The 55,768-nt window shown below is 69.3% G+C and carries 53 protein-coding genes, 3 tRNA genes and 1 pseudogene; 20 read left to right on the plus strand and 37 right to left on the minus strand.

The features are described from left to right. Positions 1–60: 60 nt before the first annotated feature. Complete coding sequence (locus AUC47_RS08940; protein WP_096714872.1) at positions 61–810, minus strand: phosphoglyceromutase; 750 nt, start codon at positions 808–810, stop codon at positions 61–63. A 78-nt stretch (positions 811–888) separates the two neighbouring features. On the opposite strand from AUC47_RS08940, the gene AUC47_RS08945 reads away from it, so the two are divergent. After that, entirely contained in the window at positions 889–1,713 is an 825-nt protein-coding gene (locus tag AUC47_RS08945) for a class I SAM-dependent methyltransferase (RefSeq protein WP_096714873.1), read from the plus strand. 25 nt (positions 1,714–1,738) lie between these two features. Here the strand turns inward: AUC47_RS08945 and ygfZ are convergent, their stop codons facing one another. The 3 genes from ygfZ to AUC47_RS08960 form a co-directional block, all read right to left on the minus strand. Next, entirely contained in the window at positions 1,739–2,860 is a 1,122-nt protein-coding gene (gene ygfZ / locus AUC47_RS08950) for a CAF17-like 4Fe-4S cluster assembly/insertion protein YgfZ (RefSeq protein ID WP_096714874.1), read from the minus strand. Between the two features lies 1 nt (position 2,861). Next, positions 2,862–3,464, minus strand: a complete 603-nt coding sequence (locus AUC47_RS08955; protein WP_096714875.1) for an FABP family protein — start codon at positions 3,462–3,464, stop codon at positions 2,862–2,864. Between the two features lie 159 nt (positions 3,465–3,623). After that, a complete protein-coding gene (locus AUC47_RS08960) occupies positions 3,624–3,911 on the minus strand; it encodes a hypothetical protein (protein WP_096714876.1) in 288 nt (95 codons plus the stop codon). Between the two features lie 72 nt (positions 3,912–3,983). On the opposite strand from AUC47_RS08960, the gene AUC47_RS08965 reads away from it, so the two are divergent. The 9 genes and pseudogenes from AUC47_RS08965 to AUC47_RS16920 all read left to right on the plus strand — a co-directional run bounded on the left by AUC47_RS08965 (position 3,984) and on the right by AUC47_RS16920 (position 12,945). After that, positions 3,984–4,667, plus strand: a complete 684-nt coding sequence (locus tag AUC47_RS08965) for a winged helix-turn-helix transcriptional regulator (RefSeq protein ID WP_096714877.1) — start codon at positions 3,984–3,986, stop codon at positions 4,665–4,667. Positions 4,668–4,719: 52 nt separating this feature from the next. After that, positions 4,720–6,885 carry an RNA degradosome polyphosphate kinase gene (locus AUC47_RS08970; protein WP_096714878.1) on the plus strand — a complete coding sequence of 722 codons (2,166 nt, stop codon included), beginning with the start codon at positions 4,720–4,722 and terminating at the stop codon, positions 6,883–6,885. Continuing rightward, positions 6,882–7,859, plus strand: a complete 978-nt coding sequence (locus AUC47_RS08975; protein ID WP_096714879.1) for an NUDIX hydrolase — start codon at positions 6,882–6,884, stop codon at positions 7,857–7,859. The genes AUC47_RS08970 and AUC47_RS08975 overlap by 4 nt, the downstream gene beginning before the upstream one ends. A gap of 190 nt (positions 7,860–8,049) precedes the next feature. Next, positions 8,050–9,150: a phosphate ABC transporter substrate-binding protein PstS gene (gene pstS / locus AUC47_RS08980; RefSeq protein ID WP_096714880.1), complete on the plus strand. Its 1,101-nt coding sequence runs from the start codon at positions 8,050–8,052 to the stop codon at positions 9,148–9,150. A gap of 135 nt (positions 9,151–9,285) precedes the next feature. Further along, entirely contained in the window at positions 9,286–10,251 is a 966-nt protein-coding gene (gene pstC / locus AUC47_RS08985) for a phosphate ABC transporter permease subunit PstC (protein ID WP_096714881.1), read from the plus strand. 1 nt (position 10,252) lies between these two features. Then, positions 10,253–11,350, plus strand: a complete 1,098-nt coding sequence (gene pstA / locus AUC47_RS08990; RefSeq protein WP_179297569.1) for a phosphate ABC transporter permease PstA — start codon at positions 10,253–10,255, stop codon at positions 11,348–11,350. Between the two features lie 36 nt (positions 11,351–11,386). Next, the gene (pstB, locus tag AUC47_RS08995; protein ID WP_096714882.1) at positions 11,387–12,166 is read left to right on the plus strand and encodes a phosphate ABC transporter ATP-binding protein PstB; all 780 of its coding nucleotides are present in this window, start codon (positions 11,387–11,389) and stop codon (positions 12,164–12,166) included. Positions 12,167–12,421: 255 nt separating this feature from the next. Beyond that, a pseudogene (locus AUC47_RS17005) lies at positions 12,422–12,520 on the plus strand (type IV toxin-antitoxin system AbiEi family antitoxin domain-containing protein); the annotation flags it as partial. Positions 12,521–12,687: 167 nt separating this feature from the next. After that, entirely contained in the window at positions 12,688–12,945 is a 258-nt protein-coding gene (locus AUC47_RS16920) for an endonuclease domain-containing protein (protein WP_256999499.1), read from the plus strand. Between the two features lie 94 nt (positions 12,946–13,039). Here AUC47_RS16920 and AUC47_RS09005 read toward each other — a convergent pair whose 3' ends face one another. The 4 genes from AUC47_RS09005 to sigK form a co-directional block, all read right to left on the minus strand. Continuing rightward, entirely contained in the window at positions 13,040–13,924 is an 885-nt protein-coding gene (locus AUC47_RS09005; protein WP_096714884.1) for an aminodeoxychorismate lyase, read from the minus strand. A 182-nt stretch (positions 13,925–14,106) separates the two neighbouring features. Continuing rightward, positions 14,107–14,736 (minus strand): DNA-directed RNA polymerase subunit beta, encoded by a 630-nt coding sequence (locus AUC47_RS09010; RefSeq protein ID WP_096714885.1) that lies wholly within the window; start codon positions 14,734–14,736, stop codon positions 14,107–14,109. A gap of 26 nt (positions 14,737–14,762) precedes the next feature. After that, positions 14,763–15,587: an anti-sigma factor gene (locus tag AUC47_RS09015; protein ID WP_096714886.1), complete on the minus strand. Its 825-nt coding sequence runs from the start codon at positions 15,585–15,587 to the stop codon at positions 14,763–14,765. After that, positions 15,584–16,183, minus strand: a complete 600-nt coding sequence (gene sigK, locus AUC47_RS09020) for an ECF RNA polymerase sigma factor SigK (RefSeq protein ID WP_179297570.1) — start codon at positions 16,181–16,183, stop codon at positions 15,584–15,586. The genes AUC47_RS09015 and sigK overlap by 4 nt, the downstream gene beginning before the upstream one ends. Before the next feature lie 208 nt (positions 16,184–16,391). Between sigK and AUC47_RS09025 the strand changes: the two genes are divergently transcribed. The 3 genes from AUC47_RS09025 to AUC47_RS09035 all read left to right on the plus strand — a co-directional run bounded on the left by AUC47_RS09025 (position 16,392) and on the right by AUC47_RS09035 (position 17,941). Continuing rightward, entirely contained in the window at positions 16,392–17,051 is a 660-nt protein-coding gene (locus AUC47_RS09025) for a fasciclin domain-containing protein (protein ID WP_096714922.1), read from the plus strand. Positions 17,052–17,180: 129 nt separating this feature from the next. Further along, a tRNA-Lys gene (locus AUC47_RS09030) sits at positions 17,181–17,253 on the plus strand. Between the two features lie 139 nt (positions 17,254–17,392). Then, the gene (locus tag AUC47_RS09035; RefSeq protein WP_096714887.1) at positions 17,393–17,941 is read left to right on the plus strand and encodes a type 1 glutamine amidotransferase domain-containing protein; all 549 of its coding nucleotides are present in this window, start codon (positions 17,393–17,395) and stop codon (positions 17,939–17,941) included. Between the two features lie 30 nt (positions 17,942–17,971). Here the strand turns inward: AUC47_RS09035 and AUC47_RS09040 are convergent, their stop codons facing one another. Then, the gene (locus AUC47_RS09040) at positions 17,972–18,493 is read right to left on the minus strand and encodes a CGNR zinc finger domain-containing protein (protein WP_096714888.1); all 522 of its coding nucleotides are present in this window, start codon (positions 18,491–18,493) and stop codon (positions 17,972–17,974) included. Between the two features lie 25 nt (positions 18,494–18,518). On the opposite strand from AUC47_RS09040, the gene AUC47_RS09045 reads away from it, so the two are divergent. Continuing rightward, entirely contained in the window at positions 18,519–18,722 is a 204-nt protein-coding gene (locus AUC47_RS09045; protein WP_096714889.1) for a hypothetical protein, read from the plus strand. A 10-nt stretch (positions 18,723–18,732) separates the two neighbouring features. Here the strand turns inward: AUC47_RS09045 and AUC47_RS09050 are convergent, their stop codons facing one another. The 12 genes from AUC47_RS09050 to AUC47_RS09105 all read right to left on the minus strand — a co-directional run bounded on the left by AUC47_RS09050 (position 18,733) and on the right by AUC47_RS09105 (position 29,290). Next, complete coding sequence (locus AUC47_RS09050; RefSeq protein ID WP_096714890.1) at positions 18,733–19,260, minus strand: DUF1697 domain-containing protein; 528 nt, start codon at positions 19,258–19,260, stop codon at positions 18,733–18,735. After that, on the minus strand, positions 19,257–19,838 hold the full coding sequence (locus AUC47_RS09055) for an isochorismatase family protein (RefSeq protein WP_096714891.1): 582 nt from the start codon (positions 19,836–19,838) through the stop codon (positions 19,257–19,259). Before AUC47_RS09055 ends, AUC47_RS09050 begins: the two co-directional genes overlap by 4 nt. A 78-nt stretch (positions 19,839–19,916) precedes the next feature. Continuing rightward, positions 19,917–19,992 (minus strand) — tRNA-Thr (locus AUC47_RS09060). A 72-nt stretch (positions 19,993–20,064) separates the two neighbouring features. Then, positions 20,065–21,621, minus strand: a complete 1,557-nt coding sequence (locus AUC47_RS09065) for an alpha/beta hydrolase (RefSeq protein WP_096714892.1) — start codon at positions 21,619–21,621, stop codon at positions 20,065–20,067. Then, entirely contained in the window at positions 21,618–22,772 is a 1,155-nt protein-coding gene (locus AUC47_RS09070) for a DNA polymerase III subunit delta' (protein WP_096714893.1), read from the minus strand. The genes AUC47_RS09065 and AUC47_RS09070 overlap by 4 nt, the downstream gene beginning before the upstream one ends. 52 nt (positions 22,773–22,824) lie before the next feature. After that, a complete protein-coding gene (gene tmk / locus AUC47_RS09075) occupies positions 22,825–23,454 on the minus strand; it encodes a dTMP kinase (protein ID WP_096714894.1) in 630 nt (209 codons plus the stop codon). A 28-nt stretch (positions 23,455–23,482) separates the two neighbouring features. Next, complete coding sequence (gene topA, locus AUC47_RS09080) at positions 23,483–26,338, minus strand: type I DNA topoisomerase (protein WP_096714895.1); 2,856 nt, start codon at positions 26,336–26,338, stop codon at positions 23,483–23,485. Positions 26,339–26,436: 98 nt separating this feature from the next. Then, the gene (locus tag AUC47_RS09085) at positions 26,437–26,766 is read right to left on the minus strand and encodes a helicase (RefSeq protein WP_096714896.1); all 330 of its coding nucleotides are present in this window, start codon (positions 26,764–26,766) and stop codon (positions 26,437–26,439) included. Between the two features lie 34 nt (positions 26,767–26,800). Further along, on the minus strand, positions 26,801–27,142 hold the full coding sequence (locus tag AUC47_RS09090) for a TadE family type IV pilus minor pilin (protein WP_256999500.1): 342 nt from the start codon (positions 27,140–27,142) through the stop codon (positions 26,801–26,803). 14 nt (positions 27,143–27,156) lie between these two features. Then, positions 27,157–27,354 (minus strand): DUF4244 domain-containing protein, encoded by a 198-nt coding sequence (locus tag AUC47_RS09095; protein ID WP_096714898.1) that lies wholly within the window; start codon positions 27,352–27,354, stop codon positions 27,157–27,159. Between the two features lie 38 nt (positions 27,355–27,392). Beyond that, positions 27,393–28,286 (minus strand): type II secretion system F family protein, encoded by an 894-nt coding sequence (locus tag AUC47_RS09100; protein WP_256999501.1) that lies wholly within the window; start codon positions 28,284–28,286, stop codon positions 27,393–27,395. Next, entirely contained in the window at positions 28,283–29,290 is a 1,008-nt protein-coding gene (locus AUC47_RS09105; protein WP_096714899.1) for a TadA family conjugal transfer-associated ATPase, read from the minus strand. The genes AUC47_RS09100 and AUC47_RS09105 overlap by 4 nt, the downstream gene beginning before the upstream one ends. Before the next feature lie 408 nt (positions 29,291–29,698). Here AUC47_RS09105 and acs point away from each other — a divergent pair, with 408 nt between their 5' ends. Then, entirely contained in the window at positions 29,699–31,666 is a 1,968-nt protein-coding gene (acs, locus tag AUC47_RS09110) for an acetate--CoA ligase (RefSeq protein WP_096714900.1), read from the plus strand. Positions 31,667–31,724: 58 nt separating this feature from the next. Here acs and AUC47_RS09115 read toward each other — a convergent pair whose 3' ends face one another. Together AUC47_RS09115 and AUC47_RS09120 are read right to left on the minus strand one after the other, a co-directional pair. Then, positions 31,725–32,183: a RidA family protein gene (locus tag AUC47_RS09115; protein WP_096714901.1), complete on the minus strand. Its 459-nt coding sequence runs from the start codon at positions 32,181–32,183 to the stop codon at positions 31,725–31,727. After that, positions 32,180–32,404: a hypothetical protein gene (locus tag AUC47_RS09120; protein ID WP_096714902.1), complete on the minus strand. Its 225-nt coding sequence runs from the start codon at positions 32,402–32,404 to the stop codon at positions 32,180–32,182. Before AUC47_RS09120 ends, AUC47_RS09115 begins: the two co-directional genes overlap by 4 nt. A gap of 76 nt (positions 32,405–32,480) precedes the next feature. Between AUC47_RS09120 and AUC47_RS09125 the strand changes: the two genes are divergently transcribed. The 5 genes from AUC47_RS09125 to AUC47_RS09145 all read left to right on the plus strand — a co-directional run bounded on the left by AUC47_RS09125 (position 32,481) and on the right by AUC47_RS09145 (position 37,396). Then, on the plus strand, positions 32,481–35,039 hold the full coding sequence (locus tag AUC47_RS09125) for a transglycosylase domain-containing protein (RefSeq protein WP_096714903.1): 2,559 nt from the start codon (positions 32,481–32,483) through the stop codon (positions 35,037–35,039). Beyond that, entirely contained in the window at positions 35,036–35,974 is a 939-nt protein-coding gene (locus AUC47_RS09130; protein WP_096714904.1) for a metallophosphoesterase, read from the plus strand. The genes AUC47_RS09125 and AUC47_RS09130 overlap by 4 nt, the downstream gene beginning before the upstream one ends. A 53-nt stretch (positions 35,975–36,027) precedes the next feature. Then, positions 36,028–36,104, plus strand: a tRNA-Pro gene (locus AUC47_RS09135). 66 nt (positions 36,105–36,170) lie between these two features. Next, entirely contained in the window at positions 36,171–36,644 is a 474-nt protein-coding gene (locus tag AUC47_RS09140; protein ID WP_096714905.1) for a VanZ family protein, read from the plus strand. Further along, the gene (locus tag AUC47_RS09145) at positions 36,641–37,396 is read left to right on the plus strand and encodes an HAD-IIB family hydrolase (protein WP_096714906.1); all 756 of its coding nucleotides are present in this window, start codon (positions 36,641–36,643) and stop codon (positions 37,394–37,396) included. Before AUC47_RS09140 ends, AUC47_RS09145 begins: the two co-directional genes overlap by 4 nt. Before the next feature lie 28 nt (positions 37,397–37,424). Here the strand turns inward: AUC47_RS09145 and AUC47_RS09150 are convergent, their stop codons facing one another. From AUC47_RS09150 to AUC47_RS09215, 14 genes are all read right to left on the minus strand, one after another. Next, complete coding sequence (locus AUC47_RS09150) at positions 37,425–38,684, minus strand: alpha-hydroxy acid oxidase (RefSeq protein WP_096714907.1); 1,260 nt, start codon at positions 38,682–38,684, stop codon at positions 37,425–37,427. A gap of 11 nt (positions 38,685–38,695) precedes the next feature. After that, positions 38,696–39,418 carry a FadR/GntR family transcriptional regulator gene (locus AUC47_RS09155; RefSeq protein WP_096714908.1) on the minus strand — a complete coding sequence of 241 codons (723 nt, stop codon included), beginning with the start codon at positions 39,416–39,418 and terminating at the stop codon, positions 38,696–38,698. A gap of 100 nt (positions 39,419–39,518) precedes the next feature. Beyond that, positions 39,519–40,172 carry a thymidine kinase gene (locus AUC47_RS09160; protein WP_096714909.1) on the minus strand — a complete coding sequence of 218 codons (654 nt, stop codon included), beginning with the start codon at positions 40,170–40,172 and terminating at the stop codon, positions 39,519–39,521. Positions 40,173–40,179: 7 nt separating this feature from the next. Then, positions 40,180–41,649: a malate:quinone oxidoreductase gene (locus AUC47_RS09165; protein WP_096714910.1), complete on the minus strand. Its 1,470-nt coding sequence runs from the start codon at positions 41,647–41,649 to the stop codon at positions 40,180–40,182. Positions 41,650–41,732: 83 nt separating this feature from the next. Beyond that, positions 41,733–42,803 carry an aspartate-semialdehyde dehydrogenase gene (locus tag AUC47_RS09170; protein WP_096714911.1) on the minus strand — a complete coding sequence of 357 codons (1,071 nt, stop codon included), beginning with the start codon at positions 42,801–42,803 and terminating at the stop codon, positions 41,733–41,735. Between the two features lie 111 nt (positions 42,804–42,914). Beyond that, positions 42,915–44,195 carry an aspartate kinase gene (locus AUC47_RS09175; RefSeq protein ID WP_096714924.1) on the minus strand — a complete coding sequence of 427 codons (1,281 nt, stop codon included), beginning with the start codon at positions 44,193–44,195 and terminating at the stop codon, positions 42,915–42,917. Between the two features lie 100 nt (positions 44,196–44,295). Beyond that, positions 44,296–45,228: a DMT family transporter gene (locus AUC47_RS09180; protein WP_096714912.1), complete on the minus strand. Its 933-nt coding sequence runs from the start codon at positions 45,226–45,228 to the stop codon at positions 44,296–44,298. After that, complete coding sequence (gene recR / locus AUC47_RS09185; protein WP_096714913.1) at positions 45,225–45,818, minus strand: recombination mediator RecR; 594 nt, start codon at positions 45,816–45,818, stop codon at positions 45,225–45,227. The genes AUC47_RS09180 and recR overlap by 4 nt, the downstream gene beginning before the upstream one ends. Beyond that, the gene (locus AUC47_RS09190) at positions 45,818–48,112 is read right to left on the minus strand and encodes a DNA polymerase III subunit gamma and tau (protein ID WP_179297571.1); all 2,295 of its coding nucleotides are present in this window, start codon (positions 48,110–48,112) and stop codon (positions 45,818–45,820) included. Before AUC47_RS09190 ends, recR begins: the two co-directional genes overlap by 1 nt. A 175-nt stretch (positions 48,113–48,287) precedes the next feature. Then, positions 48,288–50,792 (minus strand): glycoside hydrolase family 65 protein, encoded by a 2,505-nt coding sequence (locus AUC47_RS09195; protein ID WP_096714915.1) that lies wholly within the window; start codon positions 50,790–50,792, stop codon positions 48,288–48,290. Continuing rightward, complete coding sequence (locus AUC47_RS09200) at positions 50,789–51,616, minus strand: HAD family hydrolase (RefSeq protein WP_373557857.1); 828 nt, start codon at positions 51,614–51,616, stop codon at positions 50,789–50,791. The genes AUC47_RS09195 and AUC47_RS09200 overlap by 4 nt, the downstream gene beginning before the upstream one ends. Before the next feature lie 56 nt (positions 51,617–51,672). Further along, the gene (locus tag AUC47_RS09205) at positions 51,673–52,893 is read right to left on the minus strand and encodes an acetate/propionate family kinase (protein WP_096714917.1); all 1,221 of its coding nucleotides are present in this window, start codon (positions 52,891–52,893) and stop codon (positions 51,673–51,675) included. Beyond that, positions 52,890–55,007, minus strand: a complete 2,118-nt coding sequence (gene pta, locus AUC47_RS09210) for a phosphate acetyltransferase (protein ID WP_096714918.1) — start codon at positions 55,005–55,007, stop codon at positions 52,890–52,892. Before pta ends, AUC47_RS09205 begins: the two co-directional genes overlap by 4 nt. A 50-nt stretch (positions 55,008–55,057) precedes the next feature. Continuing rightward, positions 55,058–55,768: peptidase M23 (locus tag AUC47_RS09215; protein ID WP_306453244.1), on the minus strand; the 711-nt coding region annotated here is incomplete at its 5' end.

Consider the following 55,768-nt stretch of genomic DNA (forward strand, 5'->3'; position numbering starts at 1 on the left):
TGACGAAGGGGGCGGATGCTGTCGCAGCATCCGCCCCCTTCGTCATTCCCGTGTGTGCGGTTACTTCTTGCCCTGGGCGGCCACCGCTGCGGCGCCGGCGGCTGCGGCCTCGGGGTCGAGGTACCGACCGGGACCGGTGGGCACGTTGTTCTCGTCGAGCTCGTAGACCAGCGGGATGCCGGTGGGGATGTTGAGCTCGGCGATGTCGGCGTCGCTGATGCCCTCGAGGTGCTTCACGAGGCCCCGCAGCGAGTTGCCGTGCGCCGTGACGAGGACCGTCTTCCCCGCCTCGAGGTCGGGCACGATCGCGCTCTCCCAGTAGGGCAGCAGGCGGTCGATCACGAGCTTGAGCGACTCGGTGCGGGGCACCTCGCCGTCGATGCCGACGTAGCGCGGGTCGTTCACCTGGCTGAACTCGCTGTCGTCGTCGAGCACGGGCGGCGGCACGTCGAACGAGCGGCGCCACAGCTGGAACTGCTCGGGGCCGAACTCCTCGAGCGTCTGCGCCTTGTCCTTGCCCTGCAGGGCGCCGTAATGGCGCTCGTTGAGACGCCAGGAGCGGGTCACCGGGATCCACAGTCGATCGGCGGCGTCGAGCGCGATGTTCGCCGTCTGGATGGCGCGGCTCAGCAGCGAGGTGTGCAGCACGTCGGGGAGGATGCCGGACTCGGCGAGCAGCTCGCCGCCGCGACGGGCCTCGTTCCTGCCCTGCTCGTTGAGGCGGACGTCCACCCAGCCGGTGAAGAGGTTCAGTTCGTTCCACTCGCTCCGGCCGTGGCGGAGCAGGATCAGGGTACGCGTCGCAGTCATGCCGCCAGTTTATCGGCGCAGGATCGCGCGATGACGGCAGGAGTCGAACGCGCTCGCCCGTACTGCGAGGATTGGGACATGGCGTCCTCTCCCCTCGGCCGGCCCACGCGCGGCACAACAGGGACCAACCGACTGCGGCGCATCGACCGCTGGATCGCGGCGAGCGCGGCGTTCCGTCGAGCGGCCGATCCGCTGGTGGTCGACCTCGGCTACGGGGCGAGCGGCGTCACGGCGTTCGAGCTCGCCGCACGCCTGCGACCCGTCAGGCCGGATGCCGAGGTGCGCGGCCTCGAACTCGACCCCGAGCGTGTCGCGACGGCAGAGGCGCAGCTCGCGGAGGTACGTGCCGGTCGTACGCCCTTTCCCGCCGACCTGCGCGTGTCGTTCGGACGCGGCGGGTTCGAGGTGCCGCTGCCCGGTGGTCGCACGGCATCCGTCATCCGGGCCATGAACGTACTGCGGCAATACGACGAGTCCGATGTCCCGGATGCGTGGCGCACGATGGCCTCCCGCCTCGCGCCGTCCGGGGTGCTCGTGGAGGGCACGTGCGACGAGATCGGGCGCATCGCGAGCTGGGTCGATGTCGATGCGACCGGCGCCCCGTTGCGGTTCACGATCTCGCTGAGACTGTCGGAGCTCGAGCACCCGGGCATCGTGGCCGAACGGCTGCCGAAGGCTCTGATCCACCGCAACGTGCCCGGCGAACGGGTGCACGCGCTGCTCGTCGACCTGGACCGGGAATGGGACCGCGCGGCGGCGCTCTCGACGTTCGGCGCGACGCAGCGGTTCCTCGCCACGGTGGCTGCGCTCCGCGCGCAGGGGTGGCCGGTCGAGGGTGGCAGAGCGCGGTGGCGGCTGGGTGAACTCACGGTGCCGTGGGCGGCGGTCGCACCCGCCGACTGATGCCCGCGAACTCTCCGGTCGACCCTCAGCCGGCGTTGCGCGGGTCCGGAGCGCTGGGTCGACGTGACAGACGAGTCAGCCGGGGGATGTCGGCGGTCGCACCGGCATCCCCGGGGACGATGACCTGCTGCGCCGCCGCGATGTCACCACCCTCGGTGCGCACGACGAGGTCTCCGACCGGTGCCCGGCGGGACAGGATCGCGAGGGCGATCGGGCCGTCCTCGTGATGGCGAGCGACGGACGTGATGCGTCCGACCTCGTCGTCCCCGGCGAAGACCGGGTCTCCCGCAGCGGGGAGCACGGCATCGCTTCCGTCGAGGTGCAGCGCGGCGAGTCGACGCGGCGGGTGGCCGAGGTTGTGCACCTTCGCCACGGTCTCCTGACCGCGGTAGCAGCCCTTGTTGAGATGAACGGCGGTGCGGATCCAGTCCGTCTCGTGCGGCAGCGACCGCTCGTCGACCTCCGCCGACCATCGCGGTCGCCAGGCTGCGATGCGCAGGGCCTCGGCGGCGAGGAGTCCGGCGACCTCGTCGGGCTGCAGGATGGCGGCGAGCGCCTCGGCATCCTCTCGTGCGACGATCGCGACGCGCCAGGCCAGATCCGCACCCGGATGGCTGGGCACCTCGGAGTACTGGTGGCCGCCCGCGCTCACCGACTGCCAGGGGTCGACCCACAGCAGCGGGACGCCGGCCGGGCCGGATGCGATGGACAGCACGCGCTGCGCGGCGGCACCGCCGTCGACGACTCCGAGCAGTGCGAGCTCCGGCCGCACCTCGACGGTCGCCTGGGTGCGGAACTTCATGCGCTGCAGCCAGGTCGCGAGCGCGTCGGCGTCTCCGGCGTCGGCGATGAGCCACGTCGAGGCACCGTCGTCGACGACTCCCGCAGCGTGCTCCACACGACCCTGCGGATCGAGGACGAGAAGCTCGGTGCTCTCCCCCGGGGTCAGCCGTCCGAGCGCCTGAGAGGTGATCGAGTCGAGCCAGCTCAGCCGCTCGGGGCCGGCGACCTCGATGACGGTTCGATCGTCGAGCGGCACGATCGCATCGCCGGCGGCGAGGCGGCGCTGCTCGCGGAAGGCGTCGCCGAAGTGCGCGATCCCCGCCTCGCCCGCGACGGCACCTGCGATGTCGGCGAATCCGGCCACGTCAGACCCTCGCGAGCCGAGCTGAGGCGTGCGAACGCAGAGGGGTGCCGAGCGCCGCGATGTCCCAGGCCCAGAGCAGGTGCCCGTCGACGAGGCCGTACATGCGCGAGGCGCCGGCGTAGTCCTTGGCGCCCGCCGCGCGGACGACGGCATCCGTTCCGATGTCGATGCGCGGACCGTTGATCTCACCCAGGTACAGCTCGAGCATCCCGTCGGCGTGCGCGATCGAGACCTCGAGAGGGAAGCCGCCGGATGCTGCGCGCAGCGCCTCCACGTCGTCGACGTCTCGCGCCGCGGCGTCGCCGCGCGGGGGGAGCAGCCCGGGCCCGGCGTCCGCGTCGGTCGCCGGACGGCTGAGCCGCCAGAATCCCGACTCGGCGACGAGAGGGACCGACACCGCGTGGTCATCGCCGGTGAAAGTGGCGGTCGCGGCGTAGTTGAGGAAGGGTCCTCCGTCGTGACTGAAGCTCACGCGATGCGTGAACTCGCCCTGCAGCCGCTCGTCTCCGACGGGATAGTCGATGACGCCGGTGCCCTCCCAGACGCCGATCAGCCATGCCAGGGGTGCGAGATCTGCGGGGAGGTCGACGGGCAGCTCGAGCATCGCGCTCAGCGCTGGCCGCGGAAGAGGTTGCGCAGCACGACGACCGAGACGAAGACGATCGCGAGGCTCGCAAGGCCCAGCAGGCCGATGTAGAAGAGTTCGAGAGCCATGAGGTCCATGACCTCCACACTACCCTCCGTGCGCGCTGCTGTCGCGCGATCAGGAGACGAGGGCGGCGAGGCCGAACCCGACCGAGATCACGCCCATCACGAGGAGCGCCCCGAGAGCCCCGCCGGCAACCCTCAGGATGTACCCCTGCGTGCGTCCGTACCCGAGCTGGACGGCGAACGACAGCAGCACAACGCCGCCGAAGGCGACGACGAGCCACGGCACCCGCCACTCCTCCGGGACCAGGATGCCGATGGCGATCGAGGCTGCGAAGGCGACCGCCCAGACCACGAGCACGCCGACGAACGCGTTCCTCGGTGCGAGCGCAGGTTCCGTCATGACTCCATTCTCACCCATCCACGCCCGGTATCATGGCCCCACGGCGTACCCCGCCGTCTGGAAGGAGTGCGTGTGGCCCAGGTGCTGGTGTTGACCAATGCTCCGACTGCGGAGCAGGTGCTTCCCGCCCTGGAACTGCTCAGCCACCGCGTACGGCAGATCGCAGCCGAGCCGGCGCAGCTCGTGAGCGCTCCGGACTACGACGTCGTGATCGTCGACGGCCGCCACGACCTCGTCGGCGCGAAGTCGCTGTGCCGCCTGCTCCGCGCCGCCGGACAGGACGCCCCTCTCCTGCTCGTCGTCACCGAGGGCGGCATGAGCGCGCTCTCCGGGGACTGGGGTATCGACGACGTGCTGCTCGCCACCGCTGGTCCGGCCGAGACCGATGCGCGGGTGCGCCTCGCGCTCGCCCGGCGAGACGAGGTCGCCGAGCCCAGCCGTGTGCAGGCATCGGGTGTCTCGATCGACGAGCAGTCGTACTCGGCCAAGCTGCACGGCCGACCGCTCGACCTCACCTACAAGGAGTTCCAGCTGCTGCACTTCCTCGCCACGCACCCGTCGAGGGTGTTCACGCGCGAGCAGCTGCTCAGCGAGGTGTGGGGATACGACTACTTCGGCGGCACGCGGACGGTCGACGTGCACGTGCGGCGCCTCCGCGCCAAGCTCGGCGACCAGGAGCAGATCATCGGCACCGTGCGCAACGTGGGCTACCGCTTCAACGTCTACGACGACGAGACCGTCCCCGCGACCCGCTGAGCAGGCAGGCCCGTTCACACGCGCGACACCTCGCGGTGCTTAGATGTACCCCATGATCGATCCCGCTCTCGCCGACGCCGGTCTCGGTGATGCCGAAGACGACGACTTCGACGCCATCGAGGCACCCGACTCCCAGCTGCCGGACCACCGGTACCTCGACCGAGAGCTGAGCTGGCTCGCCTTCAACCAGCGGGTGCTGGAGCTCGCGGAGGACCCGAGCCTGCCGGAGCTGGAGCGCGCGAACTTCCTCGCCATCTTCGCGAGCAACCTCGACGAGTTCTTCATGGTGCGCGTCGCCGGGCTGAAGCGACGCATCGTGACCGGTCTCGCCGTGCCGACGAACATCGGCCGCTCCCCCGTCGATGCTCTCGCCGACATCTCCCGCGAGGCCCACGCCCTGCAACTGCGCCACGCCGACGCCTGGACGTCCCTCGTGCGGCCGGCTCTGGCGGACGCCGGCATCGAGATCACCGAGTGGTCCGACCTGACCGACACGGAGCGCGAGGCGCTCTCGGAGTACTTCGGCGCGCAGGTCTTCCCCGTGCTGATGCCGCTCGCGGTCGATCCCGCCCACCCGTTCCCGTACATCTCGGGACTCTCGCTCAACCTCGCCATCCGCATCCGCAACGCCCGCACCGGCCGGCAGGAGTTCGCACGTCTGAAGGTGCCGCCGATGCTGCCGCGCTTCGTGGAGGTCCCCGGGAGCGGCGAGATCAAGCGGTTCCTGCGCCTGGAGGAACTCATCGCCAATCATCTCGGCGACCTGTTCCCCGGCATGGAGGTGCTCGACCACCACGCGTTCCGGCTGACCCGCAACGAAGACGTCGAGATCGAGGAGGACGAGAGCGAGAACCTCATCCAGGCGCTCGAAGCCGAGCTGCTTCGGCGGCGCTTCGGCCCGCCCATCCGCCTCGAGATCACCGACGACATGGACGAGGTCACGATGGACCTGCTCGCCCGCGAGCTCGACATCACCGACCAGGAGGTCTATCGCCTTCCCGGGCCGCTCGACCTGCGCGGGCTGTTCGACCTGTCGCGGATCGACCGTCCGGACCTGCGCTACCCGCCGCACCTGCCGACGACGCCCGTGGCGTTCCAGCCGGGCGGGAACGAGACGCGCGCCGACATCTTCAAGGCGATCCGCAAATCCGACGTGCTGGTACACCACCCGTACGAGTCCTTCACGACCAGCGTCGTCGCGTTCCTCGAGCAGGCGGCGCGCGATCCGCATGTGCTCGCCATCAAGCAGACCCTGTATCGGACATCCGGCGACAGCCCGATCGTGCAGGCGCTGATCGACGCGGCGGAGGCCGGCAAGCAGGTGCTCGCGCTCGTCGAGGTCAAGGCGCGCTTCGACGAAGCGAACAACATCGTCTGGGCGCGCAAGCTCGAGAAGGCCGGCGTGCACGTCGTGTACGGGCTCGTCGGGCTGAAGACCCACTGCAAGCTCGCGCTCGTGATCCGCGAGGAGGAGGGCGTGCTGCGCCACTACTCCCACATCGGCACGGGCAACTACAACCCGAAGACCAGTCGCATCTACGAGGACTTCGGACTCTTCACCGCCGACCCCCAGGTCGGCAAGGACCTCACGCGTCTGTTCAACGAACTGAGCGGCTATGCGATCGAGAAGAAGTTCAAGCGGCTGCTCGTCGCTCCGCTGCACCTGCGCAAGGGTCTCGTCCGCCTGATCGACGTGGAGCGCAAGCATGCCGAGGCGGGGAAGTCTGCTCACATCCGCATCAAGGTCAACTCGATGGTCGACGAGGAGATCATCGACGCCCTCTACCGCGCGAGCGCCGCCGGCGTGAAGGTCGACGTCTGGGTGCGCGGCATCTGCAGCCTGCGCACCGACCTCGAGGGCGTCAGCGAGAACATCACCGTCCGCAGCATCCTGGGTCGGTATCTGGAGCACTCCCGGATCTTCGCGTTCGACAACGACGGCGACCCGCAGGTGTACATCGGCAGCGCCGACATGATGCACCGCAACCTCGATCGACGCGTCGAGGCGCTCGTGCGCGTCACCGACTCGAACCACATGAAGGAGCTGCTGGCGTTCTTCGATCTCGCCCTGGCTCCCGGCACCTCGTCGTGGCACCTCGGACCGGAGGGGGTGTGGACGCGCCACGCCGAGGATGCCGACGGCAAGCCGCTCGTCGACCTGCAGGATAAGACGATGGGCTCGATCCAGCGCCGCCGGCGCGCCCGGGCGGCGCGATGACTCCGCAGCCCACAGCGCAGGCGGTCCGTTCGAAGTGGACGGACAAGGCCGTGTACGCGGCCGGTGCCGTCGTGTGGCGTCTCGTCGACGACAAGCTGCACATCCTGCTGATCCACCGCACGAAATACCGCGACGTCACCCTTCCCAAGGGCAAGGTCGATCCGGGCGAGATGCTCGCCGAGACCGCGGTGCGCGAGGTGCACGAGGAGACCGGCATCCGCGTCTCGCTCGGCGTACCCGTCGGGGTGAGCCGCTACCACCTTCCGTCGAGCAAGCAGAAGGTCGTGCACTACTGGGCGGCCGAGGCCACCGATCGTGCGATCCGCGAATCGACGTTCGTGCCGAACAAGGAGATCGCCGCGCTCGAGTGGGTACCCCTGAAGAAGGCGCGCGCCCGGCTCAGCTACCCGGTCGATCACGAGATCCTCGACTTCTTCGCGAAGCTCGTGGACGACGGTGTTCTGCGTACGTTCCCCGTGATCGCGCTCCGGCACGCCAAGGCGCTGCATCGGTCGGAGTGGGACGGTGCGGATGCGGCTCGCCCGCTCACGGAGCGGGGACGACGCCAGGCCGACTCGATCGTCGGCCCGCTGCGGGCGTTCGGAGTGCGGCGCATCGTGACGAGCGACGCGGTGCGCTGCGTGCAGACCGTGAAGCCGCTCGCGAAGTCGCTCGACCGCAAGTCCGTGAAGACCGCGAAGATCAGCCAGGACGCCTGGGAGGACGGCACCGACGACCTGCGGTCCGTCATCGGTCGACGCGTGCGCTCGGGTAAGCCCGCGGTCGTGTGCAGTCACGGACCGGTGCTGCCCGGCATCCTCTCCGAGATCGCCCTCGCGACCGGCACGATCCAGGGGTCGTACGTCAGCAGCGCCGCCGACCTCGAGCCGGGAGCGTTCTCGGTCGTGCACCTGTCGTCGTCGAACCCCGGATCCGGGATCATCGCGATCGAGACGCACAGCCCGAAGGTCTGACGCCGATCGCACGACCGGCTGCGCAGAACGGGTGCCCGGATTCTCCGCGTGATCACGGGGTTCGCCCCCAGAGAGTCGCCGGTCGTTCACCTTCCGTTCACCTGCGCGGTCGAGTCTCGTTAACCGCCGCACCTAGCGTCACTGTGTGCCCTGCACCGGGCCCCACCCATCCATGATCGAAGGATCCACAGTGAAGATCTCCCGAATCGCACGTATCGGCGCCATCGGCGCCGTCGCCGCTCTCGCGCTCGCCGGCTGTGCCGCGAACGAGCCCAGCGGCGGATCGTCCGACGCCCCCAGCGACTCCACCCTCTCCGGCAGCCTCGACGCCACCGGTGCGTCCTCGCAGGAGGCCGCGCAGCAGTCCTGGGTCGCCGCCTTCCAGACGGCCAACCCCGATGTGACCGTCAACTACACCGCGACGGGCTCGGGCACCGGCCGCGAGAACTTCATCGCCGGCTCCTCCAACTTCATCGGCTCGGACCGCGCGTTCAACGCCGACGAGCTCGCCGCTGGCGGCTTCGGCTCCTGCGCCTCCGACGAGATCGTCGAGATCCCCGTCTACATCTCGCCCGTCGCCGTCGCCTTCAACCTCGAGGGCATCGACGAGCTGAACCTCGACGGCAAGACGCTCGCCGGCATCTTCGCGGGCACCATCACCAAGTGGAACGACCCGGCCATCGCCGACCAGAACGAGGGCGTCGAGCTCCCCGACCAGGCCATCGTGCCGGTGCACCGCGCCGACGCGTCGGGCACCCAGGAGACGTTCACCAAGTACCTCAGCGCCGTCGCCCCCGACGTCTGGACCTACGAGGCCGGCGACGAGTGGCCGCTCCAGTCCGGTGAGGCCGGAGACGGCACCTCGGGCGTCGTCGACGCGATCACCAACGGCTCGGGCTACATCGGCTTCGCCGACGCCTCGCGCACCTCGGAGCTCGGCCAGGTCGCCGTCGAGGTCGAGGGCGAGTACGTCGCCTACTCCGCCGAGGCCGCCGCCGCGCTCGTCGAGGCGTCGCCGCTCGAGGAGGGCCGCTCCGACCACGACCTCGCCTACGCGGTCGACCCGGCAGCCGCTCCCGCCGGCTCCTACCCGATCGCACTCGTCTCGTACCTCATCGGCTGCGTCGAGTACGACGACGCCGAGACCGCCGGCCTCGTGAAGGCGTACTTCGAGTACGTCGCCTCGGCCGAGGGTCAGGATGCCGCAGCCGAGGCCGCAGGCAGCGCGCCGATCTCCGACAGCCTGCGCGAGCAGATCAACACCGCGATCGACGCGATCGTCACCGAGTGATCGTGAGCTCAGCCAGGCGCTGAGCTCCGGTCCCGGCGCCCCCGGGTGTCGGTCGACAGGACCTCGACCGACACCCGGGGGCACCCGCATGAGAACACCCGACAGCCCCTCAGAGCACACCGTGGAGCCGCTCAGATGACCACCACCACAACGGGCCAAGAGACCCGTTCACCCGGGTCGCGCACCGCCCTGCGCCGACGGGGCGACCTCGTCTTCTCCGGCACCGCGCTCGGGGCCGGCATCGTCATCCTCATCACCCTCGCCGCCGTCGCGATCTTCCTCATCGTGCAGGCGATCCCCGCACTGTCGCCCGACACCTCGAACAATCACATCCTCGAGGGGCAGTCCTTCCTCTCCTGGGTGTGGCCGTTCGTCTTCGGCACGCTCTGGGCGAGCCTCATCGCGCTCATCATCGCCGCCCCGATCGCCATCGGCATCGCGCTGTTCATCTCGCACTACGCCCCGCGCCGACTCGCGGGTGTGCTGGGCTACATCATCGACCTGCTGGCCGCGGTGCCCTCGGTCGTCTTCGGCCTCTGGGGCGCCCTGACCTTCGCACCGATGCTCGTGCCCTTCTACAAGTGGCTGAACGAGAACCTCGGCTGGATCCCGCTCTTCAGCGGCACGCCCTCCGGCACCGGCAAGACGATCCTGACGGCATCCCTCGTCCTTGCGGTCATGATCCTGCCGATCATGACCGCGATCTGCCGCGAGGTGTTCCTGCAGACGCCGAAGCTCCACGAGGAGGCCGCCCTGGCCCTCGGAGCGACGCGCTGGGAGATGGTCCGCATGGCCGTGCTCCCCTTCGCCCGCAGCGGCATGGTCTCCGGCGCGATGCTCGGCCTCGGCCGCGCCCTCGGCGAGACGATGGCCGTGACGCTCGTGCTCTCGCCGCTCGGCATCATCACCTTCAACCTGATCAACCCGGAGAACCCGACGACGATCCCCGCGATCATCGCCCTGCGCTTCCCCGAGGCGCACGACGAGGGCGTCAACACCCTGATCGCGGCCGGTCTGATCCTGTTCATCGTCACCTTCGTCGTCAACTTCATCGCCCGCTGGATCGTCTCGCGTCGCGCCGAGTTCTCGGGAGCCAACTGACATGACCGCCACCATGACCCCCACCCCGGTCGCGGCGACCACGCACACGACCTCGGCCGGCCATCTCGCCAAATGGATGCCGTGGGCCCTGCTGCTCGTGGCCTTCGTCGTGTCGGGGACGATCTTCGCGTTCATGAACGCCGGCGGCGACCCCGCGGACTTCAACATCGCCCTGACGCTCGTCGTCGGGCTGCTGCTCTACATGCTGCTGATCTTCGTGGTCTCGTCCGTGGTCGAGAGCCGTCGTCACGCCGTCGACCGCCTCATGACGGCTCTGGTCTCCGGCGCCTTCGTGGTCGCGCTCCTACCGCTCGTCTCGCTGCTCTACACGGTCGTCGTGAACGGCCTCGCGCGCTTCGACGGCGAGTTCTTCAGCTTCTCGATGCGCAACATCGTCGGCGAGGGCGGCGGCGCCGTGCACGCCATCTGGGGCACGCTGCTCATCACCCTCGGCGCCACGATCATCTCGGTGCCGATCGGGCTGATGACCTCGATCTACCTCGTGGAGTACGGCGAAGGCCGCAAGCTCGCCCGAGGCATCACGTTCCTCGTCGACGTCATGACCGGCATCCCGTCGATCGTCGCCGGTCTGTTCATCTACTCGGTCTTCGCCCTCCTCGTCGGCCCGGGAACCCGCATGGGCATCATGGGTTCACTCGCTCTGTCGGTGCTCATGATCCCGGTCGTGGTGCGCGGCTCGGAAGAGCTGCTGCGCATCGTTCCGAACGAGCTCCGCGAGGCGGCCTACGCGCTGGGCGTGCCGAAGTGGCTGACGATCCTCAAGGTCGTGCTGCCGACGGCGATCGCCGGCATCACCACCTCGATCATGCTCGCGATCTCCCGCGTCATCGGCGAGACCGCTCCGCTGCTGCTCACGGTCGGCATCGTGCAGGGGATGAACACGAACATGTTCAGCGGGCAGATGGCCACCCTGCCGGTGTTCTCGTACATGCAGGCGAAGTATCCCGGAATCCCCGTCGACGCCTACCTCGATCGAGCCTGGGCGTCCGCCCTGACCCTCATCCTCATCGTGATGGTGCTCAACCTGCTGGCGAGGATCATCGCCAAGGTGTTCGCCCCGAAGACTGCCGGCCGCTGAGCCGCCCCCAACCCGACTGAACAAGAAGGATCACTCGTGTCCAAGAGCATCGAAGTCAACGACCTTAACGTCTACTACGGCGACTTCCTCGCCGTCGAGGGCGTCAACATCGACATCAAGCCCAACACCGTCACGGCCTTCATCGGCCCGTCCGGCTGCGGCAAGTCCACGTTCCTGCGCACCCTGAACCGCATGCACGAGGTCATTCCCGGCGCGCGCGTCGAGGGCGAGGTGCTGATCGACGGCAAGAACCTGTACGGCGCCAGTGTCGACCCGGTGCTCGTGCGCCGTCAGGTCGGCATGGTCTTCCAGCGTCCGAACCCGTTCCCGACGATGTCCATCAAGGAGAACGTGCTCGCGGGCGTGAAGCTCAACAACGCCCGCATGGCAAAGAGCGACCAGGACGCGCTCGTCGAGAAGTCGTTGCGCGGCGCGAACCTCTGGAACGAGGTCAAGGACCGCCTCGACAAGCCCGGATCCGGCCTCTCGGGCGGTCAGCAGCAGCGTCTGTGCATCGCCCGCGCGATCGCCGTCTCCCCCGACGTGATCCTCATGGACGAGCCCTGCTCGGCGCTCGACCCGATCTCGACCTTCGCGATCGAGGAGCTCATCGCCGAGATCAAGCAGGAGTACACGGTCGTCATCGTCACGCACAACATGCAGCAGGCGAGCCGCGTCTCCGACAAGACGGCGTTCTTCAACATCGCCGGCACCGGCAAGCCAGGCAAGCTCATCGAGTACGACGACACGTCGACGATCTTCACGACGCCGTCCGTGCAGGCGACCGAGGACTACGTGTCCGGTCGCTTCGGCTGAGCACCGGTCTCCCACCTTCGGGAAAAACCAGGCGTTTCACCCCTCGGCCGGCGTGTCCCTCGTGGACACGCCGGCCGAGGCGTCTCCGCTCTGCGATTCCCCGCCTCTCCCCTTCTGCACGGGCGCAGGGCGGAGACGGTTCTGCACATCGGATGGCGCATTTGCGGCGCCCGACGGATCCGGATCCCGCGGTTCCGCGAGTATGCGCGCATGTCATTCATCCGCGCGGATGCCGCGCTCTGCTCGCTCGGACGGATGGCGCGGACGCGCGAGCTGCGGCTCCGCGGAGTGTCGGAGGCCGAGCTGACGCGGGCGGTGCGAGCCGGAGAGATACTGCGTCCGCGCCAGGGGGTGTACGCGCTGCCGGTGACGCCGGACGCGCTGCTGCACGCGGCAGAGCACGGCGGCACCGTCGGATGCTGCGAGGCGGGCCGACTCCTGGGGCTGTGGATTCTGCGGACGCCCCCGGAGCACCACGTGTGGATGGGCACTGCGGGCACGCCGCGTGGAGGTTGCGAGGGATGCCGGATGCACTGGGATGCGGGTCGCGTCGTCGTAGGCAGACTGCCACCGGTCCGGATCGTCCTGCTGCAGATCGCTTCCTGCGCCGACGAGGACACTGCGACCCCGCAGCACGCAGCAAAGACCTGCGGCGTGATGCCGCGGCGTCCGCTCTCGGCTTCGAGACCCTGCGATTCACCTATGCGATGGTCGTGCACCACTGGCCGACGGTGGAGCGAGCGATCCTCGGCGCGATGATCCGGCACGGCCTCCGCTGAGGGGAAGCGGAGAGACGCCGGAGCACCGCCGGCGTGCCACCGGGCGACACGCCGCCGAGCATCTCGCGAGTCTCCGTTTTCCGACGGGTGATGCTCAGTCGCGGGGCGAGAGGAGGTACTCGTTCAGCTCGGCCGTGAGAGTGTGGTCGACCGGGATCTCGACGTCGTCGACGGCCGTGACGGGAGCCGCCAGCCTGACACTCGACACGAGCCACGCGGCATCGACGGAGGTGAGATCGGATGCCGGGATGCGGTCGTACTCGGCGGCGAACCCTCGCGCGGTCAGATGCTCGTACACGCTCAGCTGGGTCGTGCCGTGGAGGATGCCGCCGTTCGGCGCGGGGGTGAGGAACCGATCACCGCGCCGGAGGATCAGCGAGGCGGTCGGCGCCTCCAGCACGTAACCGTCACGCGAGAGGAAGATCGCGTCGTCGGCGCCGCGACGGCGGGCCTCGCGCAGCGCCGCCATGTTCACGGCGTACGACAGCGTCTTCGCGCCGAGGAGCAGCCAGGGCGCTCGCTGCGCGACATCGAGGTCGTACCCGCGGTCGAGCGTGACGACGCGCACTCCGTTCTCACGGACGCCGGAGAAATCGGATGCCGGGGCGACGGTCACCCAGGCGGTGGGCGTCGGCCCGTGCTCGACCCCGCGGCTGAGGATGAGCTTGATGACGTACTCGCCGTCGCCGCAGCCGGCAGCGGCGACCCCGATGGCCTGGTGCCACTGCGCCTGGTTCGGCACCGGCAGGTCGCACAGGCGGGCCGAGTGAGCCAGGCGCTCGAGATGCGGGACCACCTCCTGCGCATGCCGGTCGACGACCCCGATCGACTCGAACACCCCGTCGCCGCGCTGCGTGCTGAGCTCGCCCACGCTCAACGCGGGGGCGGCGGCGTCGACCTTCGTGAAGGTGTCGGCGAAGTCGGTGCGGTCGGCGTCGACCTCTGCGGGGTCGATCATGAGAGCGAATCGCTGAGCCATGATGAGAGCCTACGACCCTGGGAATACCTGCCGCCGCATCGCGTTACACTGATACAGGCCGGGCCGCATAACCCCGGGCTCCAATTTTCGCCGCTGCGAGCGGCCTTCCGCCGAGAGGCGTTCTTGCGGCCCGGTCTTCTCATGTCTGGCCCCAGACACCGCCCGGACACCGCATCAGACGGTCAGGCCAGAGCCCCCTGGCGCCACAGCACGGCGGACGCCGAGAGATCCTGCGCATAGCTGCTGAGGCGGAGTGCCCGCGTGGTCAGCTCGCTCGCCCTGGCCGGCTCGGTCACCTCATAGTCGTCGGCGGTATGGGTCGCGCCGGACGACTGCACGCGGCAGAACGCCGCGGCACGGTCGAGGGCGACGGCGAAGTCACCACGGAACGCTCCCCGCAAGATCGTGTCGATCAGCACGACGAGCTCGTCGGGGTTGGCCGGCACCGGAGCGCCGGCGATGACGGCATCCGCCGACGGCAGCTCCACCCTCCCCCGTTCGTAGAGCAGCGCGGCGGTCTGCGGATCGGAATGGATCGCGAGCTGCAGCAGATACAGACGCCACAGGGCACCGGGCAGCGTTCGCGACGGCGCTTTCGACCACAGCTCGGCGATCTCGTCGATCCCGTGCTCGTCGGTGAACGCCACCAGGCGGTCCGCACTGACCCCGCTCTCGTCGGCGCGCACCCGAGTCAGGAGAGCGGATGCCGTGGCGTGCGCGACCCGCGTCTCCTCCGCCGGATCATGACGACCGACGAGGTTGTCGAAGGCGCTGCTCGGACGACGTACGGGGCGGGAGTGCTGCTCGGGCATCACTCCAGAGTACGCGCGCTTCGCGATCAGGCGGTCGGGATCGCGATGACCGGGTCGGTCGTCGGGGACCCGTCCGGCGAGCCGCCCGCCTGTTCGATCGTGACCGCGATCACGTCGCCCTCGTGCATCTCACCCGACAGCAGGGCGGTAGCCTCGCCGTCCTGGGCCTCGAAGACACCCGCGGAGATCGGCTGGTCACCTCGCACGAACCAGAGCTCGTAGTCCTGATCGTCGGGCAGCGATGCGATGCCGTCCGCCACGAGCACGGCCTCGCCGACCGAGGCCGACCAGTGCGCCGTGGCCGTCCCACCGTCGGCCAGCTCCACGCTGGCCTGCTGGGCGTCGTCGGCGGACTGGATCTCCTGCAGCGCCACGACACTCGCCGGGCGATTCAGGTAGTCGTTGAGCGCGACCGTGCCGACACCGACTCCGACGAGCAGCGCGAGGCAGGCAGCGAGAGCGAAGAGCACGCGCAGGCGTCGTGCCGGCGCCTCGGCACCGGTCTCTCCGCCGAGTGCGGGACGGTGACTCGCCGCGGTGGACGCCTGATCATCGCCCTCCTCGGAGTCGGCTTCGCGGGCGGAGCCGGCGGCATCCGCCGCCTCGACGAACACCTCGCCGTTCTGGGGCGTCGTCGCGATCCGGGCGAGCAGCGACGCGCGGAGGTCAGCCGGCGGCGCGACCGGAGCCACACCCTCGGCGAGCAACGCCGCGACCGCGGCATCCGCATCGGCGATCTTCTGCCACTCCGGGTTCGCGGCCAGGGCGGCGTGATAGCGCTGCTGGTCGTCGGGCGACAGCGCGCCGAGCGCCGCGCCCGCCGCGAGCTCTGCGAATTCGTTCTCGTTCATGCTGTCACCCCCATGGCTGTGCGCAGACGGCTGAGTCCGTCCCGCATCCGTGTCTTGATCGTCCCCAGCGGGGCTCCGAGGAGCACCGCGACTTCGTTCTGACTGTATCCGCCGAAATACGCGAGGACGAGCGCTTCGCGCTGCGCCTCGGGAAGACCTGCGAGCGCGTTCCTGACCTTCTCGCCCTCGATGCCCAATTCGACCCGTTCCGCCACACTGTCGTGCGCGACCCCGATATCCCTGTACCCGGCCTTCACATCCCTGTCCGCGCTGGACTGGGATGCTCGGACCCGGTCGACCGCACGGCGGTGCGCGATCGTCATGACCCAGGTTCTTCCCTGACCCTTGTTCGGAGCGAAGCGCGTAGCGGATTGCCAGATCTCGAGAAAGACCTCCTGGAGGACCTCCTCGCTCTGCGAGCGGTTCACCAGCACCCGGAGGATCAGGCCGAACACACGAGAGGAGAGGGAGTCGTACAGCTCCGCGAGAGCGCGCTCGTCACCCTCGCCTATGCGTATGAGAAGGTCGGCGACGGCATCCCTCGCCGTACCGTCCTCGGGTACGTCCATCCCGTCGATGACCATCTGTACAAGCATGCCGCATCCTCCTGCCTTTCCCGCGCACCGTCACCGGAACGTGAGGGAAAAGAACCGCTCGTGACAGGTTCGTGACCCTGGGGCGAAACGGATTGGAAGAGCGATGCGCGAGATCCGTCCGAACTTTTTCCCATCCGATCTCCGAGGGGTTCCGAACAGCTGTCAACGCCACGGAGAGGCCGTGGCTCAGTTTCTGAAGGAGCACGAGATGTTCAGCACCAAGAAGAAGGTCACCGCAGCGATCACCCTGGGTCTGGCAAGCGCGTTCGTCCTCGCCGGATGTTCCATGGGCGGCGGCTCGTCCGACGAGCCGATGGAGTCCTCCGCACCGGAGACGTCGGAGTCGACGGCTCCCGAGACGATGGACCCGGCGGCCGACCTCGTCGGCCCCGGCTGCGCAGCGTACGCCGAGCAGGTTCCGGACGGCGCCGGCTCCGTCGAGGGCATGTCGAAGGACCCGGTCGCAGTCGCCGCGTCGAACAACCCCCTCCTCACCACGCTCGTCTCGGCCGTGAGCGGTCAGCTCAACCCCGACGTGAACCTCGTCGACACCCTGAACGGTGACGAGTTCACCGTCTTTGCTCCGGTCGACGACGCCTTCGCCAAGATCGACCCGGCCACCATCGAGTCGCTCAAGACCGACAGCGCGACCCTGAGCTCGATCCTCACGTACCACGTGGTCCCCGGCCAGATCGCCCCGTCCGACATCGACGGAACGCACACCACCGTGCAGGGCGCTGACCTCACCGTCACCGGCAGCGGCGACGACATCATGGTCAACGACTCCGCCGCGGTCATCTGCGGTGGCGTCCAGACCGCCAACGCCACGGTGTACCTCATCGACTCGGTGCTGATGCCCCCGATGTGATCCCGTCATACCGAGGAGCACTCTCGGTAACCGTCTCGCCACCAGGGGGAGGGCGGTGAGATGAACCAGGGGCCGTCGACGATGCGAATCGTCGGCGGCCCCTTCTTCGCGCCCCTAGACTGGGGGGACGGGCCTCTAGCTCAGTTGGCAGAGCATCGGACTTTTAATCCGCGGGTCGTGGGTTCGAGCCCCACGGGGCCCACCGCACAGCTACCGCCCGGACCGCGATCTCGTTAGCACCCGCCCCGGGATCCGGCCACCCCCTTTTCCGCGTCGCCCCCTCGCGAGAGGGTCGAAGAGTTCCCGAACCGGGAACCCAGACCTCCACGAAAGGACGCATCATGGCGACTCTGACCGACAGCCGCGTGGCATTCCTCGCGACCGATGGATTCGAGGACAGCGAGCTGACCAGCCCGTGGGAGGCCGTGCAGGCCGAGGGCGCGAGCGCGACCCTCATCGCCCCCGAGGGTCAGCAGATCACCGGCAAGAACGGGCACGTGCAGCACGTGGATCTGACGGCGGACGCGGCGAAGGCCGATGAGTTCGACGCGCTGGTCCTGCCGGGCGGCGTCGTGAACGCGGATCACCTGCGTCTCGACGAGCCGTCGATCGCGCTTGCCCGGACGTTCTTCGAGCAGCACAAGCCGGTTGCCGTCATCTGCCACGGCGCCTGGATCCTCATCGAGGCGGGCGTGGTCGACGGACGCACGCTCACGAGCTACCCGAGCCTGGCCACCGACCTCCGCAACGCCGGCGCCACCTGGGTCGACGAAGAGGTGCACGTGGACAACGGTCTCGTCTCGAGCCGCACGCCCGATGATCTGCCCGCGTTCAACGCGAAGCTCGTCGAAGAGGTGGCGGAAGGCAAGCACGCCGGCCAGACGGCCTGATCTCCCCTTCTGCGAACCGGCGGTCCGGGGTCACGCGCTCGATCGAGCGCGATGACGCCGGACCGCCGCTCTGTTCGCGCAGCGGACCGAGCAGAACCGCTGCCGGCCGTTGCGGGTGATGTCGACGACCACGTTGGTGCACGGTGGGGCCTCGCATCGACCGAGGCGATCCATCCCCCTGGTCACCAGGTGCAGAGACGTGCCGACGGTGATGATGCCCCGGAGGACGAAGGGCAGCGACGGCACGTCGTCGCGGTAGTGCAGGTGCCAGCCCTCGCCGCTGTGATTCGTGAGGCGAGGATAGGCCGCGGCTTCGGCCATCTGGTCGTTCAGGAGTCGGGCCCGCTCCCCCGGGTCGGACTGGTCGACGACCTCCAGCCAGTCGTCGATCACGTCGCGCACACGCTCGTGGTCGTCGGGCGCCGGCGGGAAGACCATGGTCATTCCCATCGACAGCGTCCGCACCTCGATGGCTGCGCGATCGGCGGGCCAATCGTTCGCGAGCGAGGCGGCCAGCAGCACCGCGTACTCGCCGTAAGGGTTGAGATGCATAAGGCCATTACATCACGCTGGATGCATGACCTCACTGCACACGCTCCCGGTACCCCATCCCACTTCTGCGGCACATGAGCACGCATGGCTCATCGAGTCGCGCCACGCGACCAGCGAAGGCGTCGTGCTCTACGTCCGATGCGGCGACTGCGGAACCCGCCGCGTCGACCTCCAGGCTTTTCCGGCCATGCCCCCGGCGGCCCTGAGCGTCGAGCTCGACGCACGCTGAGGTCAGGCGGTCAGGCAGTCAGCTCCACGAGCGTGCGGACCGTGCGCAGGTTCCGCGCAGTGCCGGCGACCCCCAGCGCCCGGTCGAGCACGGCCTTCGTGAGACGCGTGTTCTGCACCCCGCCCTCGCCGTAGTCGATCCACAGTTCGCGCCCCATGAGCACGATGCGCTCCCCCGGCACGAGCCGCTCCGTCAGCGTCTCGACGGCCCCGTCGCCTGCGTCGCCCTCGAGGAACATGGCGTGCAGCATCTTCTCCGACGCCTCCGGGAACGGATGCGTCGATGCAGCCGCAGCGAGCTCGCTGTGGGTGCGATGGATGACGGGGGTGTCGACGTCGAACTCCTCGGCGATGATGGCGCGTACGCGGGCACACGCGGCATCCGGGTCCGACGGGGTCGCGCAGATGACGTTTCCACTCGCGATGTACGTCGAGACGTCGCCCAGCTCCGGTGCCAGCACCTCGCGCAACCTGGCCATCGGCACCTTGCCCCGGCCGCCGACGTTCACGGCGCGCAGCAGCAGGACGCTGCGGGTCATGCGTCGCCACTTTCCACGAGCACGGCGCCCGCATGCGCCAACTCGGCCAGCGCCGACCGGCTCGATCCCGGGGCGACACCTGCGACGAGGTCGGTGAGGATCCGCACCTGCACGCCGTGAGCGATCGCATCGAGCGCCGATGCGCGGACGCAGTGATCGGTGGCGATTCCGACGACGTCGGCTTCCATCACGCCCGCTGCCGTCAGGATGGCACCGACGGTCTCGCCCTTCTCGGTGCGCCCCTCGAACATCGAGTACGCCGGGATGCCCTGACCCTTGTGCACGTGATGGGTGACGGCGTCCGTGTCGAGGAGCGGGTCGTACTCGGCGCCTTCCGTGCCGGCGACGCAGTGCACGGGCCAGGAGTCGATGAAGTCGGGATCGTCGTGGAAGTGCCCGCCGTTGTCGCCCTCCGCGTCGTGCCAGTCCCGTGACGCGATGATGACCTCGTAGTCGCCGGCGTGGGCGTCGAGGTAGGCGGAGACGGCGGATGCCACGGCATCCCCACCCGCGACGGCCAGCGCGCCGCCCTCGGTGAAGTCGTTCTGCACGTCGACGATGAGGAGCGCTCTACTCATGCTCCGAGCGTACGCCGGAGTGAATCGGTGCGGGGAAACCAGAAGGCCCCGTGATGTTCTTCGCATCACGGGGCCTGGTGGAGCCGCTTGTCAGAATCGAACTGACGACCTTTTCATTACGAGTGAAATGCTCTGCCGACTGAGCTAAAGCGGCGCGATCATCGATATTACCCGTTCCGGACGCGCACCGCGAATCGAGGTCGGTTCGGCTCGCGCAGGATCGACGTCACTCGCAGCGCAGACCGTCTTCGGGCACGGTGTCGTCGAGCAGGAAGGCCTCGACGGCGCCGTCGACGCATGCGTTGCCCTTGTTGTATCCGGTGTGCCCCTCGCCCACTCGCGTGATCAGAACACCTTCGGACAGCTGGTCGGCGAGCGACTCCGACCACTCGTACGGCGTGGCGGGGTCATTGGTCGTACCCACCACGAGGATCGGCCCCGCACCCTCCGCGGTGATCTCCCCGCGAGTGCCGGTGGGCGGATACGGCCACACCTCGCACGAGTCGGGGCCGTCCCAATAGGGCGCGATGGTCGGGGCGCCCTCGGCGATCTTGGCCGACGTCGTTGCCTCCGCGGCCGGGTCGTCCTCGACGGGGTAGTCCATGCAGTTGTAGGCGCGGAACGCCTCCGAGGAGTTGTCGATGTAGCTGCCGTTCTCCCGCCCGTTGTAGAAGTCCGCGAGCAGGAAGGCCGTCGAGGGATCGCCCTGCAGCGCCTCGTCGAACGCCTGCGTGAGATACGTCCAGCTGTCCTGCGAATACAGGGCGGCGATGATCGCGGTCATGAGGGCATCGGCTCCCAGCATCCGCCCGTCGCCGTTCTCGAGCGGCACGGCGTCGACGCTCGCGAGCAGCGCGCCGAGGTCGGTCATCGCCTCGTCGACCGAGCCGTTGAAGGGGCACCCGCCGGAATCGAGGCAGTCCTGCATGTACGCGCGCAGCGCGGATTCGAAGCCGAGAGCCTGTGTGGCCCCGACGTCGAGTCCGGACACCGACGGATCGATCGCGCCGTCGAGCACGAGGCGACCGGCCTTCTCGGGGTAGAGGTTCGCATACGTGGCGCCGAGGAACGTGCCGTACGAGAACCCGAGGTAGTTCAGCTGCTTGTCGCCCAGGACCGCACGGATCAGGTCCATGTCGCGCGCGGCATTGATCGTCGTGATGAACGGCAGGATGCCGCCGCTGTTCGCCTCGCACGCATCGGCGAACTCCTTGTGCGCCGCCAGCAGCTCGGCCTCCCATTCGGCACTGCCGCGCGGAGCGGACGGGATCGAGTACAGGTACTCGTCCATGCCCGCGGCGTCGAAGCAGGTCACGGCCGTCGACTGCCCGACGCCTCGCGGGTCGAACCCGATCACGTCGAAGTTCTCGATGAGATCGGCGCCGACCGCGAAGTCGAGGCTGTCGCGGATGAGGTCGACGCCGCTGGCGCCCGGACCGCCGGGGTTCGTGAGCAGCGAGCCCTTCGCGGTTCCCGTCGCCTGGTGGCGGACGACCGAGAGCGTGATCTCGCCATCAGCGGGATTCTCCCAATCGAGCGGCGCGGTGACGTCGGTGCAGTCGAAGCCGGTGCCGCACTGGGTCCAGCTGAGGGTCTGCCCGTAGAAGGGCATGAGGTCCTCGCTGACGCCCTCCGTGTCGGGCGCGTTGGTGACGGAGGGCTTGGGCTCCGCCCCCTCGGGGATCATGGCGTAGAGACAGCCGGAGAGCGCGACGGATGCCACGGCGAGGCCGGCGACGGTCGCGAGGACGCGGCGGAAGCGGGAAGTCTGTCGGTCGGTCACGGTGTCCTCCCGCTCGTGACGGTCACGAGCAAGCTCTCCAGGGCGAGCAGCGGTGCGACGTTGCGCTCCAGCGACTGGCGGGTCTCGGCAAGGTGGTCAAGTACGACAAGGGTACGTGTCTCGGGCCACGCGGACGCGAGCGCGGCGAGCTCGTCGCGGAGTTCGCTGTTGATCAGCTCGTCGCGCCCGAACTGCAGCATGACGACGTCGCGGAACAGCGACTGCAGGTCGGTGAGCACGCGGTCGATCCCGTCGCGCAGGCTGCGGGTGGCGCGCTTCTTCTGCTCGTCTTCGAGCGCCGAGATCTGCGACCGCAGGGCAGGCGGCACGGCCTGCCCCTCGGCGATGCCGACGGTGCGCAAGAGCGTCGCCCTCTCGGCGGCGTCGCGCTCGGCTGTGAGCGCCTTCGCGTCGTCGGTCGCCGCCTGGATGATGCGCCCGGCTACCTCGACCGCGTCGTTGACGCCGCGGACGCCGATCACCGAGCGCAGCGTCTCGTCGCGACGACGACGCGCCGCATCGTCGGTGGCGAGACGCTGCGCCATGCCGATGTGCCGCTGCGCATGGCGCGCGGCCTGTTCGGCGACGGCCGCGTCGACGCCGGTGCGGACGGTTATCAGGCGTGCCACGTCCGCGACGTCGGGTTCGCGGAGACGAAGCGACCGCACGCGCGATCGGATGGTCGGCAGCAGGTCCGCCTCGCTCGGCGCGCAGAGCACCCAGACCGTCTGCTCCGGAGGCTCTTCGAGCGCTTTGAGCAGCACGTTGGAGGTGCGCTCGACCATGCGATCGGCATCCTCGACGACGATCACGCGGTAGCGGCCGGCTGAAGGCGCGAAGTACGAGCGCTCGACGAGCGACCTCGCCTCCGCGATGGTGATGATGACCTTGTCGGTACGCAGCGCGGTGACGTCGGGGTGCGTACCGGCGAGGACCTGCCGCATCGTGGCCTCGTCGTCGGGCCGATCGGCGATCAGCGCGGCGGCGAACGCGTAAGCGAGCGTGGAGCGGCCGGAACCGGGCGGTCCCGTGATCAGCCAGGCGTGCGAGAGCGCAGCGGGATCGGATGCCGCGGCGCGGAGGGTCTCGACCGCCGCGTCCTGCCCCCAGACATCGGCCCAGGGAAAGGGCGGAGATACGGTCTGGGGCATGCACTCAGCCTAATCGGCGGCACCGACGTCCGTGAGCGTCGGATCCCGCTCGTCAGCGCAGCAGACCCTGCACCCTTTCGCGGATGCGGTCGGCGATCCGTTCCGGCGCTTCGGCGGCGTCGAGCACGACGAATCTGTCGGGTTCGTCAGCGGCCAGCGCGAGGAACGCGTCGCGCACCCGGCGGTGGAACTCGCCCTTCTCCGCTTCGAGGCGGTCGAACGGCTTGTCGGCGGAGTCGAGCCTCGTCCGCGCGGCGTCGGGGTCGAGGTCGAGGAGGATCGTCAGGTCGGGGAGCGCACCCTCAGCCGCCCACAGCGAGAGGTCTCGGATCTCGGTGGCGTCGAGCACCCGGCCCGCGCCCTGGTAGGCGACCGACGAGTCGAGATAGCGATCCTGGAGCACGATCTCGCCGCGCGCCATGGCAGGACGGACGACCGTCGCCACGTGATGCGCGCGATCGGCGGCATAGAGAAGGGCCTCGGCCCGCGGAGCGATGTCACCGCGGTGGTGCAGCACGATGTCGCGGATGAGCTGACCGACCTCAGACCCTCCCGGCTCACGGGTGCGGACGACCGCGCGACCCGTACCGGTCAGCCACTCGGCGAGCAGGTTGGCCTGCGTGGTCTTGCCGGAGCCGTCCCCGCCCTCGAGCGTGACCCAGACCCCGCGCTCCGAGGTCACGAACCGACCCTCACTTCGATCGGTCCGCTCACTCGGAGCGCTTCTTCGCGGCGTTCGCCGCACGGGTCGCCGCGGCCTTCTTGGCCGCCGCCGAGCGAGCGGCTGCCTTCTCGGCGTCCGTCTGCGGTTTCTTGGCCGCGGGCTTCTTCGCCGCAGGCTTCTTGGCGGGCGCCTTCTTCGCCGGCGCCTTCTTCGCGGCGGCACCGCGTGCGCCGCGCTTCGGGGCCGGACCCTTGGCTCGCTTGTCGGCGAGCATCTGCACCGCGATCTCGAACGTGATGTCCTCGGGCTTCTGCCCACGCGGAATGGTGACGTTCGTCTCACCGTCCGTCACGTACGCGCCGAACCGTCCGTCGCGGATGCGGATCGGCTTGCCGCTCACGGGATCGGCTTCGAACTCGGCGAGTGCGCTCGACGCCCTGCGGGCTCCGGCGCCGTACTTGGGCTGCCTGTAGATCTCGAGCGCCTGTTCGAGCGTGACGTCGAAGATCTGCGATTCGCTCTCGAGGGAGCGCGAGTCGGTGCCCTTCTTGAGGTACGGACCGTAGCGGCCGTTCTGCGCCGTGATCTCATCGCCGGATTCGGGATCGGTGCCGACCACGCGCGGCAGGCTCAGCAGCTGAAGGGCCGTGTCGAGGTCGATCGTATCGACCGACATCGAGCGGAAGAGCGACCCGGTGCGCGGCTTGGGCGCAGCATCCTTCTTCGCTCCGCGCTTGGGCTTCGGCTTCTCGACGACCTCACCGGTGGACTCGTCGACATCGGCGTCGTCGGACACCGGGTCGTTCTCCTGCACGTAGGGTCCGAACCGGCCGTCCTTGACGACGATGACCTTGCCGTTCTCGGGATTCACGCCGAGCACGCGGTCGCCTGCGACGGGAGCGTCGATGAGCTCCTGCGCCTTCTCGGCCGTGAGCTCGTCGGGGGCGAGGTCTTCGGGAACGTTGACGATGCGCGGCTTCTCGTCGGGCGCGGTGGGGTCGACCACTTCGAGGTAGGGACCGTACTTGCCGAAGCGCAGCGTCGCCGTGTCGGTGATGCGCGTCGAATTGAGTGCGCGGGCGTCGATCTCGCCGAGATTGTCGACGACCTGTCGCAGGCCGACCTGCTGGTCGGAGCCGTAGTAGAAGGAGCGCAGCCACTCGACGCGCTTCTGCTCGCCGCGCGCGATCGCGTCGAGGTCGTCTTCCAGCGCTGCCGTGAAGTCGTAGTCGATGAGGTCGGCGAAGTGCTCTTCGAGCAGTCGCACGACGCTGAAGGCGAGCCACGTCGGCACGAGCGCCTGGCCGCGCTTCGTGGCATAGCCTCGGTCGATCACGGTGCCGATGATGCTCGCGAACGTCGAGGGGCGCCCGATGCCGTGCTCCTCGAGCGCCTTCACGAGCGAGGCCTCGGTGTAGCGGGGCTTCGGCGTCGTGCGATGGCCCTTGGCCTCGGCATCCGACATCCGCAGTTCATCGCCGACCGCCACGACGGGCAAAGACTGCTCGTCGGAGGTGTCCTGAGAATTCCGCTTCTCGTCGCGTCCTTCTTCGTACGCCTCGAGGAAGCCCTTGAAGGTGTAGACGGTGCCGGAGGCCGTGAACTCGACGCTCTGCGTGTCGAGCTCGGGCGTCGACGACGTGTCGACCGCGACGGTGACGGTCGTGGTCTCGTACTTCGCGTCCGCCATCTGGCTCGCGACCGTGCGCTTCCAGATGAGGTCGTAGAGGCGGAACTCCTCGCGGTCCAGTTCCGACGACACCGACGAGGGCGTGCGGAAGGTCTCGCCGGAGGGACGGATGGCCTCGTGAGCCTCCTGGGCGTTCTTGCTCTTCGACTTGTACACGCGCGGCTTGAGAGGCACGGCGGTGTCGCCGTACAGCGCGACCGCCTGGCTCCGCGCCGCCTGCACCGCCTGGGTGCTCAGCGCCGTGGAGTCGGTGCGCATATAGGTGATGTAGCCCTTCTCGTAGAGACGCTGGGCGACGCTCATCGCCTGCTTCGCGCTCATCGAGAGTTTGCGCCCCGCCTCCTGCTGCATCGTGGAGGTGGTGAACGGCGCGTAGGGGCTCCGGGTGCCCGGCTTCGCCTCGACCTTGGATACGGTGCCGACGCCCTCGGCGTCGACCGCGAGTGCGAGCGATGCGGCCCTCTTCTCGTCGAGGACGACGACGGCCTTCTTGAGCTTTCCGGCGTCGTCGAAGTCGGTGCCCCTGGCGAGCTGGCCGCCGTCGACGCGGACGAGCCGGACACGGAACCCGGAGGTCGACGACGCGAGCGCCTCGACATCCCAGTAGTCGGCGGAGACGAAGGCCATGCGCTCTCGTTCGCGCTCGACGATCATCCGGGTCGCGGCGGACTGCACGCGGCCTGCGGAGAGCCCCGTCTTGACCTTGTACCAGAGAACCGGGGAGACGTCCCACCCGTACAGGCGGTCGAGGATACGGCGCGTCTCCTGCGCATCGACGAGGTCGGTGTCGAGTTCGCGGGTATTGCCGACGGCGGCCTGGATCGCATCCTTCGTGATCTCATGGAACACCATGCGCTTGACCGGCACCTTGGGCTTGAGGGTCTCGAGCAGGTGCCACGCGATGGCCTCGCCCTCGCGGTCCTCATCAGTGGCGAGCAGGAGCTCGTCGGCGGTCTTCAGCGCGCGCTTGAGCTCGGCGACGGTCTTGGTCTTGCGGTCGGAGACGACGTAGTACGGGTCGAAGTCGTTGTCGACGTCGATCGAGTACTTCCCGTACGCCTGCTTGTCGGCGGCGGGGATGTCTTTCTTGTCGGCGAGGTCACGAATGTGACCGACCGAGCTGAGCACCTCGTAGCCGTCACCGAGGTACCCCTGAATAGACCTCATCTTCGTCGGGGACTCGACGATGACCAGCTTCTTGCCTTGAGCCAAGGGTGCATCCTTTCTCCGAAGCACACCATACACACCGCCGTGATGGGTTGGTCACAGCGGCGACCTGCGTTCTCGCGGGACCGCGCTTCGCGCCGACGTCATCTCTCCTCGGGTGGCCCGGCACGGGCGCGGGAGACGGCGGCGAGTCCAGCGTACGCCGCCTGGACCTGCACGGTCGCCACGAGACCGGCCAGCGCGCAGCTCGTCACGCGAGCACCGGATGCCGCCGCGACGCGCGCGGCGAGTGCGCAGGGGTCGTCCGCTGCGACCACGGCACCGCTCGCGGCATCCGCTGCGGCGAGCGCCGCGGCGTCGGCGGCCCCCGCGGCCCGCTGCGCGGTGACGGCGGAGCCTCCGATCGCCGCCAGTCCGATCGAGAGCGTGGCCGCGACCGCCAGCAGTCCGGCCCCCAGGGCTGTGCCCGCCATCATCGTCTCCGGTGGGCGGCATCACGGGCGTCCATCACAGACCTCCGGCGAGGGCGCAGCTCGACGCGCGGAGAGGAAGCCGGACCGCGGCGATGGCGACCTCGCTGTGCGCGGTGACGCAGACGAGGTCGGCGGCGGTGCGGCTCGCCATGCCGGCCCCTGGGACGGCCCTCGCCACCGCTGCCGCCGCCCTGCCCGCATCCTCTCCCCGACCGAGCAGTCTCGCAGCGTCGGCCGCCGCATCCTGCAGCGCGACCTGGCGCGACGCCGCGCCGAGCGCACCGGCCCCCAGCAGGAGGACCAGCAGCACGGCGGGCAGCGCGAGAGCGAGTTCCGCGGCGACCGACCCCCGATCGCCGCCCGGTCGACCCGTCACGCGACACCGACACGTCATGAGACGGTGAGCGCGCGGCGCACGATGTCGGTGAGGATGCCACGCACCTCACCCGACCGCAGGATGACGACGAGCAGGCCGGCGAAGGCCACCGCCGCCATGGTGGTGATGGCGTACTCGGCTGTCGCCGCCCCGCTCTCGTCGCCGAAGAGCGATGCCGCGCGGCGGCGGGTCAGTGTGGGGATCGTGCTCATGGTGTTCCTCTTTCTCTAGGTCTTTCTCGTGAGTGCGGTCAGAACGGCAGGGGCGTCGAGGCGAGCACGCTGAGCAGCAGCGGCGCGACCCCGAGCAGGAGGAAGGCGGGCAGGGTGCACACGCCGAGCGGTATCAGGAGTCGGGTGGAGAGCCGCGCGGCACGCAGTCGCCCTTCGACGCGCGACGCGTGCCTTTCCTGCGCCGCCGACGCCCGGAGGAGCTCGACGGCGGGCACGCCCGCCGACCGGGACAGATCGAGAACGGTCCGCAGCCGATGCCCGTCGTCGAGGCACGATGCTCCGGTGTCGTCGACGAGGCGGAGCGCGCGGTCGACGGAGGCTCCTCCCGACAGCGCCACTGCGACCAGTTCCGCCTGCATCCCCGGCGTGCCCGGCCTCGGACGTGCTCTCTTGAGCAACTGGGCTGTCCAGGCACGCGCGGCGAGCACGAGGACGAGCCCGGCCACCAGGCATCCCACTCCGAGCGGGCTCGTCGTGACGATGCCGAGGGTGTCGAATCCGAGCGCGAAGCCGAGGAGGAGGCCGGCGAACGGCATCCACAGAAGCAACCGCGCGGTACCTGCGGGCTCCGCTAGCGCGATCCGCACGTCGTCCGCAGCGGCTGCGGCATCGCGAAGGGTGTCTGCGATCGTCCGCAGCACCTCGGCGAGCGGGGCACCGACGGTCGTGGCGACCTCCCACGCCGCAGCGAGATCGCGCCATGCTCCTCCCTGCGCCTCGATCGCGGACACGAGCGCTTCCCCCGCGTCGACGCGCTCGACGATCGACACCGCGTGCGGGTCGCCGAGGTCGGCGATGTGCCGCCACGCGACCATGGGAGCGGCGCCGGCCTGCAGCAGCACCGCGAGGGTCTGTACGGTGGTCGCCGGATCCGTGCCCTGCGGGGTCGATCTGCGGCGCAGAAACCTCACCACGGCTGCACCTCTTCTATACCGAGGCGATCGCCTTCCAGAGTGAGCGTGCCCGCGCGCTCGATGCGCCTCATCCCGTCGGGGTCCCTGTGCAGGTGCAGCACGATCCCGAAGGCGCTGACCGCCTGTCGGGCGAGAGCCGTGGCATCCAGCCCCGCGAGCGCGCCGAGCGCCTCCAGGCGAGCCGGCACGTCGCCGAGCCCCGAGGCGTGAAGTGTTCCCGCGCCGCCGTCGTGCCCGGTGTTCAGGGCGCTGAGCAACTCGCGCACCTCCTCACCGCGGCACTCCCCCACGATGAGGCGGTCGGGCCGCATGCGGAGCGATTCCCGCACGAGGCGAGCGAGGCTGATTCCGCCCGCACCCTCGAGGTTCGGCTGCCGCGCCTCGAGGGCGACGTGATGCGGATGGCGAGGGGAGAGCTCGGCGACGTCCTCGATCGTGACGATGCGCTCGTTCTCGGACGCAGCGGTCAGCAGCGCGGAGAGCAGCGTCGTCTTGCCGGTGCCCGTTCCCCCAGAGATCAAGACGTTCGTACGATCCCGCACGAGGCCGAGCAGCCACCGCTTCTGCCTGTCGTCGATCGATCCGAGGGCGGCGAGCGCATCGAGGTCGGCGACCCCCGCCCTGGGCACTCGCACCGACAGTGCGGTACCGGACGCCGAGACGGGGGCGAGCACCGCATGGACGCGGATCCCCGACGCCAGCCGCACGTCGACGCATGGCGCCTGGTCGTCGAGGTGGCGCCCGCCGAGGCCGACCAGGGCGACGGCGAGGTCGCGGACCTCCCGTTCCGAGGCCCGCCACCCCTGGACGGCCTCCGTTCCCCTCCCTCGGTCGACGAACAACCCGAGCGAGCCGTTCACGAACACGTCGGTGACATCCCCGTCGGCGCAGAACTCGGCGAGCGGCCCGAAGGCGGGGTCGAGCGGGGCCCGGGTGCTCGCTTCGCCGACCCCGGGGTGGGTGACCGCGTCGCGCGGCTCGATGACGAATCGGTGGCTCATGGCTCGACGCTAGACAGCGCCAGCGGATCGCGGACGGGCGATCGGCGGGCGTCCGCAGAAGCTGTGCGGAACGTCTCTGCGGCATCATCGGTGCAGAGGTGGTGCGGATACGACGCGGAGACGGTCCGCCTCCGGCCCGGCGCAGACACGAGAAAGGCGGCACCTCACGGGGGGAATGAGATGCCGCCGACGGCGACCCTTTCGGGGGAATCGGGCACGCCAAGGCCGGAATGAAGAATTCGGCTGTCGTCGAGTGTACGCAGGGCGACCGTCCTCACAAAACCGGCTCCCGTACCGACTTTCGGCAGTATGCGATGGCATCGGCCGGGACTAGATTCGCCCTCACGCGATCGATCACGGACTCGGTCGCGCCCGTACGACCCGCACGCCGCAAAGGAGCGCCTGCCGATGAGCAGTCAGATCGATCACCTTCTCGACGAGACCCGAAAATTCCCGCCGTCCGAGGAGTTCGCCGCCCAGTCGGTCTCGTCGCCGGAACTGTACGAGCGCGCTGCCGCCGACCGCGAGGCGTTCTGGGCCGAGCAGTCCCGTGAGCTCCTGAGCTGGAACACGCCGTTCACCCGGGTCCTCGACTGGTCGACGCCACCGTTCGCGAAGTGGTTCGACGACGGTGAGCTCAACGTCGCCTACAACTGCCTCGACCGCCATGTCGAGGCAGGCAACGGCGACCGCGTCGCCCTGCACTGGGAGGGCGAACCCGGCGACTCGCGCAGCATCACCTACGCCGAGCTGACCGAGGAGGTCAAACGGGTCGCGAACGTGCTCGAAGACCTGGGCATCGGTCACGGCGACCGCGTCGCGATCTACCTCCCGATGATCCCCGAGGCGGTGGCCTCCATGCTGGCCGTCGCGCGCGTCGGCGCGATCCACTCCGTGGTCTTCGGCGGCTTCAGCGCCGACAGCCTGCGCGCGCGCATCGACGACGCTGGTGCCAAACTCGTCATCACGGCCGACGGCGGCTATCGCAAGGGACGCGTCTCCGCCCTCAAGCCCGCGGTCGACCAGGCGCTGTCCGACCGTGGCGACGGCGAGCAGCAGACGGTCGAGCACGTCCTCGTCGTGAAGCGCGGCGAGAACGAGGTCGACTGGCAGGAGGGCCGCGACGTCTGGTGGCACGACGCCGTGCCCGCGGCATCCGCCGACCACGAGGCACAGGCGTTCCCCTCCGAGAACCCGCTGTTCATCCTCTACACCTCCGGAACCACCGGGAAGCCGAAGGGCATCCTGCACACCTCCGGCGGCTACCTCACCCAGGCGGCGTACTCGCACAAGTACGTCTTCGACCTGCACCCCGAGACCGACGTCTACTGGTGCACGGCCGACATCGGGTGGATCACCGGCCACAGCTATGTGACGTACGGACCGCTCGCGAACGGTGCGACCCAGGTCATCTACGAGGGCACGCCCGACTCCCCGCACCCGGGCCGGTGGTGGGAGATCATCGAGAAGTACAGGGTCTCGATCTTCTACACGGCGCCGACCGCGATCCGCTCGTTCATGAAGATCGGCCGCAGCGTCCCGCAGAAGTTCGACCTCTCGTCGCTGCGACTGCTGGGGTCGGTGGGCGAGCCGATCAACCCCGAAGCATGGATCTGGTACCGCGACGTGATCGGAGCCGGCAAGACGCCGATCGTCGACACGTGGTGGCAGACCGAGACCGGCGCGATCATGGTGTCGGCCCTCCCGGGCGTGACGGCGACCAAGCCGGGCTCCGCACAGGTGCCGCTGCCCGGCATCTCGATCGACGTCGTCGACGAGTCGGGCACCGAGGTGGGAAACGGCAACGGCGGACTGCTCGTGATCACCGAGCCGTGGCCCAGCATGCTCCGCGGCATCTGGGGCGACCCGGAGCGGTACAAGGAGACGTACTGGGAGAAGTTCGAGAACCAGGGGTACTACTTCGCCGGCGACGGAGCTCGCCTCGACGATGACGGCGACCTGTGGCTGCTCGGCCGCGTCGACGACGTCATGAACGTCTCGGGGCATCGTCTCTCCACCGCAGAGATCGAGAGCTCCCTCGTCGCGCACGAGGCCACCGCCGAGGCCGCGGTCGTCGGCGCCTCCGACGAGACCACCGGTCAGGCGGTCGTCGCCTTCGTCATCATCAAGGAGAGCTACCTCTCGGCCCACGACCCGGCAGGGCTCGCCCAGCAGCTGCGCCTGTGGGTCGGTGAGCAGATCGGAGCGATCGCGCGTCCGCGCGACGTCTACATCGTCGGAGAGCTGCCGAAGACCCGATCCGGGAAGATCATGCGGCGGCTGCTGCGCGATGTCGCGGAAGGACGCGAGGTCGGCGACACGACGACGCTCGCGGACACCGCGGTCATGAGCATCATCTCGGCGCAGGTCAAGTAAGACGCGTGCTGAACGCCCCCTCCCGGTCGGGAGGGGGCGTTCCGCATGTGCCGCGATGTCAGGCGAGGATGAAGGTGACCTCGACCTCGACGGGACTGTCGAGGGGCAGCACGGGCACGCCCACGGCGGCGCGGACGTGGCGCCCCGCATCGCCGAAGATCTCTCCGAGCACCACGCTCGCGCCGTTGATGACGCCGGGCTGGCCGGTGAACTCCGGAGTGGATGCCACGAAGCCGCCGACCCGAAGGACGCCGGCGATGCGGTCGACGCCGCCCGCGGCATCCGCAGCGGCAGCGAGCGCGTTCAGCGCGCAGGTGCGGGCGTAGGCGTTCGCGTCGTCGGCGGCGACGGCAGCTCCCACCTTCCCCGTGGCCGGCAGGGCGCCGTCGGAGAAAGGCAGCTGGCCGGAGGTGTAGACCAGGCCGTCGCGGACGACCGCGGGGACGTAGGCGGCGACGGGTGCGGCGACCGCGGGCAGCTCGATGCCGAGCTCGGCGAGGCGTGCGGAGACGCTCACGCTGCGCCTCCCTCGAACTGGCGCGCCGCCTGTTCGGCAGCCGCGAGACCAGAGTTGCCCGCCGCATCCGTGGTGACAGGACGCTTGAAGTAGGCGACGAGCCCGCCCTCCGGCCCCTGTACGACCTGGACGAGCTCCCAGCCCTGCTTGCCCCAGTTGTTGAGGATCGCGGCGGTGTTGTGGATCAGCAGCGGCGTCGTGAGGTACTCCCACGTGGTCATGGCTCTCCTGTCTGGCGGCATCCGCACCCGGATGCGTCAAAGGTGGTTTTTCAGGGAACTCCCCTACGATCAGCGTATGCCTCTAAAGAATCGCACGGTGAAGGGTGCGCTCGGCGGGGTCCTCGGACTCGTCGGCCTGAGCGCGGTCGCCGGCCTCCTCGTCACGGCCAGCGTCACCCCGGTCCTCGCCATGACGGGTATCGCCGGTTCGCAGGCCCTCACGATCTTCGAAGACCTGCCCGCCAATCTCGATGTGACCGCTCCGATGGAGCAGTCCACGATCTACGCCACGGCGGCCGACGGCTCCGCGGTGGAGCTGGCGTCGTTCTACGAGCAGAACCGCGTCCCCGTGACGTTCGAGCAGATCAACCCCGTCGTGTTCGACGCCGTCCTCTCCAGTGAGGACAAGGGCTACTACACGCACGGCGGCGTCAACGTCGGCGCGACCGCGAAGGCGCTCGTCGACAACCTGCGCGGAACCAGCGATCGAGGCGCATCGACGATCACGCAGCAGTACGTGAAGAACGTGCTCATCCAGGAGTGCGAGCAGAAGGCCGACCCGGCCTCCGGGACGTACGCCGACGACCTGCAGCAGTGCTGGTTGGACGCGACCAACGCGTCCGGCTCGAAGGGCATCGAGCGCAAGCTCCAGGAGATGCGGTACGCGCTGCAGATCGAGAAGGAGTACTCGAAGAACGACATCCTCCTCGGGTACCTCAACATCGCGAACTTCGGCGGCACCGTCTACGGCATCGAGTCGGCGGCGAACTACTACTTCTCCACCACCGCGGCGAACCTCACCGTGGCGCAGGCCGCGACGATCGCCGGCATGGTGCAGAACCCGAACCAGTACCGCATCGACCGTCCGAACGGAACGTGGACGGATGACGACGGCGTCGCCCACAACACCGAGGCCGACGGGTATGCCGACACTCTCGAGCGTCGGCACTACGTGCTCGGTCGCATGCTGACCGACGGCAAGATCACGCAGGCGCAGTACGACGAGGCGGAGGCGACGCCGATCACCCCCGCGATCAGCGTTCCCACGCAGGGTTGCGTCGCCGCCAACGACATCGCGCGCAGCGCCTACTTCTGCGAGTACGTGAAGTCGGTCGTCCTCAACGATCCCGCCTTCGGTGACACTCCCGAGGCTCGGCGCGACCTGCTCCGCCAGGGTGGTCTGAAGATCTACTCGACGATGAACATCGACATCCAGAACGCCGGCGCGCAGGCGATGCTCGAGACGGTTCCGGGGAACTACGACAACCAGTACTTCGGCGCCGCAGGCGTCTCGCTCGAGACGACGACCGGGCGCGTGCTCGCGATCACGCAGAACACGACGTTCAGCGAGACGGTCCAGGGCGACCAGGCCTACACCTCGCTCGTCTTCGCGACCGACAAGGCGCACGGAGGATCAAACGGCTTCTCGGTCGGATCCACGTACAAGCTCTTCACCCTGATCGACTGGCTCGAGGAGGGCCACTCGGTGCGCGAGACGCTCAACGGCAGCATCCGGGTGTTCCAGAACTTCAAGTGCGGCGATGACCGCATCCGCAACAACACGAAGATCCAGAACTTCGGAAACCAGGGCGGGTACACGGGCACCGTGATGAAGTTCACCGCCGACTCGCTGAACACCGGGTACCTTGCGATGGCCGAGAAGCTCGACCTCTGCAAGATCAACGCTGTGGCCGACCGCATGGGCGTCACCCTTGCCAACGGCGGCAAGACCACCGACGACCCGGCCGCTCCGTATGACATTCTCGGGCCGAAGTACATCTCGCCTCTCGCGATGGCAGGCGCGTACGCCACGGTTGCGAACAACGGCATCTACTGCACCCCGAAGGCGATCGACCGCGTCGTCAACGCCGAGGGCGAGGAGCTGCCGATCCCCGAGTCCAAGTGCTCGCAGGTGATCTCGCCCGAGGTCGCCAACACCGCAGCCTTCGCACTGCAGGGCGTCATGAACGGCGGAACCGGCGCGCGTGCCAACACTCGCGACGGTGTGCCGCTCATCGGCAAGACCGGAACCCACGAGTCGTGGGGAACCATGATGATCGAGTCCAGCACGAAGGTCACGACAGCGGTCTGGGTCGGCCGTTCGCAGGGGCAGGCGAGCATTCTGCGTCAGTCGTGGGGCGGAACGCCCCTCAACGAGATGCGCTACAGCCTGGCGCGCACGATGCAGCGCACCGCGAACGACATCTACGGCGGCGACGCGTTCCCGCAGCCGGACGCGAACCTGAGCAAGCAGGTGCTGACGGACGTGCCGAACGTCGTGGGCATGGATACGGCGACCGCGACGGCCACCCTGCAGAACGCCGACTTCCAGGTCGTCGTCGGTCCTCCTGTGGATGGCCCCGCAGGGGACGTCATCGTCGCCCAGGACCCCTCAGGCCAGGCACCGAGCGGCGCGACGGTGACGATCTCGCCCAGCAACGGACAGGGCGCGAGCGTGCCCGACGTCACGGGTCAGTCGAAGACGGCTGCCGGCAGCGCGCTGTTCGCCGCAGGCTTCACGTCGATCTCCTTCGACAACTCGTGCAACCCGAATGGAGCGGTCGTGGCATCCACCAACCCGGCGGCGAACACGGCGGCGAACAAGTCCACGCCGATCACGGTCGCCTGCCAGTGACGTCACGGTCGTCGGCTCACCCGGCCCTCATCGCGCTCGGCGCGGTGGGGGCCGTCGGTGCTGCGGCCGCTGTGTGGGGCTTCGGCATCGAGCGGTACCTCTTCACCGTGCGCGAGGTTTCGGCACCCGCTCTGCCCCAGGGCTCCGCGCCGATCCGCATCCTGCACCTCTCGGACGCGCACATGGCGCCGTGGCAGCACCGGAAGCAGGACTGGCTCGCGTCGCTCGCGCAGCTGAAGCCGGATCTCATCGTCAACACCGGCGACAACCTCGGACACCGCGACGGCCTGGCGGGAATCCGCCGCGCATTCGATCCGCTCGCCGGCATCCCCGGGGTCTTCGTGCACGGGTCGAACGACGTGAACGCGCCGTCTCCGCGGAACCCGTTCCTGTACTTCACAGGCCCCTCGAAGAAGACCAACACTCCGTCGCCGCGGCTCGACACCGCCGCAATGGATCGGTACTTCACCGACGAGCTCGGCTGGGTCGGGCTGAACAACGCCGCGGCCCGTATCGACGTGAACGGCAGTGCGGTGGACCTGTTCGGCGTGAACGACGCCCACCGCGACTGGGACGACCTCGACGCTCTGCCCGCGGCCATCGACTCCCTCGGGCCGCGCGAACCCCGAACACCGGTGCTGGGCGTCACGCACGCCCCGTACCAGCGGGTCCTCAACTCGTTCGTCGACCTGGGCGCCGACGCGATCCTCGGCGGCCACACGCACGGGGGGCAGGTCTGCCTCCCCGGCTTCGGCGCGCTGGTCGCGAACTGCGACATCCCGCTCACGCAGGCGAAGGGACTCAGTACCTGGGCGCACGGCGGCCGCTCTGTGCCGCTCAACGTCAGCGCCGGGTGCGGTCACTCGATCTACGCACCGGTCCGCTTCGCCTGCCGTCCCGAGGCAACGCTGCTGACGCTGACGGCGCCCGACTGAGCGCTCGATTGGGTGCCGGAGAGATTTCCCTGTAGACTCGGAGGGTTGCAAAACGGGGTGTGGCGCAGCTTGGTAGCGCGCTTCGTTCGGGACGAAGAGGTCGCAGGTTCAAATCCTGTCACCCCGACCAGTGACATAGGAAGGCCGCCCACACGGGCGGCCTTCTCTGTATCGGGATGCGGCGAAAGGGGATCGCGTGAGCGCACTGCTCCCTGCCCCGCAGCGCTGGACGCGGGGCGTCGCGGTGCTGCTCGGCGTCCCGTTCCTCGTCGGCTTGATTCTGCTGACGTTGACGCCGTCTCGCGTCGAGGAGTCGATGCCGAACCTCCTCGACCTGGTGCTGTCGACCGCGCATCGGCTGGGCTGGGACTGGCTCGACTTCACGCGTCTGGAGATCATCGCGAACGTACTGGTCTTCGTTCCGGTCGGCGTCTTCGCCTTCCTCCTGGTACCGCGCCGCATCTGGCCCGTGGCCGTCGTGCTGGGCCCGGCGATCTCGGTCGCCATCGAGATCGCACAGCGCGTCGCACTCCCCCACCGCGCGGCGACCGTCAGCGACGTCGTCGCGAACTCCGGCGGAGCGCTGATCGGGGTCTTCCTCGCGATCGCCTGCACTCTCCTCTTCGCACCGAGCACAACCCGACCGCACCGTAGTCTGGAAGCATCATGACCACGCCCGCCCTCGTCGCCTTCGATCTCGACGACACCCTCGCACCGTCTAAAGGCCTCATCAGCGATCGCATCGCCCGTCTTCTCGTCGCGCTGCTGGAGCGCGGCGATGTCGCCATCATCTCCGGTGGCAACGAGCAGCAGTTCCGGTCGCAGGTCGTCGCGCAGCTCGCGACGGTCGACGCCGCCGCCCTGTCCCGGCTGCACCTGCTGCCCACCTGCGGCACCCGATACCTGCGGCACGACGGCATCGACTTCGCCCCCGTGTACGCGCATGATCTCAGCACCGATGAGAAGGATGCCGCGATGACGGCGCTGAAGGAGGAGGCCGAGCGCCTCGGACTGTGGGAGCCGGAGCCCTGGGGCGACATCCTCGAGGACCGCGGATCGCAGATCACGTTCTCTGCCCTCGGCCAGAAGGCTCCGCGCGACGCCAAGCACGGCTGGGACCCCGACGGCTCGAAGCGTGGGGCTCTGCGGGATGCCGTGGCAGCACGCCTCCCCGGACTCGAGGTCCGCTCCGGGGGCTCGACGTCGATCGACATCACGCGCGCAGGGATCGACAAGGCCTACGGCATGCAGCGTCTCGCCGAGCTGACCGGCATCCCGCTCGCGTCCATGCTCTTCTACGGAGATCGGCTGGACGAGGGCGGCAACGACTACCCCGTGCTCGCTCTCGGCGTGCCCTCGATCGCCGTCGAGGGCTGGGAGGACACGGCGGACAAGCTCGACGAGCTGCTCGCCTCGCTCTGATCCGCCGCGTCGCTCCCGCTCGCGACGATCAGCGGACGACGGCTTCCGACACGCTCTTCGCGACGGGCACCAGTCTCGTCAACTGAGTGACGTGCGCGGGCTCGAGCTCGGCCAGCGATGCCACACCGAGCAGGCGCATCGTGCGCTCGATCTCCGTGCGCAGGATCGCGATGGTGCGATCGACGCCTCGTCGGCCACCGGCCATGAGTCCGTAGAGATACGCCCGCCCGATCAGCGTGAAGTCCGCACCGAGGGCGACGGACGCCACGATGTCCGCCCCGTTCATGATGCCCGTGTCGATCATCACCGTGAAGTCGTCGCCGACGGCACGGCGCACCTGCGGCAGGAGGTGGAACGGGATGGGCGCACGGTCGAGCTGGCGTCCGCCGTGATTCGACAGCACGATGCCGTCGACGCCCGCGTCGCGCAGTCGCACGGAATCCTCGACGTTCTGGACGCCCTTGATGACGATCTTGCCCGGCCACAGGTCGCGGATCACGGCCAGGTCATCGTAGCTGATGGTCGGGTCCATCGCGGCATCCAGCAACTCACCGACGGTGCCGCCCGTCGTGCTGAGAGAGGCGAACTCGAGCTTCGGCGTCGTGAGGAAGTCGTACCACCACCACGGCCTCGGGATCGCGTTGACGATCGTGCCGAGTGTCAGCTGCGGCGGGATGCTGAAGCCGTTGCGCTTGTCGCGCAGGCGGGCCCCGGCGACCGGGGTGTCGACGGTGAACTGCAGAGTGTCGAAGCCTGCGGCAGCCGCGCGGCGGGTCAACTCATAGGAGATCTCGCGATCCCGCATCACGTACAGCTGGAACCAGTTGCGACCGTGGGGATTGGCCGCCTTGACGCCCTCGATGGACGTCGTGCCGAGCGTCGACAGCGTGAACGGGATGCCGGCCGCCGCCGCCGCGCCCGCTCCGGCGACCTCGCCCTCGGTCTGCATGAGCCGCGTGAACCCGGTGGGGGCGATGCCGAAGGGCAGCGCCGACGGCCCACCGAGGATATCGACCGATGTGTCGACCTGCGGCGCCGGGCGCAGGATGCCGGGGTGGAACTCGACGTCCTGGAACGCCTGCCGCGCACGCCGGAGGGAAAGCTCGCCCTCCGCGGCTCCGTCCGTGTAGTCGAACGCGGCCTTGGGCGTGCGCCGCTTCGCGATCGTGCGGAGATCGGCGATCGTGAGCGCCGCGTCGAGCCGCCGCGTGGTGCCGTCGAACTGCGGCTTCTTGAACTTCATGAGCTCGAGGAGCTCGGCGGGGTTGGGAAGCTGGCGCTGGACCATGCTCTGACCTCTCAGTCGGTGGACGGGATGCCGCGGGTGAGTCCCGCCGCGCTGTAGTAGCCGGTGATATGAGCGCGGACGAGCGATCGGGAACCCTCGGCGTTTCCCTCATCGATGGCCGCGACGATGGCGCGGTGCTCTGAGCGGAGGCGGTTTGCCATGGCATCCCAATCGGAGATCGCCGCTGCGCCCTGCTGCACGTACGACTCGATCGCGGTGCGGAGCCCCGCCATCATCGCCGCGACCACCGAGTTGCCGCTCGCCTCGGCGAGGGCGAGGTGCAGCTGCGCGTCGAGCGCGAGGAACTCCGCGGGCGCGAGACCGGGCTCGTCCATCGCGTCGAGCACGCGTCCGACCTCATCGAGCCTCGGGCGGGACTGCGACGCGAGATCGGCGGCGACGGCATCCTCCAGCAACAGGCGAGTGCGGACCACGTCGTCGAGCGGAAAGCCCTGCGCGGCGACCTGCAGCCGCAGCAGCGTCGACATGCCGCCCGTCGGCGTCGCGATGACGATGGCCCCCGACTGCGGGCCCGAACCGGTGGCCGTGCGGATCAGCCCCATGACCTCGAGCACCCGTAGCGCCTCGCGAACGCTGGATCGCCCGACGCCGAGCTCGGTGGCGAGGTCGCGCTCGGAGGCGAACCGATCGCCGGGACCGAGACGTCCGTCGAGAAGCTCCCGCTCGACGTGCTCGAGGACGAGGCGCCAGGCGCGCGCGGGTTGCTCAGGCATCCGCCCTCCTCCGCTCATGTGGTCTGACCACAGTATCCAGTGTGGTCAGACCACGCAAGAGGAGCCCGTCGCGCAGCCGCGGACAGGCGAGTGGCAGCTGTCAGCCCAGGCGACCGCCGGACTCCTGCAGGTAGCAAGCGCCGCAGAGCGACTCGTAGGTGGTGATCTCGGGCGCGGAGGCACCCTCAGCGCCCTCGTCGATCGCGACCTGATCGCCGTCGAACACGAAGCTGCCGCCGATCACCCGACCGTTGAACACCGCTTTGCGCCCGCACCGGCAGATGGTCTTCAGCTCCTCCAGGGAGTGGGCGATCGCGAGCAGACGGGCGGAGCCGGGGAAAGCATGGGTGCGAAAGTCGTTGCGGATGCCATAGGCGATGACCGGGATGCCGTCTTCGATGGCGATACGGAACAGATCGTCGACCTGCTCCGCCGCGAGGAACTGCGCCTCGTCGATCAGGAGGCACGCGACGTCGACCGGCCCCTCCGGGACCAGCTCGCCCTCGGCAGCACGCCGCACCCGATCGCGCTGCGCGTCGAACAGCGCACGCGCGTCGTCGTCGGGCCCGATCAGGAAGTCGACCTCGCGCGTCATGCCCAGCCGACTGGATATCTCCGACGCGCCCTTCGTGTCGATGGCCGGCTTCGCGAGCAGCACATGCTGGCCGCGCTCCTCGTAGTTGTATGCGGCCTGGAGCAGAGCGGTGGACTTGCCCGAGTTCATCGCGCCGTAGCGGAAGTAGAGCTTCGCCACCGCTGCGCTACTCGTCGATGCCGAGCGTGGCGGCCGTCGAGGAGGTCGACGACGCGGCCAGAGCGGGCTGCGTGTTGAGCTTCTCCCCGAACGTCGGGATCAGCTCGCGCAACTCCGCCTCCCAGCCCGGGTACTCGTCGGGGAAGCACTTCTTCAGCAGGTCGAGCATGATGGGCACAGCCGTGGAGGCACCCGGCGACGCACCCAGCAGACCGGCGATCGAGCCGTCTGCGGATGCGACGACCTCGGTGCCGAACTGCAGCACCCCGCCCTTCTTCGGGTCCTTCTTCATGACCTGCGCGCGCTGACCGGCGTCGATCAGTGTCCAGTCCTCGTCCTTCGCGGTCGGCATGAACGTGCGCAGGCTGTCGACCTTCTTGGCGTGGTTCTTGAGCAGCTCGCCGATGAGGTAGGTGATGAGGTCGGGGTTCGCGAACGCGACGCGCAGCATCGGCATGAGGTTGTGCGGTCGCACCTGCGTGACGATGTCGAGCAGCGACCCGTTCTTCAGGAACTTCGGGCTGAATGTCGCGAACGGACCGAACATGAGCGACGCCTCGCCGTCGACGACACGCGTGTCGAGATGCGGCACCGACATGGGCGGGGCGCCCACCGACGCCTGCGAGTACACCTTGGCCTTGTGCTGCGACACGATCTTCGGGTTGCTCGTCTTGAGGAACTGCCCCCCGATCGGGAAGACCCCGTTTCCCTTGATCTCCGGGATCCCGGAGCGCTGCAGCAGCTTGAGCGCCCAGCCGCCCGCGCCGACGAAGACGAAGCGCGCCTTGATCTCGGCGGGGGTGCGACCGACGGTCGTGCGGTACTTGACCAGCCAGCCGTCCTTCTGCTTCTTCAGCGAGCGGACCTCGTGATTCGTGCGGAGCGACACGCCGGACTTCGTGAGGTGGTCGAAGAGCTGGTGGGTCAAGGCTCCGAAGTCCACGTCCGTGCCCGCCGGCACGCGCGTGGCCGCGAACGGCTCGCCCTTGCGGCGCTGCTGCATGAGCAGAGGCGCCCACTTGTTGATGACGCGCGAGTCCTCGCTGTACTCGATACCAGCGAACAGCGGCTGCTTCTTCAGCACCTCGTAGCGGTCCTTGAGGTAGGCCACGTCCTTCTCGCCGCGCACGAAGGTCATGTGCGGGGTCGCGTTGATGAACGTCGACGGCTCGTCGAGCACGCCCCGCTCGACGAGCGACGACCAGAACTGGCGGCTCTGCTGGAACTGCTCGTTGATCGAGATCGCCTTCGCGGGGTCGAGCGGTGCGCCCTTCTGCTGCGGCATGTAGTTAAGCTCGCAGAGGGCGGCGTGACCGGTGCCCGCATTGTTCCAGGGGTTGGAGGACTCCTGGGCCACGTCAGACAGCCGCTCGAAGGCGACGATCTTCCAGTCCGGCTGCAGCTCGTGCAGCAGGGTACCCAGGGTGGCGCTCATGATGCCACCGCCGATCAGGACGACATCGACTGTTTCTGTCACCAGGACAGTCTAGTTCGCGGGCACGGCACGGCAGACCACGCGGGCCGTCTCGACGAGACCGGATCCGCATGACGGGGATGCCGTCAGGCTATGACCGCCAGACGCTCGGCGAGGATCTCGGCGATCTGCACCGCGTTCAGCGCCGCGCCCTTGCGCAGGTTGTCATTGCTGATGAACAGCACGAGGCCCTTGCCCTCGGCAGCCGACTGGTCGGCGCGGATGCGGCCGACGAAGCTCGGGTCCTTGCCTGCGGCCTGCAGCGGCGTCGGCACCTCGTCGAGCACGACGCCGGGAGCAGCGGCGAGCACCTCGCGCGCCCGCTCCGGAGTGATGTCGCGGGCGAACTCGACGTTGATCGACAGCGAGTGACCGGTGAAGACGGGCACGCGCACGCAGGTGCCGGCGACGCGGAGGCCCGGAAGCTCGAGGATCTTGCGGCTCTCGTTGCGGAGCTTCTTCTCCTCGTCGGTCTCGTTCTCGCCGTCGTCGACCAGGTTGCCGGCGAAGGGGATGACGTCGAACGCGATCGGGGCGACGTACTTCTCGGGCTCGGGGAAGTCGATCGCCGAGCCGTCGTGCACGAGGCGCAGGGTGTCTCCCTGGGCGAGGACGCCCTCGACCTGGCCGAGCAGCTCCTGCGCTCCGGCGAGACCCGAGCCGGAGACGGCCTGGTAGGTCGATACGATGAGACGCTCGAGACCGGCCTCGGCGTCGAGTGCCTTGAGCACGGGCATCGCGGCCATGGTCGTGCAGTTCGGGTTCGCGATGATGCCGCGAGGCCGGTCGTCGATCGCGTGCGGGTTGACCTCGCTCACGACGAGGGGCACCTCGGGGTCGTTGCGCCACGCGCTCGAGTTGTCGACGACCACGGCACCGGCCTCGGCGAACCGCGGAGCGTAGGCGCGGCTGGCGGTCGCGCCGGCCGAGAACAGGGCGATGTCGATGCCCGCGACATCCGCCGTCTCCACGTCTTCGACGATCACGGTCGCGCCGCCGAACTCGATCGCCGTGCCCGCCGAGCGCGACGAGGAGAACAGGCGCAGTTCGCGGATGGGGAAGGACCGCTCGGCGAGAATCTCGCGCATGACGGTGCCCACCTGGCCGGTGGCGCCCACGATGGCGACGGAGAGTCCTGAGTCGGAGATGCGGGTCATGATGTTCCTTGGCGTCGAGCAGTACTGCAAGCGAGGCTTCGGGCGCGGCGTCGGGGTGCGGATGCCGCGCCTGGCGCCGATGTCAGGGTGAGGGTGAGTCTACCGTGCCGGTCAGCGGCCGGTCCCGGCGTGGACCGTGGCTTCGATCTCGCCGTCGAGTCCGTAGGCGCTGTGCACGGTGCGCGCGGCCTCCGCCAGGTCGCTGTCGCGCAGCACGACCGAGATGCGGATTTCCGACGTCGAGATCATCTCGATGTTGATACCGCCGGCCGACAGGGCCTCGAACAGGATCGCCGAGACGCCGGAGTGCGTGCGCATGCCCGCCCCGACGACCGACAGCTTGCCGATCTGATCGTCGTGGATGAGATTCTGGAACCCCACCTCCGTCTGGTCGCCGGCGAGCGCCTTGAGGGCCGCAGCGGCATCCGCCTTCGGAACCGTGAACGAGATGTCGGTGCGACCCGTCGCCGACACGTTCTGGACGATCATGTCGACGTTCGCCCCGGACTTGGCGACGATCTTGAAGATCTCGGCGGCCTTGCCCGGGACGTCCGGCACTCCGGCGACCGTGATCTTGGCCTGGCTGAAGTCGGTGGCGACTCCGGCGACGATCGGTTCTTCCATCTCAGCTCCCTCGGCTTCGCGGGGGTTCTTCATGCCCTCGCCCAGAACGTAGGTGCCCTCCGACGACGAGAACGTCGAACGGGCGTGGATCAGGACGCCGTGACGGCGTGCATACTCGACGGCGCGGATGTAGAGCACCTTCGCGCCGTTGGCGGCCAGCTCGAGCATCTCCTCGCTCGAGATGTGGTCGAGCTTCTGCGCCTTCGGGATGATGCGCGGGTCGGAGGTGAAGATGCCGTCGACGTCGCTGTAGATCTCGCATACGTCGGCCGACAGCGCCGCCGCGAGAGCCACGGCCGTGGTGTCGGAGCCGCCGCGACCCAGCGTGGTGATGTCGCGGGTGTCGCGGTTGAAGCCCTGGAAGCCGGCGACGATGACGATCGCCCCCTCGTCGAGCGCTTCGCGCAGACGTACGGGGGTGACGTCGACGATGCGCGCTGCGCCGTGCTGCGAGTCGGTGATCATGCCGGCCTGGCTGCCGGTGAACGACCGCGCTTCGAAGCCCATCGAGTGGATGGCCATCGCGAGGAGCGCCATCGAGATGCGCTCACCGCTCGACAGAAGCATGTCGAGCTCACGGGGAGCCGGGATTGGAGCGACCTCGTTCGCGAGGTCGAGCAGCTCGTCCGTCGTGTCGCCCATCGCGCTGACGGCGACGACGACGTCGTGCCCGGCGCGACGCGTGTCGACGATGCGCTTCGCGACGCGCTTGATGCTCTCTGCGTCGGCGACTGACGAGCCGCCGTACTTCTGCACGATGAGGGCCACGTTCACTCCCTGGGATGTCGGGCGGATCCGCCCACGCTCATTCTACGATCGGGTCGTATACCCGCCCGCGCATGTGACGCGACCGTCAGGGGCGAAGCGGTCAGGGGGCGGGCGGCGCCGCGGCGAGGTCGGGGGCGGTGGACGCCGGGGGCCGCAGTCGCCCGCCGGTCGCGGCGAACCAGCATCCGGCGATGATGAGCGGGAAGCCGATGAGGAGTCCCGGCGTGAGCGGCTCGGCCAGCACGATCGCCCCGAGGACGATGGCGACCACCGGGTTGACGTAGGTGAACAGCGGAGCGCGCACGGGGCCGACTTCGCGGATGAGTGCGAAGAACGCGAGGAACGCGACGGCGGTGCAGACGACCGCGAGCGCGAGCAGCGCTCCGACCGAGGTGAGGGTCGGCACCTCGTGCTGGGTGAGGACGCCGATCGGCAGGTAGAGGACGCCGATCATGAGCAGCGAGAGCGTGATCGTGCCGAGCGACGGCACATCGGCCAGCTTGCGCGCGACGATGAACGGCGCGATGGCGTAGAGGATCGCCACGAGCAGGACCTCACCGGCGGCGAGCAGGCTCACGTCCCCGCCGAAGAGGCCGGGCCCGGCGACCACGATCGCGACGCCCAGGAAGCCGACGAGGAGACCGATCGCTCTCGTCGGACGCAGGACGCCACGGTCGCCGCTGCCCAGGGCGATGAGCGCCGCGAACAGGGGCACGGTGGCGACGAGCAGACCGGTCATGCCGGACGGCAGGGTCATCTCGGCGTGGCCGAGCAGAACGAACGGACCAGCCATCTCGACGAGGCCGAACGCGAGGACCCACGGCCAGTGCTTCCACGCGGCCTTCAGGGCGCCGCCACGGATCGCGAACGGGAGGAGCAGGAGGGCGGCGATCAGCGTGCGCCCCGCGACGATCGCGGGCGGCGAGAACGACTCGACCGCGACGCTGATGAACAGGTAGGGCACGCCCCACAGGAGAGCCATCGCACCGAAGAGCAGCCAGCCTCGACGGGAGAAGCCGCCCTGTGCGTTCACAGCACGCGCCGGCCCTCGAACGCCCGCCCGAGGGTGACCTCGTCGGCGTACTCGAGGTCGCCGCCGACGGGCAGGCCCGAGGCGAGACGCGAGACGGTGATCTGCATCGTCGTGAGGAGGCGGCTGAGGTAGCTCGCGGTCGCCTCGCCCTCGAGGTTCGGGTTGGTGGCGAGGATGACCTCCTGCACGGTGCCGTCCGCGAGGCGGGTCATGAGCTGAGCGATGCGCAGGTCGTCGGGGCCGATGCCCGCGATCGGGCTGATTGCGCCGCCGAGCACGTGGTACAGGCCCCGGAACTCGCGGGTCCGCTCGATCGCTGCGACGTCCTTCGCGTCCTCCACCACGCAGATCAGCGCTCCGTTGCGGCGAGGATCGCGGCAGATCGCGCAGCGCTCCTGCTCCGCCACATTGCCGCAGATCTCGCAGAAGCGCACGCGCACTCGGATCTCGGTGAGCAGCTCCGACAGACGCGCGACATCGAACGTGGGCGTCTGGAGGATGTGGAACGCGATCCGCTGCGCGGACTTCGGACCGATGCCCGGCAGTCTGCCGAACTCGTCGATCAGTTCCTGGACGATTCCGTCGTACATCAGGAGAACCTCGTGGGGGGCTCGTAGGGCTCTTCGCGCACGAATGTGGCGCCGAGCACCTGGCGGATGACGGCCTCACCGTAGCGCTGCACTCCCCCGCTCGGAGTGCGCTCGGAGAGGACCGGGGCGGATGCCGGTGCCGATCGAGGTGCCGGGGTGGCCTGTGCGGGTGCCGCCGAGGCGGACGACTGCGGCGAGGGACGCGACGGTGCCCGGGACGGGGTCGGTTCGTACGACGGGTCGTAGGGCGGCTCGTCGTCGTAGGGCGGTGGCTCGTCGTCGTACGGCGGGGGCGCATCGTCGGTGGGTTCCGCTTCGCGTGTGACCGTCGGAGCCGCGGCGGCGCGCCGTGCCGTGTCGTTCGCGACCCCGGACGCTTCCGACGCAACGGACGCGGTAGGCGCCGGCGCAGCCGAGACCGCGGGAGGCGAGGAAGCCGAGGCCGCAGGCGCCGCAGGCTCTGCGGCGGGTGACGCGGGGATCGGCGCGACCGCCCACTCCGTCACGGGTGCGGCGGAGTCGCTGCGGGTCTGGCTGCGCGTCGACCCCGCTGACGCAGGCTCCGATTCGGGTGCGCCGGCAGCCGAGGAGTCGCCCGATGCCGATCCGCCCGAGGACGGCTGCCGAGGAGCGCCGCCCTGGGGCATCGGCGCCGGCACGTACTTGACGCGGACGCCGAGCTCCTGCTCGATCGCGGTGCGCAGGTGGTCGGACGGCCCCGACCCCGGCGTCGTGCCCTTGAACTTCGCGACGTCGTGCTGACTCGTGAACCCGAGCGTGAGGACGTCGGTCTCGGTCACGTAGGCGAGGGGCTGCACGGCGGTGGCCAGCAGCCAGGAGCTGCGGCTGATGTCTTCGAGGCGTTTCAGGACGGCCGACCACGACGACGTGACCCGCTCGAACGTGACCGGGCCCGAGGGTGCCGTCGACGGCTGAGTCGGGGACTCGAGTGCCGAGGTCTCGGATGCCGGAGTGGGCATGTCGGAGGGTTCGGCGCCTTTCGTCTCGGTCGCTGCGCTCCCTCGCGGGGCGACCGGCGAGGAGGACGCGTCCTCGCGCTCGGCGACCGGGGCGGCGGGGGTCGGGGCGGAAGCGCGAGGGGCCGGGGTCGACGCTGCATTCGCTTGACCGGCAGCCGCACGGGGCTGCGCGACCGGCGCCGCCGCACCGGCATCCGTCGGCCCCGCCAGCACACGCGCGACCATCAGCTCCAGGTGCAGCCGGGGCGAGGTCGCCCCGGACATGTCATCGAGAGCGGCGCTGACCACATCGGCCGTGCGCGACAGACGCGCTGAGCCGAACGCCTCGGCCTGCGAGCGCATGCGAGCGAGCTCGTCGTCGGCGATCCCGCGCAGCACCGCCGAGGCGCCGGAGCCCACCGCGGCGATCACGATGAGATCGCGCAGGCGCTCGAGCAGGTCGTCGACGAAGCGCCGCGGGTCCTGACCCGTCTGCACCACCCGGTCGATCGCGGGGAACGCCGCTGCGGCGTCTCCCGCGGCGAGCGCGTCGACGATCTCGTCGAGCAGCGTCGCGTGCGTGTAGCCGAGCAGCGCGACCGCACGCTCGTACGCGACGGTCACGGTCTCGGAGCCGGCCGGGGAGTCCGATCCGGCGATCAGCTGGTCGAGCAGCGAGAGGGTGTCTCGCGGCGATCCGCCACCGGCGCGCACGACCAGCGGCAGGACTCCCTTCTCGACGACGACTCCCTCTTCGGCGCAGAGCTTCTCGACGTATTCGAGCATGGCGGCGGGCGGCACGAGCCGGAACGGGTAGTGGTGCGTGCGAGAGCGGATGGTGCCGAGCACCTTCTCGGGCTCGGTGGTCGCGAAGATGAACTTCACGTGCGGCGGGGGCTCCTCGACGAGCTTGAGCAGCGCGTTGAACCCCTGCGGCGTGACCATGTGGGCCTCGTCGAGGATGAAGATCTTGTATCGGTCGCGGCTCGGGGCGAACGTCGCGCGCTCGCGGAGGTCACGGGCGTCGTCGACGCCGTTGTGGCTCGCGGCGTCGATCTCGACGACGTCGAGCGACCCGCCGCCCGCTCGCGACAGCTCGACGCAGCTGTCGCACGTGCCGCAGGGCGTGTCGGTCGGGCCCTCGGCGCAGTTCAGGCACCGCGCGAGGATGCGAGCAGACGTCGTCTTGCCGCATCCGCGGGGTCCCGAGAACAGATAGGCGTGGCCGACGCGGTCACCGCGCAGCGCGGTCATCAGCGGCTCGGTCACCTGGGACTGCCCGATCATCTCGCCGAACGACTCGGGGCGGTAGCGGCGGTAGAGGGCTGTGGTCACCAGAACAGCCTACGGCGTGCCACCGACATCGAGGCAGCTCTCGAAACCGGCATCCGGCCCTCCCGCTCGCCGTCGCCGAAACACCCCCTTCCGCACGAGCCACCCCTTTGCGCAGCGTACGCAGAGGGGTGGCTCGACACGAAAGGGGTGGCTCGGCCGAAGATGGGCTCGCGCGTCAGTCGTCGCCGCCGATCACCGGGATCGCGGTGGTGATGACCGGAACGGACGCGGAGAGCAGCGTGCCGTCCTCCCGCACCGCGTTCGCGAACTGGCGGAGCGTCGGACGCCCGGGGATCACCGGACCCTGGTCGGCGAGCGGCACGACGACGTCCTCCCCCACCGACGCGATGTACGCCTCGCCGCGCACCGTGAACGGCACCGGCTCCCCGACGCGCACGTGCACCCGCAACTCGTCAGCGGTCAGCGTGATCTGAAGCGCCGACCCCTGCCACTGCAGCGGGTACGACAGCGATGTCCAGTCCACCGGCAGCCGCGGATCGAAGCTCAGCTCGCCCGCCCAGTCGCGCATGCCGCCGAATCCGCTCACGAGCGCCGTCCACACACCGCCGGCGGATGCCACGTGCACACCGTCGGACGCGTTGTGGTGCAGGTCGTGCAGGTCGACGAACAGCGACTGCTCGAAGTAGCGCAGCGCGAGGTCCTGGTACCCCACCTCGGCCGCGAGGATCGACTGCACGACCGCCGACAGCGTCGAGTCACCCGTCGTCAGCGGGTCGTAGTAGTCGAAGTCGGCCTTCTTCTCCTCCGGCGTGAAGTGGTTGCCCTGCAGGAACAGTGCGAGCACCACGTCGGCCTGCTTGAGCACCTGGAACCGGTAGATCACGAGCGGGTGGAAGTGCAGCAGCAGCGGACGCTGGTCCGACGGCGTGTGCGCGAGGTCCCAGACCTCGCGCTCGAGGAACAGGGAGTCCTGCGGGTGGATGCCGAGGGCCTCGCTGTACGGGATGAACATGGCGTCGGCCGCGCGCTCCCACGCGTCCGCCTCGCCCTCGCCCAGGCCCGTCCGCTCGACGACCCTGGCGAACTCCTCGCCGTTCGCCTCCTGCGCCTCACGTACGACGCGCGCCGCGTAGCGCAGGTTGTAGCGCGCCATGACGTTCGTGTAGAGGTTGTCGTTCACGACGGTGGTGTACTCGTCGGGCCCCGTGACGCCGTGGATGTGGAACGTCTCGACCCCGTCCTCCCCGTCAGAGCCGGGGACCGCCTGCGAGGTGCGCCAGAAGCCGAGCGTCGCCCAGAGCCGTGCCGTCTCGATCGCGACGTCGATGCCCTCGCGGCGGAGGAAGTCCTCGTCACCCGTCGCACGCACGTACTTGCCGAGGGCGAAGCTCACATCGGCGTTGATGTGGTACTGCGCGGTGCCGGCGGCGTAGTAGGCCGACGCCTCCTCGCCGTTGATCGTGCGCCACGGGAACAGTGCCCCCGCCTCGTTCAGCTGCGCCGCACGCCGACGCGCAGCCGGGAGCATGTGCACACGCGCGCGCAGCGCGTTGCGCGCCCACTGCGGGGACGTGTAGGTGAGGAACGGCAGGACATAGATCTCGGTGTCCCAGAAGTAGTGCCCGCTGTACCCCGAGCCGGTGAGCCCCTTGGCCGGCACACCGCTCCCGTCGGCGCGCGCCGACGCCTGGGCGAGCTGGAACAGACACCAGCGGGTCGCCTGCTGGATGTCGTCGCGTCCGCCGATCTGCACATCGCTGCGGTCCCAGAACGCCTCGAGCCACTCAGCCTGTCGAGTGAACCGCGAGTCGACGCCCTCGGCCATCACGCGATCGAGCGAGCGGCGGCACCTGTCGACCAGCTCGCGCGGCGGCACGCCTCGCGAGGAGTGGTAGCTGACGAGCTTCGTGATCGTGATCGGCACGCCCGCCTTCGCCTCCACGCGGAAGACGTTCTTGGCGATGTCGGGCTCGATCAGCGTGCGTGAGGTGTACGCGTTCTCGGTCTCGACGATGTGGTCGGCCACGACCGCGACGGTCATCCCCGATGCCGCGACCGAGTACGACAGCGCCGAGCGCAGGCCGTCCTGCCAGTGCTCGGCTGGCTCGAGCACCCGCTCGGTGATCCTCTCGGCCTTGCGCGGGTCGAAGCCCTTCTTGGCCTCGACGGGCGTGCCGGCATAGACCCCGGCGCCGTCCTGGCGGTTCAGCAGCTGGCAGCTGATCGTCACGGGGGCGTCGGAGTTCTCGACCACGACCTCGAGACGCAGGATGGCGAGGTGGCGCTCCTCGAAGCTGACCAGTCGCTCGTCGCGCATGCGCACGCGCTTGCCCGACGGGGTCTCCCAGAGCAGGACCCGCTCGAGGACGCCCGTCCGCATGTCGAGCGTGCGACGGTACTCGCGCACGTCGGCGACGTCGAACGAGATCGGCTCGTCGTCGACATAGACGCGCATGACCTTGGCATCCGGCGCGTTGACGATCGTCTGCCCGACCTCGGCGAACCCGTATGCCTGCTCCGCGTGCCGGATCGGCCAGGTCTCGTGCAGACCGTTCACGAAGGTGCCGTGCTCGTGGGCGCCGCGTCCCTCGATGTGGTTGCCCCGCAGGCCGAGGTACCCGTTGCCGACGCTGAACAGCGTCTCGCCCACCCCGCCTTCGGAGTAACGTGTCTCGATCAGACGCCAGGGGTCGACGGGGAAGCGGTCGCGGTCGATCATGCGGTCTCCTCGGAGTCGGAGCGGCGGGGTGCCTCGGCGGGTGCGGAGTCTGTCAGGAAGGCATCGAGATCGGTGACGACGACGGTGGCGCCGGCTGCGCGCAGGGCATCGGCTCCGGTGCCGCGATCGACGCCCACGACGGTGCCGAAGCCGGCGGCCGACGCGGAGGCCGCACCGGAGGTCGCGTCCTCGACGGCGACGCTCGTCGCCGGGTCGACGCCCAGCGCTTCAGCCCCGGCGCGGAACATGTCGGCCGCAGGCTTCGACGCGAGCCCTTCGCGCTCGGCGACGACCCCGTCGACGACGACGCGGAAGTACGAACGGATGCCGGCGGCGCCGAGCACCTCTTCGGCGTTCTTCGAACTGGAGACGACGCCGATCGGGATGCCGGCGGCCGTGAGCTTCTCGACGAGGGCGAGCGATCCGGGGAAGGGCGCGATGCCCTCGGCCCGCAGCGACGCGGCGAAGGCGGCGTTCTTGCGGTTGCCGATGCCGCAGATCGTCTCGGCCTCGGGCGGATCGTCGACCGCGCCCCACGGGACCTCGACGTTGCGGCTGTGCAGCAGGCTCGCGACGCCGTCGTAGCGCTTCTTGCCGTCGACGTAGTCGAAGTAGTCGGCGTCGCTGTACGGGGGCGTGAGACCCCAGCGCTCGAACACCTCGTCGAACACGAGTTTCCAGGCGCGCATGTGCACCTCGGCGGTCGGGGTGAGGACGCCGTCGAGGTCGAACAGGACGCCGTCGGCGCGGAGCAGATCGGGCAGTGCTTCGGGCACAGGAGCCTCCAGGAGAAGGACGAGGGTTCCGGCACCTCTCCGTGCCACTGTGCAAGCGTAGTGCCGTACGGCGCCGCCGGTCACCCCCGAAGCGGGGTATTGCGTCAGAGCAGTCGCGAGGTCTGTCTCGCGATCTCGAACTCCTCGTCGGTGGGGACGACGAGCACGGTGACCGGCGAGGCATCCGTCGAGATGCGTCTGATGCCCGCACGGCGTTCGACGTTGCGGCCGTGGTCGATCTCGACGCCCGCGAATCCGAGCGTCGCCATGGCCTCGGCGCGCACGGCCGGGGCGTTCTCGCCGACACCGGCGGTGAACGAGATCACATCGACTCCGCCGAGCTGCGCGATGTACGCTCCGGCGTAGCCGCGCAGACGGTGGATGTACACGTCGAACGCGAGCGCGGCCGCGGCATCCCCCTCTTCACGCCCGGCGAGGATGTCGCGCATGTCACTGCGTCCGGCGAGTCCCTTGAGACCGCTGCGGCTGTTCAGCAGCGCGTCGAGGTCGTCGATCGAGTAGCCGGCTCGGCGGGAGAGGTGCACGAGAGCCGCAGGGTCGAGGTCGCCGGAACGGGTGCCCATCACGAGTCCCTCCAGCGGCGTGAGACCCATCGACGTCTCGACCGAGCGCCCGCCGTCGATCGCCGTGACCGATGCGCCGTTGCCGAGGTGGAACACCAGCTGCCGCAGCGAGCCCGGATCGCGACCCAGGAAGGCGGCAGCGGCCCCGCTCACGTACTGGTGGCTGGTGCCGTGGAACCCGTATCGGCGCACGCGGTGTTCTGCGGCGAGCTCGGCGTCGATCGCGTAGGTGTACGCGGCGGGCGGCAGGGTCTGGTGGAACGCGGTGTCGAACACCGCGACGTGCGGCACATCGGCGAACACGGCCTTCGCTGCACGGATGCCGGCGAGGTTGGCCGGGTTGTGGAGCGGGGCGAGCACCGCGAGCTCGTCGATCTGCTCCTCGACGTTCGGTGTGACCAGGGTCGGCGCGTAGAAGCGGGCTCCGCCGTGCACGACCCGGTGTCCGACCGCGGCCGGCCGGTGCTCGTCGAGGGAGGGCCCGTGCTCGGCGAACCGCTCGAGCATGACCGCGAACGCCTGGTGGTGGTCGGCGACGGGGCGCTCCTCCTCGTATGTCGCATCGAGCATCGTCACGACGGCGTCGCCCCCGGCATCCGGTCGCACCGTGTGCGTGACTGCGCTGACGTCCTGCCCGATGCGCTCGATGAGACCGGTCGCGAGCTCCCGCTCGTCCTCGATGTCGATGAGCGAGTACTTCAGTGAGGAGGAGCCGCTGTTGATGACGAGGATGGTGGTCACGCGTCCGCCCCCTGCGCCTGGATCGCGGTGATCGCGACCGTGTTCACGATGTCGTCGACCAGAGCGCCTCGCGACAGGTCGTTGATCGGCTTGTTGAGTCCCTGCAGCACGGGGCCGATCGCGACGGCGCCGGCCGACCGCTGCACGGCCTTGTAGGTGTTGTTGCCGGTGTTGAGATCGGGGAACACGAACACGGTCGCGCGCCCCGCGACCGCCGAGTCGGGCAGCTTCGCCTTGGCCACCGCGGCATCGGCCGCCGCGTCGTACTGGATCGGCCCCTCGACGAGCAGCTCCGGCGCGCGCTCGTGCACGAGCGCCGTGGCCTGCCGCACCTTGTCGACGTCGGCGCCCGACCCCGACTCCCCCGTCGAATACGACAGCATCGCGATACGCGGATCGATGCCGAACTGACGAGCCGTGGCGGCCGAGGAGATCGCGATGTCGGCGAGCTGCTCGCTGGTCGGATCAGGGATGACAGCGCAGTCGCCGTAGACGAGCACCCGGTCGGCGAGCGCCATGAGGAAGACGCTCGATATGACCTGCACGCCCGGCTTCGTCTTGATGATCTCGAACGAGGGGCGGATGGTGTGCGCGGTCGTGTGCGCGGCCCCCGAGACCATGCCGTCGGCGAGACCGAGATGCACCATCATCGTGCCGAAGTACGACACGTCGGTCACGGTGTCCGCTGCCTGCGCGAGCGTGATGCCCTTGTGAGCGCGCAGCCTCGCGTACTCCTCGGCGAAGCGCTCGACCAGCTCGGGGTCGGTGGGGCTGAGCACCTGCGCCGCTTCGATGTCGACGCCGAGCTCGATCGCGCGCGCCCGGACGGTCGCCTCGTCGCCGAGGATCGTGAGGTCCGCGACCTCCCGTGCGAGCAGGGTCGCGGCCGCGCGCAGGATGCGGTCGTCGTCGCCCTCCGGCAGCACGATGCGCCGTCGGTCGGCCCTGGCTCGCTCGATCAAGCCGTACTCGAACATCAGCGGTGTGACGACCTTCGACTCGGCCAGGCCCAGCTGCGTCGTGAGCTCGGCGACGTCGACGTGGGTCTGGAACAGGCCGAGGGCGCGGTCGTAGCGGCCGCGCGAGTCGGGCGAGATGCGGCCGCGGGCGCCCATGACGCGCACCGCCGTGTCGTAGGTGCCGAGGTCGGTGGCGATGATCGGCACGGTCGAGGTGAACCCGTCGAGCAGCTGCACGATCGGATCGGGCAGCGGGAACGGACCGTTGAGGATGATGCCGGCCACCCGCGGGAAGGTGCCGGACGCGTCGGCGAGCAGGGTCGCCAGCAGCACCTCGGTGCGGTCGGCGGGGATGACGACCACGGCCTCCTCGGTGAGTCGCGGCAGGACGTTCACCATCGACATGCCTGCGACGACGATCGTGAGGGCCTCGCGGCCGAGCCGGTCGGGGTCTCCCTTGATGAGTCGTCCGTCGACGGCGGAGAGGATGCCCCGGATCGACGGCGCGACCAGGGTGCGGTCCTCGGGAAGCGCCCACACCGGAGTGGTCCGAGCGGGACGGAGGGCGGCGACCGCCTGCTCGATGTCGCCGAGGCGGTCGGGATCGGCGCGGTTCACGACGATCGCGAACAGCTCGGCGCGTTCGACCTCCAGCTCCGACAGCGCCAGCGCGCCGATCTGACCGACGGCCTCGGGCGTCCGGGCCGTGGTCGTGCCCAGCTGCTCGGCCTGACGCTGCTGGTCGCGACCGCTGAGCACGAGCAGCACGGGCGCGGCGAGGTTCGCGGCGATCCGCGCGTTGTAGCCGAGCTCGGCGGGGCTCGCGACGTCGGTGTAGTCGCTGCCGATGATCACGACGGCGTCGCACTGCGCCTCGACGGCCTTGAATCGGGCGACGATGGTCGAGAGCGCCCGGTCGGGGTCGTCGCGGACGTCGTCGTACGTCACGCCGATGCAGTCGTCGTAGTCGAGCTGCACGCCGTCGTGGGCGAGCAGCAGCTCGAGAACGTCGTCGCGCTCGGCGACGGAGCGGGCGATGGGCCGGAAGACGCCGACGCGCGGGGTGACGCGCATGAGCGCATCGAGCACGCCCAGGGCGATGGTGGACTTCCCGGTATGGCCTTCGGCCGAGGTGATGTAGATGCTCTGCGCCACGGCACCAGCCTAGGCGCACCTCCCCTTCGACAGCCTGGATACGGCGCAGATCAGCAGGGCTGCGACATGGCGTCGACGACCGCGACGGCATCCTCGGCGTACCGCGTGTAGTACGTCGGGTCGAGGTTGATCTGCACGCGGTGGATGGCGAGCGAGCGGTCCATCGACTGCCAGTCGGGCACGCGCGAGAGGCGCTGGTAGAAGAGCGTCGCCGCGGTCGCCGGGTCCATCCGCTGCTCGACGCTGCCCCACCAGTCCTGCTGCTGGAAGAGCCCGATGCTCGTCGTCCTGCTGCCGTCCGGATTGGTGAACCCGCTCGTCTCCCAGTCGCCGTAGTCGATGTTGTGCAGGCTGCTCTCCCCCATCGCCGTCATCACGCCGAGGACCTGGCCGTCGCGGCCGAAGCCGAGCGCGGTCGCCGTCTGCATGATGGTCGCGGCGTTCACGAGCTGCTCCCCCTGCCACCCGGCGATGCCCGCCTCCGGGTAGGTGCTCGGATCGCCCAGACAGATCGCGACGGGCTTCTCGTGCGCGAGTCCGAGCGGGATGAGGACCGCGGCGAGCGCGACCACCACGACACCCGCCGCCGACAGGGCGATCCGCCGGAAGAAGCGCATCCGCTGCGTCCTGCGCTGCGCACGGCGACGCGGGGTGAGCCGTCGTCGCACGCCGGGGCGCCGACGCGGCCGCGCGGCTCGGCGTGCTCGCGTTCGGCGCGCGGTCGGGGTCATGGACGCCCGCGTCCGCGGCTCGTGCCGCGG

The sequence above is a fragment of the Microbacterium sp. SZ1 genome (assembly GCF_002362255.1).
Lineage (GTDB): Bacteria > Actinomycetota > Actinomycetes > Actinomycetales > Microbacteriaceae > Microbacterium.

What these genes read in the sequence shown, in the direction of transcription:
- AUC47_RS16920 (WP_256999499.1), top strand. Translation starts at nt 12,688, where the DNA reads ATGCCGGATGCACTGGGATGCGGGTCGCGTCGTCGTAGGCAGACTGCC.
- AUC47_RS09070 (WP_096714893.1), bottom strand. Translation starts at nt 22,772, where the DNA reads ATGCCCCAGACCGTATCTCCGCCCTTTCCCTGGGCCGATGTCTGGGGG.
- AUC47_RS09095 (WP_096714898.1), bottom strand. Translation starts at nt 27,354, where the DNA reads ATGAGCACGATCCCCACACTGACCCGCCGCCGCGCGGCATCGCTCTTC.
- AUC47_RS09145 (WP_096714906.1), top strand. Translation starts at nt 36,641, where the DNA reads ATGACCACGCCCGCCCTCGTCGCCTTCGATCTCGACGACACCCTCGCA.
- pstC (WP_096714881.1), top strand. Translation starts at nt 9,286, where the DNA reads ATGACCACCACCACAACGGGCCAAGAGACCCGTTCACCCGGGTCGCGC.
- AUC47_RS09005 (WP_096714884.1), bottom strand. Translation starts at nt 13,924, where the DNA reads ATGGCTCAGCGATTCGCTCTCATGATCGACCCCGCAGAGGTCGACGCC.
- sigK (WP_179297570.1), bottom strand. Translation starts at nt 16,183, where the DNA reads ATGCTTGTACAGATGGTCATCGACGGGATGGACGTACCCGAGGACGGT.
- AUC47_RS08975 (WP_096714879.1), top strand. Translation starts at nt 6,882, where the DNA reads ATGACTCCGCAGCCCACAGCGCAGGCGGTCCGTTCGAAGTGGACGGAC.
- AUC47_RS09105 (WP_096714899.1), bottom strand. Translation starts at nt 29,290, where the DNA reads ATGAGCCACCGATTCGTCATCGAGCCGCGCGACGCGGTCACCCACCCC.
- AUC47_RS09010 (WP_096714885.1), bottom strand. Translation starts at nt 14,736, where the DNA reads ATGCCCGAGCAGCACTCCCGCCCCGTACGTCGTCCGAGCAGCGCCTTC.
- AUC47_RS09040 (WP_096714888.1), bottom strand. Translation starts at nt 18,493, where the DNA reads ATGCATCTCAACCCTTACGGCGAGTACGCGGTGCTGCTGGCCGCCTCG.
- AUC47_RS09120 (WP_096714902.1), bottom strand. Translation starts at nt 32,404, where the DNA reads ATGACCACGTGGGAGTACCTCACGACGCCGCTGCTGATCCACAACACC.
- AUC47_RS09170 (WP_096714911.1), bottom strand. Translation starts at nt 42,803, where the DNA reads ATGACCCGCATCTCCGACTCAGGACTCTCCGTCGCCATCGTGGGCGCC.
- AUC47_RS09085 (WP_096714896.1), bottom strand. Translation starts at nt 26,766, where the DNA reads ATGGCGGGCACAGCCCTGGGGGCCGGACTGCTGGCGGTCGCGGCCACG.
- acs (WP_096714900.1), top strand. Translation starts at nt 29,699, where the DNA reads ATGAGCAGTCAGATCGATCACCTTCTCGACGAGACCCGAAAATTCCCG.
- AUC47_RS09050 (WP_096714890.1), bottom strand. Translation starts at nt 19,260, where the DNA reads ATGACCCGCAGCGTCCTGCTGCTGCGCGCCGTGAACGTCGGCGGCCGG.
- pstA (WP_179297569.1), top strand. Translation starts at nt 10,253, where the DNA reads ATGACCGCCACCATGACCCCCACCCCGGTCGCGGCGACCACGCACACG.
- AUC47_RS08970 (WP_096714878.1), top strand. Translation starts at nt 4,720, where the DNA reads ATGATCGATCCCGCTCTCGCCGACGCCGGTCTCGGTGATGCCGAAGAC.
- AUC47_RS09125 (WP_096714903.1), top strand. Translation starts at nt 32,481, where the DNA reads ATGCCTCTAAAGAATCGCACGGTGAAGGGTGCGCTCGGCGGGGTCCTC.
- AUC47_RS08940 (WP_096714872.1), bottom strand. Translation starts at nt 810, where the DNA reads ATGACTGCGACGCGTACCCTGATCCTGCTCCGCCACGGCCGGAGCGAG.
- recR (WP_096714913.1), bottom strand. Translation starts at nt 45,818, where the DNA reads ATGTACGACGGAATCGTCCAGGAACTGATCGACGAGTTCGGCAGACTG.
- AUC47_RS08960 (WP_096714876.1), bottom strand. Translation starts at nt 3,911, where the DNA reads ATGACGGAACCTGCGCTCGCACCGAGGAACGCGTTCGTCGGCGTGCTC.
- AUC47_RS09025 (WP_096714922.1), top strand. Translation starts at nt 16,392, where the DNA reads ATGTTCAGCACCAAGAAGAAGGTCACCGCAGCGATCACCCTGGGTCTG.
- AUC47_RS09150 (WP_096714907.1), bottom strand. Translation starts at nt 38,684, where the DNA reads ATGGTCCAGCGCCAGCTTCCCAACCCCGCCGAGCTCCTCGAGCTCATG.
- AUC47_RS09155 (WP_096714908.1), bottom strand. Translation starts at nt 39,418, where the DNA reads ATGCCTGAGCAACCCGCGCGCGCCTGGCGCCTCGTCCTCGAGCACGTC.
- AUC47_RS09015 (WP_096714886.1), bottom strand. Translation starts at nt 15,587, where the DNA reads ATGAACGAGAACGAATTCGCAGAGCTCGCGGCGGGCGCGGCGCTCGGC.
- AUC47_RS09045 (WP_096714889.1), top strand. Translation starts at nt 18,519, where the DNA reads ATGACCTCACTGCACACGCTCCCGGTACCCCATCCCACTTCTGCGGCA.
- AUC47_RS09035 (WP_096714887.1), top strand. Translation starts at nt 17,393, where the DNA reads ATGGCGACTCTGACCGACAGCCGCGTGGCATTCCTCGCGACCGATGGA.
- AUC47_RS08945 (WP_096714873.1), top strand. Translation starts at nt 889, where the DNA reads ATGGCGTCCTCTCCCCTCGGCCGGCCCACGCGCGGCACAACAGGGACC.
- AUC47_RS09195 (WP_096714915.1), bottom strand. Translation starts at nt 50,792, where the DNA reads ATGATCGACCGCGACCGCTTCCCCGTCGACCCCTGGCGTCTGATCGAG.
- AUC47_RS09055 (WP_096714891.1), bottom strand. Translation starts at nt 19,838, where the DNA reads ATGAGTAGAGCGCTCCTCATCGTCGACGTGCAGAACGACTTCACCGAG.
- AUC47_RS08955 (WP_096714875.1), bottom strand. Translation starts at nt 3,464, where the DNA reads ATGCTCGAGCTGCCCGTCGACCTCCCCGCAGATCTCGCACCCCTGGCA.